53 protein-coding genes, 2 tRNA genes and 1 CRISPR repeat array (2 of these 56 cut by a window edge) are annotated in these 57,671 nt (G+C 48.4%); of the genes, 33 read left to right on the forward strand and 22 right to left on the reverse strand.

Annotated elements, in window-relative coordinates; genetic code table 11:
• Positions 1-618: the 3' portion of a cyclase gene (locus CVU71_06480; GenBank protein PKN20098.1), read on the forward strand. The gene continues 183 nt to the left of window position 1, outside the view; 618 of the gene's 801 nt are visible here — the last part of the coding sequence; its start codon lies off the left edge, out of view; the stop codon is at positions 616-618.
• A gap of 199 nt (positions 619-817) precedes the next feature.
• Here the strand turns inward: CVU71_06480 and CVU71_06485 are convergent, their stop codons facing one another.
• Complete coding sequence (locus CVU71_06485; GenBank protein PKN20004.1) at positions 818-2,071, reverse strand: acetyl-CoA C-acyltransferase; 1,254 nt, start codon at positions 2,069-2,071, stop codon at positions 818-820.
• A gap of 425 nt (positions 2,072-2,496) precedes the next feature.
• On the opposite strand from CVU71_06485, the gene CVU71_06490 reads away from it, so the two are divergent.
• The 9 genes from CVU71_06490 to cas2 all read left to right on the forward strand — a co-directional run bounded on the left by CVU71_06490 (position 2,497) and on the right by cas2 (position 12,240).
• A tRNA-Asn gene (locus tag CVU71_06490) sits at positions 2,497-2,572 on the forward strand.
• A 774-nt stretch (positions 2,573-3,346) separates the two neighbouring features.
• Entirely contained in the window at positions 3,347-4,315 is a 969-nt protein-coding gene (locus CVU71_06495; protein PKN20005.1) for a WYL domain-containing protein, read from the forward strand.
• 161 nt (positions 4,316-4,476) lie between these two features.
• A complete protein-coding gene (locus CVU71_06500) occupies positions 4,477-5,148 on the forward strand; it encodes a CRISPR-associated protein Cas5 (GenBank protein ID PKN20006.1) in 672 nt (223 codons plus the stop codon).
• Positions 5,138-7,192, forward strand: a complete 2,055-nt coding sequence (locus tag CVU71_06505) for a hypothetical protein (GenBank protein PKN20007.1) — start codon at positions 5,138-5,140, stop codon at positions 7,190-7,192. The genes CVU71_06500 and CVU71_06505 overlap by 11 nt, the downstream gene beginning before the upstream one ends.
• A gap of 12 nt (positions 7,193-7,204) precedes the next feature.
• On the forward strand, positions 7,205-8,077 hold the full coding sequence (locus CVU71_06510) for a CRISPR-associated protein (protein ID PKN20008.1): 873 nt from the start codon (positions 7,205-7,207) through the stop codon (positions 8,075-8,077).
• The gene (locus CVU71_06515) at positions 8,077-10,263 is read left to right on the forward strand and encodes a CRISPR-associated protein (protein ID PKN20009.1); all 2,187 of its coding nucleotides are present in this window, start codon (positions 8,077-8,079) and stop codon (positions 10,261-10,263) included. The genes CVU71_06510 and CVU71_06515 overlap by 1 nt, the downstream gene beginning before the upstream one ends.
• 20 nt (positions 10,264-10,283) lie before the next feature.
• Positions 10,284-10,907 carry a CRISPR-associated protein Cas4 gene (gene cas4, locus CVU71_06520; protein PKN20010.1) on the forward strand — a complete coding sequence of 208 codons (624 nt, stop codon included), beginning with the start codon at positions 10,284-10,286 and terminating at the stop codon, positions 10,905-10,907.
• Positions 10,907-11,938: a subtype I-C CRISPR-associated endonuclease Cas1 gene (locus CVU71_06525; protein ID PKN20011.1), complete on the forward strand. Its 1,032-nt coding sequence runs from the start codon at positions 10,907-10,909 to the stop codon at positions 11,936-11,938. The genes cas4 and CVU71_06525 overlap by 1 nt, the downstream gene beginning before the upstream one ends.
• A gap of 11 nt (positions 11,939-11,949) precedes the next feature.
• A complete protein-coding gene (cas2, locus tag CVU71_06530) occupies positions 11,950-12,240 on the forward strand; it encodes a CRISPR-associated endonuclease Cas2 (protein ID PKN20012.1) in 291 nt (96 codons plus the stop codon).
• 185 nt (positions 12,241-12,425) lie between these two features.
• A CRISPR array of direct repeats spans positions 12,426-14,633; the repeat unit is 32 nt; unit sequence GTCGCGCCCCGCGCGGGCGCGTGGATTGAAAC.
• A 153-nt stretch (positions 14,634-14,786) separates the two neighbouring features.
• Here cas2 and CVU71_06535 read toward each other — a convergent pair.
• The 3 genes from CVU71_06535 to CVU71_06545 all read right to left on the reverse strand — a co-directional run bounded on the left by CVU71_06535 (position 14,787) and on the right by CVU71_06545 (position 16,299).
• Positions 14,787-15,188: a hypothetical protein gene (locus CVU71_06535; GenBank protein ID PKN20013.1), complete on the reverse strand. Its 402-nt coding sequence runs from the start codon at positions 15,186-15,188 to the stop codon at positions 14,787-14,789.
• A gap of 65 nt (positions 15,189-15,253) precedes the next feature.
• Positions 15,254-15,670, reverse strand: coding sequence for a hypothetical protein (locus CVU71_06540; GenBank protein ID PKN20014.1), 417 nt, complete (start codon positions 15,668-15,670; stop codon positions 15,254-15,256).
• 305 nt (positions 15,671-15,975) lie between these two features.
• The gene (locus CVU71_06545; GenBank protein ID PKN20015.1) at positions 15,976-16,299 is read right to left on the reverse strand and encodes an XRE family transcriptional regulator; all 324 of its coding nucleotides are present in this window, start codon (positions 16,297-16,299) and stop codon (positions 15,976-15,978) included.
• Positions 16,300-16,491: 192 nt separating this feature from the next.
• On the opposite strand from CVU71_06545, the gene CVU71_06550 reads away from it, so the two are divergent.
• Positions 16,492-19,515 (forward strand): hypothetical protein, encoded by a 3,024-nt coding sequence (locus CVU71_06550; protein PKN20016.1) that lies wholly within the window; start codon positions 16,492-16,494, stop codon positions 19,513-19,515.
• 82 nt (positions 19,516-19,597) lie between these two features.
• Here the strand turns inward: CVU71_06550 and CVU71_06555 are convergent, their stop codons facing one another.
• From CVU71_06555 to CVU71_06595, 9 genes are all read right to left on the reverse strand, one after another.
• Positions 19,598-19,867, reverse strand: coding sequence for a hypothetical protein (locus CVU71_06555; protein ID PKN20017.1), 270 nt, complete (start codon positions 19,865-19,867; stop codon positions 19,598-19,600).
• A 9-nt stretch (positions 19,868-19,876) separates the two neighbouring features.
• Complete coding sequence (locus CVU71_06560) at positions 19,877-20,149, reverse strand: hypothetical protein (protein PKN20018.1); 273 nt, start codon at positions 20,147-20,149, stop codon at positions 19,877-19,879.
• Positions 20,150-20,383, reverse strand: a complete 234-nt coding sequence (locus CVU71_06565; protein PKN20019.1) for a hypothetical protein — start codon at positions 20,381-20,383, stop codon at positions 20,150-20,152.
• Positions 20,384-20,417: 34 nt separating this feature from the next.
• Complete coding sequence (locus CVU71_06570) at positions 20,418-21,437, reverse strand: hypothetical protein (GenBank protein ID PKN20020.1); 1,020 nt, start codon at positions 21,435-21,437, stop codon at positions 20,418-20,420.
• Positions 21,371-22,387, reverse strand: a complete 1,017-nt coding sequence (locus CVU71_06575) for a hypothetical protein (GenBank protein PKN20021.1) — start codon at positions 22,385-22,387, stop codon at positions 21,371-21,373. Before CVU71_06575 ends, CVU71_06570 begins: the two co-directional genes overlap by 67 nt.
• A gap of 1 nt (position 22,388) precedes the next feature.
• Positions 22,389-22,640 carry a hypothetical protein gene (locus tag CVU71_06580; protein ID PKN20022.1) on the reverse strand — a complete coding sequence of 84 codons (252 nt, stop codon included), beginning with the start codon at positions 22,638-22,640 and terminating at the stop codon, positions 22,389-22,391.
• A 2-nt stretch (positions 22,641-22,642) separates the two neighbouring features.
• On the reverse strand, positions 22,643-22,849 hold the full coding sequence (locus CVU71_06585) for a hypothetical protein (protein ID PKN20023.1): 207 nt from the start codon (positions 22,847-22,849) through the stop codon (positions 22,643-22,645).
• 97 nt (positions 22,850-22,946) lie between these two features.
• The gene (locus CVU71_06590; protein PKN20024.1) at positions 22,947-23,642 is read right to left on the reverse strand and encodes a hypothetical protein; all 696 of its coding nucleotides are present in this window, start codon (positions 23,640-23,642) and stop codon (positions 22,947-22,949) included.
• A gap of 91 nt (positions 23,643-23,733) precedes the next feature.
• Complete coding sequence (locus CVU71_06595; GenBank protein PKN20025.1) at positions 23,734-25,056, reverse strand: integrase; 1,323 nt, start codon at positions 25,054-25,056, stop codon at positions 23,734-23,736.
• A gap of 485 nt (positions 25,057-25,541) precedes the next feature.
• On the opposite strand from CVU71_06595, the gene CVU71_06600 reads away from it, so the two are divergent.
• The 12 genes from CVU71_06600 (at position 25,542) to CVU71_06655 (ending at position 38,122) form a co-directional block, all read left to right on the forward strand.
• On the forward strand, positions 25,542-26,216 hold the full coding sequence (locus CVU71_06600; protein ID PKN20026.1) for a hypothetical protein: 675 nt from the start codon (positions 25,542-25,544) through the stop codon (positions 26,214-26,216).
• 115 nt (positions 26,217-26,331) lie between these two features.
• Positions 26,332-27,381: an alpha/beta hydrolase gene (locus CVU71_06605; protein PKN20027.1), complete on the forward strand. Its 1,050-nt coding sequence runs from the start codon at positions 26,332-26,334 to the stop codon at positions 27,379-27,381.
• Positions 27,382-27,552: 171 nt separating this feature from the next.
• On the forward strand, positions 27,553-28,683 hold the full coding sequence (locus tag CVU71_06610) for a hypothetical protein (GenBank protein PKN20028.1): 1,131 nt from the start codon (positions 27,553-27,555) through the stop codon (positions 28,681-28,683).
• 96 nt (positions 28,684-28,779) lie between these two features.
• Entirely contained in the window at positions 28,780-30,723 is a 1,944-nt protein-coding gene (locus CVU71_06615) for an indolepyruvate ferredoxin oxidoreductase (protein ID PKN20029.1), read from the forward strand.
• Complete coding sequence (locus CVU71_06620; protein ID PKN20030.1) at positions 30,723-31,343, forward strand: indolepyruvate ferredoxin oxidoreductase; 621 nt, start codon at positions 30,723-30,725, stop codon at positions 31,341-31,343. The genes CVU71_06615 and CVU71_06620 overlap by 1 nt, the downstream gene beginning before the upstream one ends.
• A 58-nt stretch (positions 31,344-31,401) precedes the next feature.
• Positions 31,402-32,610 carry an MBL fold metallo-hydrolase gene (locus tag CVU71_06625; protein ID PKN20031.1) on the forward strand — a complete coding sequence of 403 codons (1,209 nt, stop codon included), beginning with the start codon at positions 31,402-31,404 and terminating at the stop codon, positions 32,608-32,610.
• Positions 32,611-32,638: 28 nt separating this feature from the next.
• A complete protein-coding gene (locus tag CVU71_06630) occupies positions 32,639-32,797 on the forward strand; it encodes a rubredoxin (protein ID PKN20032.1) in 159 nt (52 codons plus the stop codon).
• 25 nt (positions 32,798-32,822) lie between these two features.
• Positions 32,823-33,323: a rubrerythrin gene (locus CVU71_06635; GenBank protein PKN20033.1), complete on the forward strand. Its 501-nt coding sequence runs from the start codon at positions 32,823-32,825 to the stop codon at positions 33,321-33,323.
• Between the two features lie 44 nt (positions 33,324-33,367).
• A complete protein-coding gene (locus tag CVU71_06640; protein PKN20034.1) occupies positions 33,368-34,222 on the forward strand; it encodes a MipA/OmpV family protein in 855 nt (284 codons plus the stop codon).
• A 29-nt stretch (positions 34,223-34,251) separates the two neighbouring features.
• Entirely contained in the window at positions 34,252-34,674 is a 423-nt protein-coding gene (locus CVU71_06645; protein ID PKN20099.1) for a phage holin family protein, read from the forward strand.
• Positions 34,665-37,289 (forward strand): DNA mismatch repair protein MutS, encoded by a 2,625-nt coding sequence (locus CVU71_06650; GenBank protein ID PKN20035.1) that lies wholly within the window; start codon positions 34,665-34,667, stop codon positions 37,287-37,289. The genes CVU71_06645 and CVU71_06650 overlap by 10 nt, the downstream gene beginning before the upstream one ends.
• A 236-nt stretch (positions 37,290-37,525) precedes the next feature.
• Entirely contained in the window at positions 37,526-38,122 is a 597-nt protein-coding gene (locus tag CVU71_06655) for a hypothetical protein (GenBank protein ID PKN20036.1), read from the forward strand.
• Positions 38,123-38,390: 268 nt separating this feature from the next.
• On the opposite strand, the gene rpoH is transcribed toward CVU71_06655, so the two are convergent.
• Positions 38,391-39,236 carry an RNA polymerase sigma factor RpoH gene (gene rpoH / locus CVU71_06660; protein ID PKN20037.1) on the reverse strand — a complete coding sequence of 282 codons (846 nt, stop codon included), beginning with the start codon at positions 39,234-39,236 and terminating at the stop codon, positions 38,391-38,393.
• Positions 39,237-39,370: 134 nt separating this feature from the next.
• Here rpoH and CVU71_06665 point away from each other — a divergent pair, with 134 nt between their 5' ends.
• The 9 genes from CVU71_06665 (at position 39,371) to CVU71_06705 (ending at position 49,006) form a co-directional block, all read left to right on the forward strand.
• Positions 39,371-40,243 carry a hypothetical protein gene (locus tag CVU71_06665; GenBank protein ID PKN20038.1) on the forward strand — a complete coding sequence of 291 codons (873 nt, stop codon included), beginning with the start codon at positions 39,371-39,373 and terminating at the stop codon, positions 40,241-40,243.
• Positions 40,244-40,253: 10 nt separating this feature from the next.
• A complete protein-coding gene (clpB, locus tag CVU71_06670) occupies positions 40,254-42,845 on the forward strand; it encodes an ATP-dependent chaperone ClpB (protein ID PKN20039.1) in 2,592 nt (863 codons plus the stop codon).
• A gap of 171 nt (positions 42,846-43,016) precedes the next feature.
• Positions 43,017-43,292 (forward strand): DUF1844 domain-containing protein, encoded by a 276-nt coding sequence (locus CVU71_06675; protein PKN20100.1) that lies wholly within the window; start codon positions 43,017-43,019, stop codon positions 43,290-43,292.
• A complete protein-coding gene (ispE, locus tag CVU71_06680; protein PKN20040.1) occupies positions 43,273-44,133 on the forward strand; it encodes a 4-(cytidine 5'-diphospho)-2-C-methyl-D-erythritol kinase in 861 nt (286 codons plus the stop codon). The genes CVU71_06675 and ispE overlap by 20 nt, the downstream gene beginning before the upstream one ends.
• A gap of 40 nt (positions 44,134-44,173) precedes the next feature.
• Positions 44,174-44,248, forward strand: a tRNA-Gln gene (locus CVU71_06685).
• A gap of 25 nt (positions 44,249-44,273) precedes the next feature.
• Positions 44,274-45,215 (forward strand): phosphoribosylpyrophosphate synthetase, encoded by a 942-nt coding sequence (locus CVU71_06690; GenBank protein PKN20041.1) that lies wholly within the window; start codon positions 44,274-44,276, stop codon positions 45,213-45,215.
• A gap of 14 nt (positions 45,216-45,229) precedes the next feature.
• Positions 45,230-45,883, forward strand: a complete 654-nt coding sequence (locus CVU71_06695) for a 50S ribosomal protein L25 (protein PKN20042.1) — start codon at positions 45,230-45,232, stop codon at positions 45,881-45,883.
• A gap of 84 nt (positions 45,884-45,967) precedes the next feature.
• The gene (locus tag CVU71_06700; protein PKN20101.1) at positions 45,968-46,561 is read left to right on the forward strand and encodes an aminoacyl-tRNA hydrolase; all 594 of its coding nucleotides are present in this window, start codon (positions 45,968-45,970) and stop codon (positions 46,559-46,561) included.
• Between the two features lie 3 nt (positions 46,562-46,564).
• Positions 46,565-49,006 (forward strand): sodium-translocating pyrophosphatase, encoded by a 2,442-nt coding sequence (locus CVU71_06705; GenBank protein PKN20043.1) that lies wholly within the window; start codon positions 46,565-46,567, stop codon positions 49,004-49,006.
• Between the two features lie 170 nt (positions 49,007-49,176).
• Here CVU71_06705 and CVU71_06710 read toward each other — a convergent pair whose 3' ends face one another.
• From CVU71_06710 to rpsF, 8 genes are all read right to left on the reverse strand, one after another.
• Positions 49,177-51,027 carry a GNAT family N-acetyltransferase gene (locus CVU71_06710; GenBank protein ID PKN20044.1) on the reverse strand — a complete coding sequence of 617 codons (1,851 nt, stop codon included), beginning with the start codon at positions 51,025-51,027 and terminating at the stop codon, positions 49,177-49,179.
• A gap of 198 nt (positions 51,028-51,225) precedes the next feature.
• Positions 51,226-52,194 (reverse strand): phosphotriesterase-related protein, encoded by a 969-nt coding sequence (locus tag CVU71_06715; GenBank protein PKN20102.1) that lies wholly within the window; start codon positions 52,192-52,194, stop codon positions 51,226-51,228.
• Positions 52,195-52,411: 217 nt separating this feature from the next.
• Positions 52,412-52,918, reverse strand: coding sequence for a hypothetical protein (locus CVU71_06720; GenBank protein PKN20045.1), 507 nt, complete (start codon positions 52,916-52,918; stop codon positions 52,412-52,414).
• 184 nt (positions 52,919-53,102) lie between these two features.
• Positions 53,103-54,458 (reverse strand): replicative DNA helicase, encoded by a 1,356-nt coding sequence (locus tag CVU71_06725; protein PKN20046.1) that lies wholly within the window; start codon positions 54,456-54,458, stop codon positions 53,103-53,105.
• The gene (locus CVU71_06730; GenBank protein ID PKN20047.1) at positions 54,455-54,904 is read right to left on the reverse strand and encodes a 50S ribosomal protein L9; all 450 of its coding nucleotides are present in this window, start codon (positions 54,902-54,904) and stop codon (positions 54,455-54,457) included. Before CVU71_06730 ends, CVU71_06725 begins: the two co-directional genes overlap by 4 nt.
• A gap of 36 nt (positions 54,905-54,940) precedes the next feature.
• Entirely contained in the window at positions 54,941-55,939 is a 999-nt protein-coding gene (locus CVU71_06735) for a hypothetical protein (GenBank protein PKN20048.1), read from the reverse strand.
• Positions 55,940-56,034: 95 nt separating this feature from the next.
• Positions 56,035-56,304, reverse strand: a complete 270-nt coding sequence (gene rpsR, locus CVU71_06740; protein ID PKN20049.1) for a 30S ribosomal protein S18 — start codon at positions 56,302-56,304, stop codon at positions 56,035-56,037.
• A 2-nt stretch (positions 56,305-56,306) separates the two neighbouring features.
• Complete coding sequence (gene rpsF, locus CVU71_06745; GenBank protein ID PKN20050.1) at positions 56,307-56,783, reverse strand: 30S ribosomal protein S6; 477 nt, start codon at positions 56,781-56,783, stop codon at positions 56,307-56,309.
• A 222-nt stretch (positions 56,784-57,005) separates the two neighbouring features.
• On the opposite strand from rpsF, the gene CVU71_06750 reads away from it, so the two are divergent.
• Positions 57,006-57,671: the 5' portion of a class II aldolase gene (locus CVU71_06750; protein PKN20051.1), read on the forward strand. The gene runs 3 nt beyond the window's last position; only the first 666 of its 669 coding nucleotides appear in the window; it begins with the start codon at positions 57,006-57,008; its stop codon lies beyond the right edge, outside the window.

Raw genomic sequence — 57,671 nt, forward strand, 5'->3', positions numbered from 1 at the left:
CCTGGTGAGGGGCGATTGGGTCACGGCTTTTATGCGCAATCCTTTACTTTCGTCGGCCAATGGGGAACCCATGTGGACGCTCCTGCACACTTCGTTTCCGGCATGCGGACTGTAGACCGGATCGATGTGAAAGAAATGATTATGCCGCTGGTTGTGATTGATGTTCACGAGAAGGTGGCGAAAAATCCGGACTATGTCATCTCAATGGAAGACGTAAAGCTATGGGAAAAGCGGCATGGCAGAATCCCTGCGGGGGCTTTTGTGGCGATGCGCTCGGATTGGTGCAGGCGGTGGCCCGATATGAAAGCCATGCAGAACAAAGATGCTGATGGTGTCGCCCATTACCCCGGCTGGAGTCTGGAAGTTCTTAGATATTTGTATGAAGATCGCAGGATCACTGCTTCCGGTCATGAGACGACCGATACGGACCCCGGCATGGCGACGTCCAAAAATGATTATTCACTGGAGAAATACATATTGCAGCAGAACCACTACCAAATTGAGCTTTTGACAAATTTATCCGAAGTGCCGGAGGCAGGCGCCCTGCTGGTCGCGGCCTTTCCCAAGCCGCTGGGCGGGTCCGGTTTTCCCGCCCGCGTTTTTGCCATCCTGCCGTAGATGGCAGGCTGACCACCGCTTGCGTGGATCAACCCTCCGGATCGACACTCTCGTTATAATGCAAACCAGGCTGGTTGCCGCAGCGAACGCCACGGCAACCAGCCTGATCCAATCTGTCTTTTAATTAATGATCCGTCCGGCATGCGCCGGATTCCGCTTTACCTTCAGCCCTCAGCCTAACAGCCTTCAGCCTTTTTCTCTAAAGCATCTCAATCGTGGTGGCCATTGAGACGCCGCCGCCGCCGCACAGGGTAGCCATGCCCAGTGTCTTGCCGTGTTTTTTCATGGCGTGAATCAGTGTGACCATGATGCGGCAGCCGGTGGAACCGACCGGATGACCTAGGCCGATGCCGCTGCCGTTGATATTGGTAATTTCACGTTTTAAGCCAAGTTCCTTTTCACAACCGAGATACTGGCCTGCGAATGCTTCGTTGACTTCCATTAATTCAAAGGCATCCAGTGAAAGCTTTGGATCGTTTTTAAGCAGGTTTTTGACAGCGGGAACCGGGCTTAAGCCCATCACGGAAGGATGGCAACCGCCGCGCGCGGAGGATCGTATCCTGGCAATCGGTTTCAATCCCAGTTCTTTGGCTTTTTCAGCGGACATGAGGATCATGGCGGAAGCGCCGTCATTGAGCCCTGAGGAGTTGCCGGCGGTAACCTTGCCGACCTTGGGGATGAATGCCGGAGGCAACGCCTTCAATTGTTCCATGGTCATTCCGGGACGGAAATGTTCATCCTTGTCGAAGATGATGGGCGGTTTGCCTTTTTTCTGCGGGAGTTCAATCGGTACGATCTCTTCCTGGAAATCGCCGTTTTTGGTGGCGCGTTCGACGTTGTTGTGGCTGCGCAGGGCGACCTCATCCATTTCCTCGCGGCTGATGTTTAATAGCTGGGCAATCAATTCCGTGGTGTGGCCCATGATATAGGGTTTGCCCTTTAAACTCTCGAAAGGCTGGCCTGATTTGAGGGGACCGTCGTCGGATAAGGGTTGGACATACGAGCCGCAGTGTAATGCGCGGATCATGGCATCGACAAAAACGCTGTCCTGAAGGCGGCAACCCCAGCGGGCGTCGAAACTCACATAGGGCACGCCGGACATGTGCTCAACACCGCCGGCCAGAATTACATCAGCCATGCCGGCTTTGATCATCGCAGCGCCGCTGAGTACAGCTTCCATGCCGGATATACATACACGGTTCACTGTAACAGCAGTCACGGATTCGGGAATGCCGGCTAGAAGGGCGCCTACACGAGCGGTGTTCAGTGTATTAGGGTGTTCGATACAACAGCCGAACCGGACATCGTCAATGATGACCGGATCTATTCCGGCGCGCTTAACGGCTTCTTTCATGACGACAGCCGCAATGCGGGCTCCGATCATGTCCTTCAATGTTCCTCCGAATGTTCCAATGGCTGTCCGGCATGCCGAAACAATGACTACATCTTTCATCGCATAATCTCCTTTATAATTGAAATTAGTTACTCTTTGGTGCCGATCCGAAGGACATGAAAAAATGTCCTTAATATGTGTCAGATCATGAGGGTTTGATCCGTTACCCTCAAAATAAACTTTCTTTTTGTAATGGGAGTGAATTGTGTTGTCAAGGAGTATTCAAAACTATCCCAGTATTCCTGTCTCAAGGTTATGGAATGATATTATTCAAGTATTTGTAATTACTTGTGTTGATGATATTTTATTCGTCCGCATGATATGCTTGAGAATTAAAAATATGATTTCGTCGACATATTTGATTGAAGTTGTTGACATCTTCTTCTTCTTGTATTATGTAGCCGCTGAAATTTTTTCCAAGTAGCTTGAGTCTGTCAGCAATCATCGGGTGAAGGGGAAGAAGAATCTTTTAAAATCAAATATGTTCCTCAGTAGCTCAGTCGGTAGAGCGGGTGGCTGTTAACCACCATGTCCGTGGTTCGAGTCCGCGCTGGGGAGCCAATACAATAAAGGGTTTAGGCGATATTCGCTTAGACCCTTTTTGTTTATGCCGTAATAAATGCCGTAATAAATATCAGAATAGTGCTGTAATTTCTTGGTAGGAGATGAAGGTGGTTTGGTGAGGCTTTTGGAAGATTTTTATATTTTTTATGCATAGGCATGCTCAATTGCCTTTCACAAGGTTTATGTGCTTCGTCTCTTAATCAGTAGATTGTCGATTCGACCCCGGCAGGGCTCACCAAAACATCAATGGGTCAGGCAGTTAAAGCTTAGCACCTTTTATTATATTTTACCGCTTTTAGGCATAGTTATTTACAAATTATTCCTACCTTAATGTAATAATATTTCAATAAACTAACTATTTTATCATTAATAAATACGGTATAATTATACAGTAATAACAAAATGTTATTGCTGTTTATACTGTAACCTGTGTGGCTTTATTTGTGACTGTGTTGGTAACAATTCGCGCATGTATCACCACTTCCTGTGGAAAATAGAAAATATTACGTCTTGCACAAATCCGCATGACGTAAAGCAATCAAATGCCCTAAAAAATGATGTATGAAATAAGTGGAATCTGAAAATATAATATTCCCTGCTCGTTTCAAACCACTAACCGTAATACATGACTGTTTTTGCGATTGTTTCCAAAGAATGTAAAATATCTTGACTTTTCATTTGGTTAAGTTTTTTAATTACTGCCCTATATATTTGAAAGAAGACATAGTATCTCTATTAGATCCGTATCAGACCACGTAATGCGGGGCTCGCATGTCATCTAAAATAATCTATGAACGATTTCTATGGTTTCACAACGAAATTAAACAAAACAGGCATCCTAATGCACAAACATTGGCCACCCAATTTGAAATCACAGGAAAGACGGCGCAGCGCAACATTGAATTTATGCGTGACCGACTTAACGCTCCTTTACGTTATGTTCCCCATCTTCGCGGTTACGAATATCATGACAATACTTGGGAAATCCCAGGTTTTTGGCTTCATGAAGATGAAATAATTTCACTAGTACTTTCTTACCGATTGGCCTCAGCTGTTCCGGACAGCAGCGTTAAAACAGCCCTGCGAACATTTCTCAACCAGATCATTGCCAATCACGCTTCCGCCAATTTCAGTATTGATGAACTAAGCGATAAGATATCCGTCAAGAATATCGCTTATGCCCAGACCAGCGAAAACATCTTTCACGGGTTTTTAGAGGCATTGCTCCGGTCCCGTCCCATGCGGATAGAATACTACTCACCGCACAATGGTCAAACCACCACCCGTGACATTTTGCCGTTTCACCTGCTCAACTATATGGGCACCTGGCACATCATTGCGTATTGCAATGTCAAAAAGGAGCTGCGTGATTTTGTCTTATCGCGAATCAAAACCATTTCGGTATGTGAAACCCCGGTTGACGTCCATGTACCTGCTACCCGTGTGAAGGAATATATCCGGCAGACCTTCGGCATTTTCCAGGGGAAAGAAACCATGGAAGTCTGCTTGCGGTTTGCAAAGGACATTGCCTCATGGATTGCCGAACAGAGCTGGCATCCCGCGCAGAAAGCATGGATGGAAAAAGACGGCAGACTATCCCTCACCATCCCCGTGGCTGATTTCCGGGAAATCAAACGGGAAATATTGCGTTACGGTTCACAGGTCGAAGTCGTCACCCCCGCCGCGCTGCGGAAAGAAGTAAAAAAAGAAATCGAAAAAATGAAAAAGGTTTACTCATAGGACACGCTATGGGGGTGGAGAAGGCGTAGAATTAAGGAATAAGGATTATGGTGGATGGTGTGCCGCGTTGGCGGGGAGTGAGTCCTGATAGTTGGGTGAAAAACACACAGTAAAAATACCAAATAAAAATGAAATAAATATTACAGAAAGGAGGTGCTTTAATGAACAAATATGAGATAGCGCTCGAAATTGCAGGCGCTACGGCTATGTGGACAAGACCAGATACCGGTGATTGTCCGGTAAGTTATCCTACTCCCACATATTCTGCGGTAAAAGGGATATTTGAGTCAATACTATGGGGACCAGCCTTGCAAGTTACGCCATTACGGGTTGAGATTTGTGCGCCTGTCCAATATCACAACTATCAAACAAATTATGGTGGGCCTCTTCGAAAGCCCGGTGTTATAGCTACTGGCGGGGGATTCCAGTTACTGGCAACAGTACTCATCGATGTTTGTTATCGATTATACGCAGAGGTATTTCCCACCTTGAAGACGATGAAAGATCGTGTGCCAAATAAAGCACGACAGTGGGATAGTAAAACCACATCACCGGGGCATGCCTATAAGGACATCTTTTACCGACGTTTGAAGCGCGGCCAATGCTTCACCATCCCGTTTTTGGGCTGGAAAGAATTTTGCCCAAGCTATATCGGCGAATTCCGTGAAACCACCAGGGTACAGACAGATATCAACATAGGAATTCCTTCAATGTTGAGAGAAGTATTTTCTGAAGGTTACGCATCCCAATGTGCCTTTACCTATGATCAAGATGTAAAGATAGTTGCGGGTGTGATGGAATATGCCAGACAAGGAGTCCAATATGCTAAATGAGCTTTATCATCTCTCGGTAGCACTTGAAGATGCAGGCATCAAACCTCGTGACTGGCATAAAAACCTCAAGCCTTTGCCAAATGCTACACGAAAGAAACCATGCTATAAAATTCTGATTGACGTGAATGGCACTATATCTGGGCTTGAAACAATCAATGAAGACCTAGTAACTTGTCTTCGCAAATGGGAACCAAGCAATGGTAATTCTTTCCCTGGCTTCAATATTCAACCCCTTTACCGCATTACTGATGAAGTTACCAAGAAACGACTCAAGAAATGGCGGGAAGGCAAAGAATCAATTGATATTGAATTGCTAAAGGTATGGTGCACCGATAAGCAAATAAACTGGGACGCAAAATTTGACAAAAAAATGGGAAAATGCCTTGGAACGATTCCTGAAGACCTCAACAATATCTGCGCCAACATTCCACCTGAATTTGCAGCGATTAAGAATCTTTGTGGACGTGTCACACGTCTTGGCGATGGTGGTTCGGCTAGATTCTTTCAGGCGTTGGAATCCTTTATCTGGGACACTTTTGGCAAGGCAACTGTCCCTTCTTTACTTTCAGTGCTTATCCATGAAGGCTCTTCAAGGAAGAAGGCTGAGGCGGATCGCGGCGCAGTTTCCGTATTCATGGATGTGCCAGATTGGAAAGAATATCCTATAGCAAGCAAAGATACAATTGATTGCATTAACAAGTGCCTAATGAATCTAATTAACAATGATGCTGTGGGAACCGAAAAAGGTTCTGAAGATGCATTTGGCGGTGGCATAAGCGGATTTGAAGAAAAACTTCCTGAGGTAAAGCTTCCTATTATTGGCGGGGTAAAACTGCGCGCCATGAGTAGCGAATTGCCATGCCAGGATCGCTATGGTACAATCGATGCAAAATCTTTTAATATCGGCAGTAACAGTCGGCGTCTCGCTAAGGGTGCATTGGAATGGCTTAGCGCTAGTGAAAGGGAAGGTTTGACATGGGGACGTGCTGATGGAAAAGAATTAATCTTTGCATACCCGGCAATTTTACCTAAAACACCGCCCAAGCTGGCAGCATGTTTTGGCGCACGCAAAGCGGATGATTCCGAAGAACGTTTCGCATACTATGCAAAAGATGTTCTGGATTGTCTGAGAGTTCTGGCACCATCACTTAAGGAATTGAAACTTCATGTCTTTTCACTGCGTAAAATGGATAAGGCGCGAACAAAGATCGTTTTTCACCGTAACTATTCAGCACAAAGACTAGCCGATGCGGCAAGCGAATGGCAAAAAGGATGTGCCAACATTCCAGTTATACGAATGAAGGCATGGGGGGAGGAAAAGGGTAAGACCATAATGGCAGAAACAGAAACGCCGTTTCCCCTCCAAATTGCAGATTGTCTCAATCGGGTATGGAAATTGGACGGCACCAGTAAATGTGAAGTCAAATCTATTCCCAAGTCTGCCGGTATTGAACTCCTGCTTGATGAAGCCATCACTCTACGCCATGTGCCTTATCTATTGACCGTAGCATTACAAAACAGCAGCGCACTCTTCGTTTCAATAGGCCAGGCATTGCACCGTAATGAAGTAATTCATCTTGATGGATTTAATAAACATAAACAATTGATGCCTGCGATCCTGGGGATATTGCTTATGAAAATTGGCATCAGAAAGGAGAGCTACATGAATAATACACCTTATCTTGTTGGACGTATGTTGAAAGTGGCCGATGAACTCCACGCCGTATATTGCAAGGAAGTACGTAAAGACAATCTACCGCCGCAATTGTTAGGGAATGCCTTGATGTCGGCCGCGCTCGATAGTCCGACACAAGCACTTTCTCAACTGGCTTTACGTATCGTGCCGTATTTGGGTTGGGCGCGCACTAATTCTACGGCCTCTGCTGGCCTATCGCGATATTTTTTAAAAGAGTTTGGCAATATCGAAGCCAAGCTACGTGATATAAATATGCCTCTACGGCTCGATGATGCAGCAAAAGCACAATTGCTTTTAGGCTATATTGCTGGCAACACACAAACAGAAGAACCGACTAATAAAATATGAAAGGACAATACTATGAGCGATAATATCAAGCGAGCTACAGGCCTCTTAATCCTTGAAGTTGTTAATTCCAATCCAAATGGTGATCCAGACAGAGAAAGTGATCCCCGCCAGCGCCCTAATGGTCTTGGTGAAATTTCGCCCGTATCCTTCAAACGAAAGCTCAGGGATTTAGTAGAGGATATAGACGGACCTGTTTTTAAAGCGATCAAAGAAAAGTTGGGTCTAAAAACAGAGGACTATAAAATTCTTGAATCTCGTGATCGTGTCAGAAGTGCGATCAAGGAAGAAATGAAAAAAGTAAACGACAATTTTCTTGAGAGCGAATTTGTTAAGAAATACTGGGATGGCCGTCTTTTTGGAAATACTTTTCTCGAAGATGCTATGGACAAAGAGACGATCAAAACCGGTGTGGCTCAGTTTGTTTTGGGGCTTTCTATTGCACCAGTGCTTATTCAGCGCCACACAAATACTAATAAAGCCGGTGTGGAAGACGGCAAGAAGCAAGGGATGGCACCTTTGGCCTATCGTATTGTTGAGCATGGTGTTTACTGTATGCCTTTTTACATTAACCCAAGCCACGCTCACAAATCAGGTTGTACGCAAAAGGATGTGGATCTTCTTCAGGCACTAATACCTTATGCATACGATCACACCCGTTCCGCAATCCGTCCAGATGTGCGTATTCGACATGCCTGGTATATGGAACACAAAAACTCTCTTGGTAGCTGCGCAGATTGGCGACTGATTGATGCACTCACGCCAAAACGGACGGGTGATGACCCAATGCAGCCTTCAACGTTATGGAGTGATTATGTTGTTCCAGTCGGGCTTCCGCCTGAACTGAAAGAAAAGGTCTCTTGCGTGGACTTGATGGAGAACATCTAATGCTTTTTGCTCACAGCCCCGACCCAGATCGTGGCATTGCAGCACAAGAATATGTGACCCATGTCGGCGGTGTAATTAGGCGTGCTTCAGAGGCAGCAGACAAGGCTGGCCTGTATTCAACTTGCGATGGCGACTTATTGAGAAAGTTGGTGCGTCAGGCAGCGGAATATCACGACCTGGGGAAGTTGGATATGGCAAATCAGGACGTGCTATCAGGAAAAGTAAAGGCAAATAAGTTACCTGTTCAACACACCGATGCCGGAACTGCCTATCTGTTGGACAGTCTTAAAGTAGCCCCTAGCGCTGCTCTCGTCCGATCACATCATATCGGTTTGCCCGATTTCATCAACGAACAGAATCGTTGCGAAGAAAGCATCCTTAGAGACGATTCTGTTCGTGAAAAGGTGAATAGGACACTTCCCGATTTGCTCAAATTACATGAAGGGGTTCTTCCATCTGCTCAAAAAGTAAATACTGATAGCTGCGAAGTAGCAGGTTCCCCATCACTGTTGTTTCGAATCGCCCTTTCCTGCCTTGCTGATGGTGATCATACCGATACCGCCATACATTACGGCGATCAGATTGCTGACGAACGGCCCATTGAACTACGCCCGGCAGAACGACTTCTTGCCCTTGACAAGTATATTGCCACATTGAAAGAAGACAGCGAGCGCTCACGACAACGTTCAGAGGTTTACGAAGCATGCCGCAATGCTGTCACCGAAGCAAATATCGTGTCTTGTGATAGTCCGGTTGGAACAGGTAAGACAACAGCAGTTATGGCACATCTATTGTCTCAGGCAGAGAAACGACAACTTCGACGAATAATTATTGTCTTGCCCTTTACAAATATTATTAGGCAATCTGTTGAAATATACCGTAAAGCCCTCTTGCTCCCCGGTGAGGATAATTCAGAACTTGTTGTGGCTGAATTACATCATCGTGCAGATTTTCAGGATATACAGAGTAGACAATTTACGGCGCTATGGAAAGCGCCTATAATTGTGACTACGGCAGTAACATTCTTTGAAACACTAGCATCAAATACACCCGCTAGGCTTCGGAGGCTCCATTCTTTGCCGGGAAGTGCCATTTTTATTGATGAATCACACGCAGCACTCCCGGCCAAACTTCTACCCCTAGCATGGCAATGGATCAAAGGATTTGCTAAAGAATGGGGGTGCTACTGGGTAATGGCATCGGGATCACTCAATCGTTTTTGGAAGATTAAGGAATTCGACGATGCAGCTCTCGAAGTTCCCGAAATCATGCCGAACACATTGCGCAATCGCCTGGCAGTGTTTGAAAAACAACGAATTGTCTATCAGTTCCATGACACACCTTTTGGAACGGTCGATATTGTAGAATGGCTCGCCGCCCTACCCGGGCCAAGAATCGTTATTCTAAACACCGTGCAAAGTGCGGCGGTCGTTGCACGGGCGTATGAAAAACGCTTTAGTCGTTCTTCTGTCGAACATTTATCTACAGCACTCACGCCTATAGACCGGGATAAGACACTCAGTAGAATCAAATCCCGTTTGGAAAACAAGAATGACTATGACTGGTCGCTCATTGCCACATCATGTGTTGAGGCCGGGGTTGACCTGTCTTTTCGGACGGGGGTGCGTGAAGCCGCTTCTTTGGTTTCTCTGCTTCAGACTGGTGGGCGAGTTAACCGCCATAATTATGTTAACGCCGAAAACGTTTGGACTATCACCCTCAAAGAAGGCGACCTCCTCAAGAAACATCCCGGAATGCGTGACTCATCGAAGGTACTGCTCGACCTGATATCGGAGGGCCTCGACATATCACCAGACCTTTGCACGGATGCCTTAAAGCGTGAAATACGATTTGCAGGAAACTTCTCAGAGAGTTTGCTGATAAAGGATAATCAGCTACGCTTTCCGCAAGTGGAAAAGGATTTTCAAGTTATTGCATCTGATACCAGGACAGTTGTTGTTGGGGATGAACTTATTGAGAGGCTAGAGAAAAATCTCCCGGTAAATTGGCGCGATATACAAAAGTCATCCGTACAAATATGGGGGTACCGTCTCGATGCCTTGCACATCCCCGAAGTTATAAGGCATAATGGAATATATAAGTGGATATTCAACTACGATGACTTTATTGGTTATATGGCAGGTGTTTTAAGCATAGCGACTGATCCCGAATTTTATATCATTTAAACGCAATAGGAATTAGATATATGGATGATGAGTTAATTCCAATATCTGCTCTGACACATTACGCTTATTGTCCACGTCGTTGCGCGCTTGTCCACATTGAGCAAATGTGGACTGAAAACCGTTTCACCGCCGAAGGCCGGATCATGCATGAGCACGTGCATGAGGAAGGCGATGAATCGCGGGGGAATGTGCGCATTGAACGCGGCGCGTCATTGCGATCTTTGCGCCTGGGGCTGATCGGCAAGGCAGATGTCGTGGAATATCACCACCAGTCTGACGGATCATGGCAGGCTTTTCCTGTTGAGTATAAACGGGGAAAGCCCAAACCGGATCATTCCGACAAAATCCAGCTTTGCGCGCAGGCGCTGTGCCTGGAAGAAATGCTTAATGCCACCATCCCGGCAGGCGCGCTTTTCTATGGCAAAACACGTCGGCGCCTGGATGTTGATTTTGACGAAGCGCTACGGCAGGAAACAAGCGAGGCTGCCCGGCTTACGCATGAATTGATTGAATCAGGCCAGACGCCAAAACCCGTTTATGGTAAGCGTTGTGAAAGCTGTTCGCTCATGGGTGAATGCATACCCAAAACGATTCAGAAAAAGCGGTCGGTTGAAAGTTACCTGAAACGCATACTGGAAGAGTAATGAAGAAGCATCTTAATACGTTATTTGTGACTACTCAAGGCGCATACCTGGCTAAGGAAGGCGAAACTGTAGTGGTCAAGATAAATCAGGAAGTCAGGCTGCGTGTGCCGGTGCACACCATCGGCGGCATTGTCTGTTTCGGCAATGTGTCTTGCAGCCCCTTTCTGATGGGTTTTTGCGGCGAAAACGGGGTCGGCATCAGCTTTTTGACGGAATATGGCCGCTTTCTAGCACGGGTGCAGGGGCCGGTATCCGGCAATGTGCTTCTGCGCCGTGAACAATATCGTCGTGCCGACGATCAGGTTTATTGCGCGCAAATGGCTAAAGCATTTGTGATAGGCAAGATTGCCAACTGCCGGACAGTGCTCCAGCGGGTACTTAGAGATCATCCACAAAAGCTGGATGTGGATGCGTTGCATCGCGGCGTTGATGATATGAGTCGGTCGCTGCAATCACTCGAATTGAATCAGTCCCTCGATTGTGTGCGTGGTTTGGAAGGTGATGCTGCACATACCTATTTCAGTGCTTTTAACCATTTGATTGTCACACAGAAAGAATGTTTTTCATTTCAGGAGCGCAATCGTCGTCCGCCGCTGGATAATGTGAATTGCCTGCTGTCTTTCCTTTATATGCTGCTGATGCATGATTGCCGTTCTGCCCTGGAATCCGTCGGTCTTGATCCGGCAGTCGGCTTCTTGCATCGGGATCGGCCCGGCAGACCGAGTCTGGCACTGGACTTGATGGAAGAGTTCCGGCCATTTCTCGCAGATCGCCTGGCATTATCGCTCATTAATCTTCGTCAGGTACAGAGCAAAGGCTTTAACCAAACGGAAGCAGGCGCAGTCATGATGAATGATGAAACAAGAAAAACATTGCTTGTTGCCTATCAGGAGAGAAAGCAGGAAGAAATTCAGCATCCATTTCTGGATGAAAAAGTAACGATTGGCTTGCTCTTTCATGTGCAGGCGTTGCTTCTCGCGCGTTGTCTGCGGGGTGATCTGGATGGCTATCCACCATTTATCTGGAAATAAGGAGGAGAAAATTGCTCATTTTAGTCAGTTACGACGTTGCCATGCAAGATGAAAAAGGGCCAAGGCGTTTACGACGTGTGGCCAAGGCTTGTCAGGACTATGGCCAGCGCGTCCAGTATTCTGTTTTTGAATGCATTGTCGATCCTGCACAATGGACGGTTTTGCGTGAACGCCTTATTAAGGAAATTAATTCGGAAGAAGACAGCCTGCGATTTTATTTTCTAGGATCCAACTGGCGAAGGCGTGTGGAGCATATCGGAGCTAAAAAATCGATAGATCAGGAGGGGCCTCTCATTGTGTGAAAATACTTCCGCGAACCTCAAGCTGACGATAATTTGCGTGGAGGTTCGCGGACTTGATAAATATCAGTTATAAATAGTGTTTTTAAAATGCTCTTTGAAAATTGAATAAGGATCGTGGCCGAAAAAGCAAAATTCGCGGCGAGTAAGCAATAAACTAAATATTTGCAATTGATTAGCAGTAAATAGTCGCGCCCCGCGCGGGCGCGTGGATTGAAACATGTCTGGCGGTGAACAAGGTGCAGCCGTGATTGTCGCGCCCCGCGCGGGCGCGTGGATTGAAACCAAGAAATTGTCATGGAAAATCTAAAAACTGGTGTCGCGCCCCGCGCGGGCGCGTGGATTGAAACGATCTCACGGACTTCTCCGGCCAGGATGCGCTTTGTCGCGCCCCGCGCGGGCGCGTGGATTGAAACATCAAAAATTTCAGCGACCAGGCATCGACAAACCGTCGCGCCCCGCGCGGGCGCGTGGATTGAAACACGATAAAAAACAGAATGCTTTTCATCGATCTGTGTCGCGCCCCGCGCGGGCGCGTGGATTGAAACAGAGACAACACCTATCAACAAGACTACAATGCCGTCGCGCCCCGCGCGGGCGCGTGGATTGAAACCGATTAAAAATTATTAGTGAGCAAAAACGGCAAGGTCGCGCCCCGCGCGGGCGCGTGGATTGAAACAAAACCTTCTCTGCGGTAATCGGTAACGAGGGACGGTCGCGCCCCGCGCGGGCGCGTGGATTGAAACAGCCGCTACCAACACGGGATATTATTCAGCCGCTGTCGCGCCCCGCGCGGGCGCGTGGATTGAAACTTATTAATCCGGCCTGTTGGTGTCCTGTGTGCCGGTCGCGCCCCGCGCGGGCGCGTGGATTGAAACTTTGGGCTGCTGGTTAGTTCTGGCGGAACGTGAGTCGCGCCCCGCGCGGGCGCGTGGATTGAAACAACTTTAACTTTCGCTTATATTCATTACTTATCGTCGCGCCCCGCGCGGGCGCGTGGATTGAAACGTAAGATAGGGGTTTTATCCATGTCACACGCCATGTCGCGCCCCGCGCGGGCGCGTGGATTGAAACCAAAAGGTATTCCCCTATCGCTCCAAAACAAGCAGTCGCGCCCCGCGCGGGCGCGTGGATTGAAACTTGTGTTGCCTGTGCCATTGATATTTCCTTTCATGTCGCGCCCCGCGCGGGCGCGTGGATTGAAACTTTCGGAATCCGAAACATAATTGTGCGGATAGCTGTCGCGCCCCGCGCGGGCGCGTGGATTGAAACGAGTCTGTGACGTCGGCGCTGACGATCCTTGAAAGTCGCGCCCCGCGCGGGCGCGTGGATTGAAACAAGGAAATGTGGGTGTAAAAAATCAACTTCGGCCGTCGCGCCCCGCGCGGGCGCGTGGATTGAAACATTTTCATCATTGATTTTTTCCCGTTCTGTGCCATGTCGCGCCCCGCGCGGGCGCGTGGATTGAAACAGAAAAAGCCGCTAATGAATTTATTGAACGTCACGTCGCGCCCCGCGCGGGCGCGTGGATTGAAACCTGTCTTTCCGTGGTTGTTTGCGCTCTCGCTTACGTCGCGCCCCGCGCGGGCGCGTGGATTGAAACATGGCATCCTGATTCGGCATTGTAACTGCCGTTTGTCGCGCCCCGCGCGGGCGCGTGGATTGAAACAGAAATTAAATCATACTGGATATGGCCGTGCCATTGTCGCGCCCCGCGCGGGCGCGTGGATTGAAACATTTGCACACTCCCACCCAACAAAGAAAGTCCCAAGTCGCGCCCCGCGCGGGCGCGTGGATTGAAACAAATTTCCGATTAAGGGCGATTGCGGCCTGTATCCGTCGCGCCCCGCGCGGGCGCGTGGATTGAAACAAGTAGGATTGCCGCTTATACGTCGGCGCAGATTTGTCGCGCCCCGCGCGGGCGCGTGGATTGAAACATTTCAACAAATTGAGACAAAGCAATAGAATCTTGTCGCGCCCCGCGCGGGCGCGTGGATTGAAACTAAAACTTATATCCGGCCCAAAGAGTGCAGCCTGGTCGCGCCCCGCGCGGGCGCGTGGATTGAAACAGGAAATGATAAATTCCATATACGCCGCCGTGGTCGCGCCCCGCGCGGGCGCGTGGATTGAAACAAGTTCGACCTGGAGATATGGTTGCTATGCAAAGTCGCGCCCCGCGCGGGCGCGTGGATTGAAACAATTTGATAGTTTCTGTCTTCGGCTGTGTTCATTTGTCGCGCCCCGCGCGGGCGCGTGGATTGAAACTCATACGGCAAGGGCACCTGGTCCGGCCGACAGGTCGCGCCCCGCGCGGGCGCGTGGATTGAAACACTGGAATGGGTGTAATTTAGCTGTGTGTGCTTCGTCGCGCCCCGCGCGGGCGCGTGGATTGAAACAAAGATACACTATCGTTTACAATCATTTCATTCATCTTTAAGCTTTACTATTGATGTATCTATGATCACGGGATTTAAATGTTTTTGCTCGTTCCTCTGAGTCAGTGGATTTTCCAACCCCTGCAAGGTTTAATCATTCGTTTAATGATTGTTTTACTTTTCATCGTTAGAATTCCCTTTTTTGGATAATATTGGGACACGATGGAACGTCCCAATTTCATAATGGTTTAGTTTCTTAAGTTCTTCCTCTGTGTAATGCGTAGCTTTTATTCGCTTCGCTTCTACAGGTTTAATCTGATCTTTACTCTGTGAACTTTTAGGAAACGATTGCTCATTAGCGCACCTCTGTGCCAGCGCTTTGGGCCCTTGAATGTTGAGCGGGATGCCCAACTTTTTCGCATCACCCAAGAATTGTGTCTGTTCTGGTGTCGTTGCTTTATCCGCTAAAAGTCCGGCTTTCTCGAATTGCTCGATACAGACTTTTTTAAATTCCTCGAAAGACATTCCTTTTGACTTCTGAATAAAAACTGGTTTTCCTGTTGTTTTAGATTCCATTCTATGCCTCCTTCTTCTATGAAATAATGTACCAGCAAATAACTTTTAATATTCTTTATATCCCTCTATGAGTTATATATCGGGTCACCCCACAATGATGGATCACCGTTTTTACTAAGACGAATACCAATCTCTTTATCTTTTGATCCTTTAAGCCAGCAGGTAGATACTTTTATTTTATTGTTCTTCTGTGGGCAGTAGATACTCGTTTCAAGCCATTTGCATGGTAAAGTCAATCCTCTAAGCATATCAACTACGGCAATATCAACAAACTCGTTATTGACAACATATGTAAAACCAAAATCGATCAGATCATCAATAAAACTATCAACATCGTACATATTCATAAATATAGCGCCAACCAGTTCTTTGTCGTGCAACACAGTGTAGTATTTTACAAAAGCATCGACACCTCCCGGATAGTACTTTTCAATGGTATCGATCCGGATAACTACTGTGTAAAATCTTATCATAAGAGCCATGATAGTAATTCTCCTTCCCGCCAATAAAAAACCCACGGCTAAACAAATAACCATGGGATGATTGGCTGTTTAGCAATTTGTTGAGGCGGTTGCAATTCACCGTAAATTCCGCCTTTCTATTCACTTTCTAAAAAACAAAAAACCCGCGCCAAAAGGCTACGGGTTCATTAGAAACATTACACCGGCCTTTAGCACATTTATATAGCGGAGCAAGTAACCTATTTAACTCGCCGCTTTGATCTTAAAATATCACTACGTTAGGTTTTGTCAAGACAAATTCAAAGCTCCCTAATTGTTTCAGCACATCAATAATCCTGAAATGCCTGCACAATCTTGTAGACTATTCTTTGGTGCTCCTCCTTCATTCCTTTCACGATCTCTTTAATGTTTTTTGCACGAACATCAGGATTTGTCAGGTGCATGAAATCGAAAAAATCTTTTAGTGGGACATTCAGAACCGCTGCAATTTTTTCTAGGCGATCAATTGTTGGATAGCTACTGCCAACTTCAAGTCTGCTTACGTGGCGTGGTTCCACACCAATCAAATCAGCCAACTGCTCCTGCGACAAGTTCCGCGATTTTCGTAACTCGCGAATCCGTGCCCCCAAAAGCTTTTTGGTATTATTCATGCCGTGTCTCTCCCTGATTAATAATTATCAGTTTAGGGATGGTTTTTACATGCTATCGAATGACTAATATTTATTTACATTAGACATAATATGATGTATTTATGATCATTAATGCTGTCATTACTCCTTTGATAAGACGTTTAATGTCTATTTCAAGAGTTCAAATACACTCATGCTAATCCGGAGCAGGCGATGAATCGAACACTATTCAATATCCTGATTGTAATAATAAGTCTTTTGCTTGCGGCTGGTGGCGCTTTCTGTGTCGACAAAGAAACAAAGCCAATCCTCCGAATCGAAACCGGGCGGCATACCGCAACTATCACATCCCTCGATAGTGATGCCAAAGGCCGCTATTTAGTTACCTCGTCAACAGACAAGACCTTGCGACTGTGGGACGCCGACAGCGGGAAGATGATTCAGACCATACGGCCTTACGTTGGCGAAAAGCCCAATGAAGGAATAGTTTATTCATCCGCAATATCTCCGGACGGTTCTCTCATTGCATGCAACTATTCAACCGCACCTATAACGATAGCGGGAAACTTCAATGATGATAAAACACCCACGCTCTTCGCGCATTTTAAATTGGCCGTATTCGAGAATGGCACATGGAAACGTCGCTTTGCCCGAGGAGGTTTCGAGCCATTCGTTTTAAAATTTTCAAACGACGGCAAATATTTGGTGGCAGTTAGCAGAGAATATATCATCGTTTATAATGTTAAAGACTGGAGTATTCAGGCGGCAACGAAGGACAAAATCGAGATTCAATATGCTGATATACTTAACGACCAAATAGGTGTGCTGAGCAAAAGTAATGAGCTCAAGTTCTTCAAGATCCTTGACAAAAAAATACCCACAAATGCTGCCAATCAATATTTGAATATTATGTTGGCAGAGGAGAATCTTAAAACTATATCTAAACAAAAGCTGCCATATAAAGACATGCAGCCTCACAGCCTGAAGCTCTCGCCTGACGGTAAGAACTTTGCCATTGGCTATAAAAACGGTGGACGAGTTATCATCGGAAGCGTTATCAATAATAAAGCCTACATAGAGCTTGACACACATTGGGTCAAAGATTTCAATTTCGTTTCTAAGGCAAACTTCGCGAATGTCGCTTGGTCGAAAGACGGCAAGTATCTTTACGCTGGCGGTCTCGCAAAAAAAGAAACACACTCGGCCTCAGAATCGGATTCGACTATAATCAGGCGTTGGGACATGACCAAGAAGAAGCCAACTTATATAGACATCCCGTCTGGAATCAGCAAACCAATAGGTCCGATCGTTCCGATTGAGAACAGGGGGTCTGTTTTTACGACTGACTTAGATATTGGTATAATTAACAAGAACGAGACTAGACTTTTGTCGCCATTCCTGTCTCACTCAAATCAGCGTTCTGTTAGTATAGACGGTAGCGGTGGCACAATCGGGTTTTATTACCAGAGAAGGCCTGACGATATATTGGGAGATGATTACACCTTCAACATAATAAGCAGGAGCCTCTCACCTGAACAACAGGCATCCGGCTTGAATGCTGCACCCTTCAGTGCGCTTTACCCTTCGATCTATGTTCCGGGAATGGAATTGGTTAGCGGTCACCGCGGCATTACCCCTTCGCTTAACGGAGTCAAGCTTAATATCCAGGGACGGATCATGTCATCCACCTTCTCTGAGTCCTTAGATTCATGCATCGTTGGCACAGACCTCTGGGAGCTGATTCGCTTTGACAGAAACGCCAACGTGATATGGTCAAAACTCATGCCCGAAATGGCGGTTGGAGTAAATATCTCGAAAGACAGGCGCATTGTCGTTGCCAGTATAGCCGATGGGACGATCCGCTGGTATAATCATGCTAGTGGTGAAGAACTGCTAGCGCTCTTCCCCTCAAATGACCGCAAACGATGGGTTCTTTGGACACCGAGCGGATACTACGATGCGTCACCTCAAGGGGATGAACTGATTGGCTGGTATTTCAAGGATGAAAAGGATAAATCTGGGAATTTCTATCCGGCTTCACGCTTTAAAAGCCTTTATTACCGCCCCGATATTATCAGCAAAGTCCTTGAAACTCTGAGCGAAAGCCAGGCTGTCATTGCGGCAAATAGTGATTCCGGACGCAAACCGGAACAGGCTCTGGCCATCGCATCCCTTCTGCCACCGTCCGTTTCGATCCTTTCGCCGACGAGCGGTAGTGGATTTTCATCTGGCAGTGTATCAGTCCGCTACCAGGTCAGCTCGCCGTCCAACGAATCGGTGACTAACGTGAAGATCATAGTCGATGGTCGTCCGGTCGCTTCCAGCCGTGGTCTAAAAATTATCGGAAAGGACATCTCCGAACAGACGGTTTCGGTCACCTTGCCAAGCAAGGACAGTGAAATCGGCATAATCGCCGAGAACCGTTATTCATCGTCAGAACCAGCGACAATCAAGCTAAAGTGGATTGGCAAGAAGATCGACGCTTTCGTCATTAAACCGAAGATGTACTTGCTGGCTGTTGGTGTCAGTGACTACAGTCAGAGCGACCTGAAACTCAAGTACGCGGCAAAAGACGCACAGGACTTTGCCAAGGTGATGAATGGCCAGAAAGGCCGACTGTACCGAGACGTAATCTCTCGCGTGCTCGTGAATGGGGCGGCTACGAAGGATAGCATTCTTGACGGGCTCGAGTGGGTCCAGAAGGAAACAACAAGCAACGATGTCGCTGTCATATTCATCGCAGGTCATGGAGTCAACGACAGCAATGGCACTTACTATTTTTTACCGGAGAACGCAGAACCAGATAAGCTGAAACGAACCGGGGTTTCGCTCGCAGATCTGAAACAGACTATTTCGTCCTTGGCTGGTAAAGTGTTACTATTCGTTGACACCTGTCACTCCGGGAATATTTTCGGCGGTCGTCGAACCGTCGTCGATATTAACGCTATAGTGAACGACCTATCCTCGGCCGAGAACGGCGCAGTTGTATTTGCTTCGTCAACAGGAAGGCAATACAGCCTTGAGAAAGACGAATGGGCAAATGGCGCATTCACGAAGGCACTTATAGAAGGACTCAACGGGGGGGCTGACTATACAAAAAAAGGTAGTATCACGGTCAATATGCTCGACCTGTTCGTTTCAGAACGAGTCAAGGAGCTATCAGCAGGGACGCAGACTCCTGCGACGGCCAAACCAGCCTCCGTTCCGGATTTTCCGTTCGCTATCAGGCCAATGTAGCTATATCGGCTACCAGATTTGGCGCGGATTGGCTTTCAATTCTTATGAATTGTGTCACGTTATGTCACACCTTACCGCGACTTCATGGGGTTTGGTTCCCGCGCCTGCCATTTGGGCCATTACGAGATGAGCGTTCCTTCCCTTGCGGTGTCTTTGGGCCGGTCGATAACCCACCGTGGAGAGCACACCGTCCGGAAGTATAACGGCTCATCCGTTTACAGGGGGTGCCGCTCCTTGTTCGAGCCATGCAGGTGTGTCCACTATTTTTCTTTTTGCTCGAACGTCTGGCATTTCCCTGATCGACATTACCGGCACCCATTATCCGTCGCCATTCTTCCAAGGTCATTGTCATAGGCTTCCCTCATCGCGCATGGCCGAAACGCTCCTTCGATCTGCATACTCCTCTAAGTCCGTCGAGTTTCAGACAATCTGTGAAATGGTCCTCAATCTGGGCGTAGTAAGGAGGACGCAAAATAAAAAAAACGTCACTGCTTCTTACTGCCTGCTCCAAAATATCAAGGAAAAAATCTTGTGCTTCACCAGATGCCATGCCACTATCGTCAAAGCGGTAGAAAATGTTGATGGTGGACTTGTCCGAAAAATATAGTGTAGTAATCAGTTCTGCGTTTCTCATTTAATAGCTCCTTTCGTATGTGTTTACAGTTTCGTTGAGCCGAGCTTTCCGCCGGTGTAAATATTTCATGGTGACACCAGAGCAGGACATGGACAGGACATTGGGACAATGGACACCCCTACGGGGTGTGTCCATGTCTGTCCCGCTTTGTCGATGATGCTTGTCTGTCCCGATTCTTGTCCCTCTGGTGTCCATAATGCGTTCGGCGGTCCCCCCCTCAAATCCGATAATCATTGGTGTCACCTGCATTTAGCGATACGTCATAACTTCATCCCCAACATGCTTGTTTGTCCCGCACATGTCCATCTGCTATTTCCATAATGCTAAGGGTGTTGTCGCGGATGTAGGTACCTTCGATACGGATCATCCCAGCTTTGAGCAAGGCCTCTTCAGCCCGATTAAATTTCTTGTTTTTGGTGCCGGTTAGCACATCAGCCCCTAACGCGCTATAGAACCGTTCGCACCATTCGCTTCGGGTGAAGTTGCTGTCAGATTCGGATATCCCCATCTGTAAAATAGAAAGGAGATGTCGCGCGTCACCCGACAGGTTTGGTGCCTTCCCGTGTGTCGGATCATACTGACATCTGATCGGTACAGCACTGTCTCCTACCTTTTCGAGTTTGAAACCGAATGGTGGAGGTAGCTCTTCTTCTTTCATTTTCGTGAATAAGATTTCGTTCCGTGCCACCTTAACTTCCCAGTCGAGAGCACCGCGAATAGCGGAAGAACCCCGGCTGACTTCCTTGTTCCCTTTGCCGGAATGGTGGAGCGTTCCGACAGTGCATTGATATTTATCCCTCAGATAGTCCACGGCGTTAAGGTAGCCACCTATGTCCTTTGCGCTGTTTTCGTCTGCCGCCGCAGAGATATGCTTCGCTAGAGTATCGATATGCATCAAGGTGATGGGGCCGTATTTGGATATAATGGCCTTTATGTGTGGCTCCAACTTCATTACGGACTGCTCAGTTATCTCAACGCGGCGCTGGGTAACAGTGAGCTGCCCTTTGGGGATGTCGTCATACCTGTAATACTGAAGCCAGGCCTTAATGCGCCGGGGTATGCCACCATGTCCCTCGCCGTTGAAATACAATACGTTCCCCCGCCTGGCCGCGGCACTCATCCAGGATGTCCCGAACGCAACCGCCAGCGCCATGTCGATGGCCACAAAAGATTTGCCCGCGGTAGAGTCACCAAAGAACAGGCCAGTGGTTGAGGTTTCGATCAGCCCACAAACAGGTCCAGGTAGGGGTCGCGGGATTTGCTGTGGGTGGGGTCTGGGTCGTTGAATTCTTCGAAAATATCCACCGCGGAAACCTTGTCTCTAATTGCCTTCAGTGCCTGGTACTGGTAAGCCCATTGGTAGGCACTGTCTACGTTGTCATTTCTGTTTCGCAATGCTTTCTCGGATACCGCAAGGCCCGGCTCTGATAATAAACATGCGATTTCCGAGGCTTCGAGTCCTTCTTTCCTAAGTCCTTTCGCGGCTTCACGAGCAACTGCCGAAGCATCTCCAGAACATTCGGGGTATCCATGTTCCATTTGCTCTTGCATCTCTGTCCGCAATTTCGACCAAACATCCGCAAAACCCGGTCGGGGTGGAATATTTCGAAAATCCCCGGTGACAACACCGGGGGTACTTGTCCCGTTGTGATAGTGTGAATAAATCTCATCCAGCATATTTTGGATATTGACATTTGGATCGCCCAACCCCGCGGTTCCATCAAGCCAGCGGTTGTCGTCTTCGGGCATGACACCCGTCAGCGTGATAAAGGTGCCCGGAAGATCAATCGGTTGATCTTTACCGGCGGTTGCTTTATTCCGACCCAGTCCGATAATGTGCAGGCCCCGACCGGAAGGGGAACGTTGGATGTAACACCCTCTCCTGCGCGCTTCGGCAAGGATCTCCAACGCGAATGGGTCGCTCGGATCATCAATGTCGATAGCTCCGTATGGTGTCCCTGTTGCAGAATGCAGAGCTAGGCCGATCCCATTAGCACTGCCGTCACGAACAATGGCGATAGCCTCATTGAAAGTCATCAGTTTGTTAGGTTTGGCGACGCTGACCGGGATGATTTGTCCGTGATCGTCACGGCGACCTGGCTTTTTAGATATTTTGTTTGTTTGGGGCTTGCTCTCTGCGCACCACGTTATGATAAAACGCTGATCGTCGCGCCTGAATTCATCGGGGATGCCTTCCGTGTTGAAAAGGAGAGGGGTTTTTGCGTTAGTCGTTTCCATGTCAACACCCCCTTAATGCCCGGATGCGGCGATACAAGGCCGCCCGGTTCTTCTCAAATTGCACGGCATTGACAGTAACGGTGCCTGCCGCCCATGCCATTGCAACTTGCCGGATTTCGGGAGTATCAGGGAAGCAGAACCTGGCAAGCGATTCACCGGACTGTAAGCTAAGATCGGGAGTGTGTCCGGTGATTGTTGCGATTGTGGCAACAATACCGATTTCCTGAAAGCTGAATTTGTCTGTGGTGGTCATGGTTATTTCACCTCCTCGCGGGAAGCGAGCCACGACTCAATGTCGGTGCGTCGATACCCAACGGCACCGGGGGAAAGTCGGAGTCGTCTCGGGAATTTTCCGATACGCTCGAGACGCCAGATCGTTGTTTTGGAAAGACACGTGATTATTGGAAGGGCAGCAGGACGGATTATTTCTGCCGCGATGTCATTGATGTTAGTTTTGCTCATTGCAACCTCCAGTATGTTGAATTTTTTCAAGTGGCCGCTTGATGGTCCAACTTATAGCGTGGAGGTTCAAAGTTGTCAGGGGAGCTAATCGGACTAGTTAACTTCTCCTGTGGCGTGACGGTGGTGGGATTGTTTCTCCTTCCTTTCTGAGTTGCTCAAAAAGTATTTTCCATTGAGGGCTATTACGTTCCCAAGCTTCTTTGTATTCTTTTTTTGTTTTGTTAAATGCAGCCTTACCTGCCCATTTCTTGTAATTCGTTAAAAGAGTTTCTAAGGTCATGGCTTTACGATCACGCGCGCTTTTTCCCTTTCTATCCCGTTCATGGAGAAGGTGAACGATGAAAGTCGCGTTTTCTACAGAATACCCATCGAATACATTCAGCATCCGTATCCATGTATAGAGCCGTTCATGGCCTAGTAGTTGTAGTCGTCGCGCATTCTTGAACTCATGGCCCTGTCCGCTTCGCCTGCCGGGTCCAGCCGTGAAGCCAAGCCCGCGTTCAAAATGCTCTTCGCCTTCTGCCTGGTGAAACTCAACAGCTCCTCGATAAAGCCAATCCATAACAAACGATAACTGAGGGTGACCGGATGCGTGCGACTTTATAAAAAGCTCAAGGAGGAGAGTTGGCGGGAGAGGTATTCCTTTCTTCAGATAGCCTCCGGCAATTATCATATGATCAAACAACTGAGCTTCATCAACTGATAATTCACCATGAGCAAGGTTGAAAAGACGTTCGAGTCGAAATCTTTGGATTTCATCCAAATGCTTTTTGGTTAATTCTTCTATAGTCATTTTATGCCTCCTGTAAAGTCCTGAAGTGATAGCGGAAAATCGATTCAGGATGCCCCGCTTGTCGTTCTGGCCGAATTATCTCTTGAAATGATTATTTGTCATGTCTGATACTACTTCTTCCTGCCGAAATAGGAATGACGTTGGCTTTGGTGCCGGTGACGATGCTGGTCAGCTTGCGTTCCCATGTTTCGAGTGCGGACTTTTTTTCCTTATCATACCGATATTGATTGTAAACCTTTATGACCCCCTGTTTGTTATGGTTCAACACCGCATCAATCACCTCATCCATTTCACCGGCTTTTGCCATAAACGTCGCAGCAGTGCGCCGGAGATCGTGGGGTGTGAAGTGATCCATCCCGAAGCAGTTCTTTGTAGCCGGGTTACCTTCTTTATCAAACAGCGTCCTGCCGTCCTTGTCTGTTATTGGAGAGCGCAGGTTACGTCGTACCGTCACTGATAAAGCATTACAAGCTATGGGGTTGGTGATCTCTTCGCCGGGGTGCTTCTTTGATTGCCTGACCGGGGACGGAAATATGTAACCATTGCTTTCAGGGCTACTAATTAGATCAAGTGCTGTGTCGGTCAAATATACTCGGTGAGCTTTTCCGTTTTTTGCCCTGTCACTTGGAATTGTCCACCAACGGCCATCAATCTCTCTGGAATGCATGGCTGTCACTTCTCCGGGGCGTTGTGCAGTTACAAGAATCAGTTTAAGAGCACGGCGGGACTCTGCCGACATGCCCAGGTCGCTAAGATCAAGGGCCTGCCAAAAAGTTTTGATTTCTTCTTCTGATAGTACCCGTTCGCGTGCCAGTTTCGGCGAAGGTAGCTTTACTCCGGAGCATGGTGTGTGTTGAAGAATATCTTTCTCAATCGCCCAATTGAACATTTTACGAATAATCTGAAAGCAGTTGTTTGCCATCGCAGGAGCGTTGCGATTGACAATTCCTTCAAGTAGCAGCACCACGTCGCGCTTGGCGATGTCAGCGGCTTTGCGTTTACCCCATACCGGCACCACATCACGGTTCAAAATACTCTCATCTTTTGCCCATGAACGTTTGAATCTTTTAGCGTGGCGTTCTATGTAATCCGTGCAGAGATCGGAAACAGTGGGTGCCTTGCGACGTTTTTCTGCCGCTTCTTCTTTTTCTCTCAGTGGGTCAATACCGTTCTTTACTTTGCGTCTGGCGTCTTCGAATTTGTGCCTGGCCGTCTCAAGGGTGACATCAGGATAATTTCCGAGATTCATCTCCCGGCGCTTGCCATCGATGCCATATATATAAAGCCATGTTTTTGAGCCGGATGGCAGGATTCGGATGGTGAAGCCGTTCCCTTCTGAACGGATATATTTTTGACTTTCGGCGCGAAGTTTCTTCACCATAGAGTCGGTAAATGTGATCTGCTTTTTGCTCATTGTAATCACCCCCTAGGCTAGTACATTGTAGCGTTGTGCCGTAATAATGCCGTAATAAAGTGCTGTGCTTAAATGAAATTGTTTGAAACAACCTGAATTCGTAAATATACTAAAGATGTTTATTTGTCAATATGTTGAGTGATAATTATGGGATGAGGTGAAGAGAGTTGAAATCGATTGAAATTGCCAGAATAGGTTACTGTTAACCACCATGTCCGTGGTTCGAGTCCGCGCTGGGGAGCCAAAACAAAAAGGGGTTAAGCTTAATGCTTACCCCTTTTTTTATTTAGTCAATATTTTTCAAAAATGCGATTTTATGCTATAGGACAAACAGTAATGATTGAAGCACTTTGACAATGCCGGGAAACCGGTTGGCAAAGAGATAAAACCAGCATCAAACGGTGTATAAAGAAGCCGGCCTGCTTAATCAAATTGCCGGAGAACATGTCTTCATCGGTGGATAAAAAGAAAACGGAAATCTGCTCATGCCTGTTGCCAAGGAAATAAAATACTTCTTATTAAACAATTTACTGACGTCGATCATTTTTTACCTGTCAACTCTCTACACGAAGACTCTCCGTGTACGATTCGAAGGCACTGAGAAGGTTCAGAAGCATCTGGAAAACGGAGGACGGGTCATCATTTCCAGCTGGCATCAACGGTTTTTTGGAGGCTTTTTCCTGCCGCGGATTTTTAAATGGTCGCCCTGCATCATGATCAGCCAGAGCCGGGACGGGGATTTCGTTTCCAGGATCGTCCTGCATATCGGATGGATTCCCGTGCGGGGATCTAGTTCCCGGGGCGGTAAGGAGGCTCTTCGTGTCATGGTACAGGGGGTGATCGAAAACCACATCGGCGGCCACATTGTAGACGGTCCTACCGGTCCGCCCCGCGTTATCAAGCCGGGCTTGATTTCATTGGCCCAAAACGCTGACGCCGTTATCTGTCCCGGCATCGTCTCTTATGAAAACGCCTGGATCATGAACAGCTGGGACCGGTTTATGGTTCCCAAACCATTCAGCAGGGTTCTTTTTCGATTTGGTGAAATCTTTTCCGTGCCCGAAATAACCGGCAACGATCAGTTTGAAGCATTCCGGAAGGAATTGGAAAACGACATGATTAAAGAATACGAGGCGGCAGACAATTACTGGAAAAAATGACGGTGGAATCCTGTCGCACGGCAGAAATATTCCAAAGTTTATCCTGTCTTTATTCTTGACAAATTGTCACTTTGTTCGTTATTGTAAGAGAAAACGTATCCGTGATGAAATGCTTATGAAGAAATCGCCAGTACGCTTACCATCAGGAACCAAAACAAAAAAAATTAATTTGGCTTTGCAGGGTGGCGGCGCCCATGGCGCCTTTACCTGGGGAGTATTGGACCGATTGCTCGATGATGAGCGCATTGACATTGAAGGAATTGTAGGAACCAGCGCCGGCGCCGTCAATGCAGCAATCCTTGCCTATGGCCTGGAAGCAGGCGGACGTAAAAAGGCGAAGGAACTTCTTCACCAGTTTTGGAAATTTAATTCGGAAAATTGCAAATGCTCGCCTTTTCAACCGACAGTCTTCGATAAAATCCTTGGCAGTAAAGGATCTATAGAATTTTCCCCTTACTGGCAGATGTTTGATATTCTTTCGCGCATGTTTTCGCCCTATCAGTGGAATCCCAATAATACGAATGTATTTAAAGATATTCTCGAAGAGCTGATCGACTTTTCAATTCTGCAGAAGTCACGCAACATCAGACTTTACCTTTGTGCCACCAACGTATTAACCGGTCGCTTAAAAGTTTTCGACCATAGCGACATAACGCCGGAAATGATTCTGGCTTCCGCCTGTCTGCCTTACCTGTATCAGGCTCCCGAAATCAACGGGGAGTATTACTGGGATGGCGGTTATATGGGTAATCCGCCGATTTTTCCTGTTATTTATAATACGGATTGCCACGATGTCCTGATTGTCCAGATCAATCCGATCAATATTCCCCAAGTTCCCCGGAGTACGAATGAGATTTTCGACCGGATCAACACTTTGAGCTTCAATTCCAGCCTGATGCGTGAAATGAGAGCTATTTACTTTGTTACTTCTTTAATCGAAAAGGGTGAACTTGATTCCTCCAAATACAAGCATACGTTCATTCACACGATTGATGCCGAGGAGGAAATGTCTAAACTGACCGCGTCGAGCAAAATGAATCTGGATATGGAATTTCTGAAATATTTATTTGATACCGGCAAAGCAAAAGCCGATGAATTTCTCACCAATCATTTTGACGAAATAGGCCAAAAATCGTCAACTGATATCGTCGCAAAATTTTTCTAACGCTTATCCAAGAGGCGTTATGCAGACAGCATACATCATTCCCTTTGTCCGCCAACTTCCGGGCCAGCCGGAATTTTATCAAAGCAATCATAATTATTAATCCGTTCATCATTATCTTGCCTCAAAATCCGGGATGCGATATAAACGCAAATCCAAAATTTGGGATGTCCGATGAAAAAGAAGCCCGGTAGTCAGACAAAACTGAAAAAAGATGTATTAGAACAAAGCCTTTGTACGGGCTGCGGGGCTTGTGTCGGCCTGTGCCCATACCAGGTTGTCTATGCGGACCGGACAGTCCAGCTTTTTGACTGCGACTTGCAGGATGGCAAGTGCTACGCTTTTTGCCCCCGGACGCCTGCCGACTATCAGCAAATTCGGGAAAAACTTTTTGATGTTGATGATTTAACGCCGGAAATCGGCGCGGTGAAAGGCTATTATTTATCGCGGGCTGCCGATCCTCAGGTGCGCGCAAAGGCCCAGCACGGCGGCACGGTTACGGCGCTTTTGGAACTGGCGATGGCCGAAGGATTGATCGGCTCCGCGATTGTGTCTTCACATCATGAGGAACAGGCGCAGGAGGGCCGGCTGATCGAAGCTCAAGGTCAGTTGCGCGATTATGCAAAAAGCAGATTTACCGTATCGCCGACCGTTGCCGCTCTCCATCGTCTGTCTTCCGGGACAACCACTAAAGTAGGCATTGTTGCGACGCCCTGCCAGGCGCTGGCGCTGGCTAAAATGAAGACGGCAAAAATTTCCGGCTATACCAGAGCCGAATCGATTGGTCTCGTGATCGGTCTCTTTTGCGGCTGGACGCTTTCCATGGAAAAATTTCAGAACCTCCTTAAAAAATATCATCTATCCCCTGAAGCGCTGACCGGTATGGATATTCCGGCAGGGAAAAATATTCTGGAACTTCAGATACCGCAGGGCAGGGCAGGCATACCAATGGCCGAAGTGGATGCCTGTGTGCGGACGGCTTGCCGGTATTGCATCGACAGCACAGCCGAGTTTGCCGATCTGTCTGTCGGAGCGGCGCGTTACGGAGGCGACTGTGATGAAATGCGCGGCTGGAACCAGATCATTGTGCGATCCGCTTCGGGCAGGGGTTTGATCGAGCTGGCGCAGAAAAAAGGTGTTCTGGAAGTCCGCGAAGCCCCGGCGTCAGCCTTGCAGGCGTTGAAAAACGCGGCAGCGGAAAAAAAGAGAAAAGCATTAAAAAATATTGTGGAAAAAAGCCGTTCGGTAAAAAAATTATTGTATCTGAACAGCGACGATCCGGTGGTAAAGAAGTATTTAAAATAAGTATAGGGAAAAGTCTTGCTATCCGCAGGAATGGTTTTTAACCGTTCCCCACGAAATACGAAATAAGAGATACGAACGACGAAATAAGAGATACGTATGACAAAATTATTACAACCGGCCAAATCAAAGGTTTTATTTCTGGGCAATGAAGCAATTGCGCGGGGAGCGCTGGAAGCAGGCCTTTCGGTAGCCACGGGCTATCCGGGAACGCCGTCTTCCGAAGTAATCGAGTCGCTGGCGCCGGTTGCCCGTGAAAGAAATCTTTACGTGGAATGGTCGGTCAATGAAAAGGTGGCCCTCGAAGTGGCCGCCGCCGCTTCTTTTGCCGGTCTGCGTTCGATGGCTGTTATGAAACAAAACGGCGTGAACGTGGCCTCTGATTTTCTGCTGCATCTGACCGCCTCCGGTACGCGCGGGGGGCTGGTGCTGGTCTCCTGCGAAGATCCCGGTGCCTTGTCGAGTGTCAATGAGGGGGAATCACGCTATTTCGCAAGGATGCTGGAAATGCCGCTTCTGGAACCGGCGGATTTTCAGGAAGCCAAGGATCTGACAAAGTGGGCGTTTGAATTGTCGGAGCAAATCGGCAATGTCGTGATGCTGCGTTCGGTGACGCGCATGTCACATGCCAGCGGCAATGTTATTTGCGGGAAGCTGCCCGCCAAATCAAGGCAGGCGAGGTTTGAATACAACGGGTCGGTGATGGATTCGAGCCGCGGACCGATGATCAGCACGCCGGTTGTGGCCAAGCATCTGCTGCATCAGCAAAAACTTAAAGTCGTTGAAGACCTGTTTGAAAAGAGTTCTTTCAACCGGTATATCGGTCCGGCAAAACCCGAATTGCTGATTATGACCAGCAGCGCCTGTTTTCTTTACTCCGGAGAAGCTGTTGAAATACTGGGACTGCAAAAAAAAGTCGGCATTTTGAAACTTGCTACGACCTGGCCTCTGCCTCCCAAGCTGCTTAAAAAACATTTGCTCAAGACGGATAAGGTTTTAATCGTCGAAGAAGTCATGCCGTTTCTGGAAGAAAACATCAAGGTTCTGGCGGCGGGGATGATCAGTCAGATGAGCGGTAAAACCTTTTACGGCAAAATGGATCAAACGCTTCCGGCCGCCGGAGAGTTGAACCCGGATATCGTGGCCGATGCGCTTTGCAAAATATTGAAGGTCAAACGAAAAATGCTGCCTGCCGGTTATGCCGCTGAATTAAAGAAAGCCGCAGCATTGATTCCGGTGAGGGAACAAACATTCTGCGCCGGATGTCCGCACCGCGCGTCGTTCTGGAATATCCACAATGCCATAGCACTCGATGGCCGCAAAGGGTTTGTCTGCGGTGATATCGGCTGTTATTCGATGGCGGCTTTATCGCCTGCGACCGGTTATCACACGATGCCCACGCTGCATTCGATGGGGTCCGGCACGGGACTGGCCAGCGGCTTTGCCAAGCTGACGCAGTTTGGTCTGGATCAACCCATTCTGACGGTTTGCGGTGATTCCACGTTTTATCATGCGGTGATTCCGGCGCTCATCAACGCGCAGCACAACCGGGCGGACATTACCTTTATTGTTCTGGACAACGCCGGTACTGCCATGACGGGCTTTCAGCCGCATCCGGGACTGGCGGTAAGCGCGATTAAAGAAACAGTGCCTGCCGTGGACATTGCGGCGATCTGTACCGCGATCGGCGCAAAAGTGGCGGTGAGCGATCCGTTTGACCTTGCGGCCACCGGTAAAATATTAACGTCGTTTCTGGCGGAAAAAGGATCGGTCAAAGTCTTGATCCTGAGACAGGCCTGCGCGCTCAGTCCCCAGAAAAAAGGCAGCAAGCCGTTCGATGTGAAGGTCAATGAAACCCTGTGTCTGGGCGATGCGTGTGGCTGCAACCGCTTGTGTACAAGGATTTTCCGTTGTCCGGCTCTGACCTGGGACCGGAGCAAAAAGAAGGCGGTGGTTGACGAGGTAATCTGCGCCGGCTGCGGTGTGTGCACGTCGATCTGTCCGCAGAAAGCCATTATAAAAACGGAGGTGACCCGCACCTGATGAAAACGCGAATCCCTTCAAAAACAATCAATGTCATATTAACCGGTGTCGGCGGTCAGGGCAATGTCATGGCTTCGCGCGTTCTGGCGGGCATGCTGGTGGATGCAGGCTATGTTGTTACCATCGGCGAGACGTTCGGCATGTCGCAGCGCGGCGGCTCGGTGATGAGCCATCTGCGCATTTCGTCCGACTCGGTGAGAAGTCCGCAGATTCCGAAGGGCGGAGCGGATGTGATTATTGCGCTGGAGCCTCTGGAAGCACTTCGTGTTCTGACGGTTTATGGTAATCCCCGGGTCAGTGTTTTGTCCAATTCCCGTCCTGTCTATCCGATTGGCGTCATTACCGGCGAATTGGCTTATCCATCCGATGAAGCCGTCAGGACGGCGTTTGACAAGTTAACCGCTCGATCATGGATGATTGACGCAACATCCGTCGGCCTGCAACTGGGCAATCCTGTTTTAAGCAATATCGTCATGATCGGAGCGCTGGCGCAAACCGGCCTTCTGCCCTTGGACCGCCGGATGTTTGAAGATGAAATTAAAAAAACGTTGCCGGCTGACAAACGGGCCGTGAATTTGAAGGCCTTTGATGAAGGCGCGGCACTGATAAAAAACAGTTGACGACTTATCGTTGAAGCTTATATTAAAACTTCTAAATCATTGTTTGAGGTGAAAGTGCATGGGAGATATCTACTCCGCGATTAAAGTAAGCGATCATGTCTACTGGGTGGGCGCCATCGATTGGACCATCCGTGATTTTCACGGCTACACCACCCCCCATGGCAGTACCTATAACGCTTACCTGGTGATGGCGGACAAAATTACGCTGATCGACACGGTCAAAGCGCCGTTCATGGATGAAATGCTGGATCGCATTGCGTCTGTTGTTGATCCGTCTAAAATTGACTATGTTGTTTCCAATCATTCCGAACAGGATCATTCCGGATGTCTTTTTGAAGTGATTGATCGCATCAAGCCGGAAAAAGTATTTGCGTCCCCGATGGGTGTTAAAAACCTGAAAGACATTTTTCACAACGACTATAATATTCTGCCGGTCAAAGACGGTGAGATACTCAGTCTGGGCAATATGGATTTAAAGTTTATGGAAACCAGGATGATTCATTGGCCGGATTCCATGTTTTCGTATCTGGAAAAAGACGGCCTTTTGTTTTCACAGGACGCCTTCGGCATGCACCTGGCGACGCTTGAGCGGTTCGCCGACGAGCTGCCGGCCGAACAGCTTGCCTACGAAGCGGCGACGTATTACGCCAACATTGTTTTGCCCTACTCGCCGGTTGTGCTTAAAACCCTGGAGAAGGTTGCGGCAACGGGCTGGGCCATTAAAATATTCGCGCCGGATCATGGTCCCATCTGGCGAAAAGATTTAGGGTTCATCCTTGGTCTTTATCAAAGGTGGGCACAGCAGAAACCCGCGAACAAGGCCGTGGTGGTTTACGCCACCATGTGGCATTCGACGGAAATGATGGCCAGGGCGATTGCCGAATCAATGGCGCGGGAAGGCGTCCAGGTGAGGCTTCTTTCCATGAATGAAACACACCGCAGCGAGGTGGTTTATGAAGTGCTGGAGGCGGGCGCGCTCATTGTCGGGTCCCCTACACTCAACAACAACATCCTGCCGCAGATGGCGGACGTTATGACGTATCTCAAAGGCTTGAAGCCCGTCAATTTAATCGGGACGGCCTTCGGGTCATTCGGCTGGAGCGGTGAATCGGTTAAAGATCTGGAAGCAATTCTCAAAGAGATGAAAGTGGAAATCGTCGCCGAACCGGTTTCCGTCAAGCACGTTCCCGGCAAAGACGTTCTCGAAAAATGTTCCGACCTGGGGAAATCGATTGCATCTGAACTGAAAAAGAAGCTATCCCACTAATCTATCAAACCTTCAAGGAGGCTGGAAAATGAAAAAGTATGTTTGCGGTGTCTGCGGTTATGTATATGATCCGGTCAATGGCGATCCGGAAAATGGTGTAGCGAAAGGCACGGAATTCAGAGACTTGCCGGAGGACTGGTCATGTCCGGTTTGCGGCGCCGATAAGAGTGAGTTTGCTCCGGAATAACAATTTTCAATAGAGGTCAGGGACTATGGACGAAAAAATTCGTGAAGCCTTGCAGCAAGCCTACACCGGAGAAGCGAAAGCCGCCCTGCGGCTCAAATTATTTGCGGATAAAGCGGATGCGGAAGGCTACAAACAGATCGCGCGCCTGTTTCGCGTGATTTCTTTTTCCGAAGAAATTCACGGTAAGCGTGCGCTCCGCGTACTCAAGGAAATTAAAACGACGGAAGAAAATCTGGCTGAAAGTTTTGAATCGGAAAAAAAAGTTGCGGAAATTGCTTACGACAGTTTTGTGAGAATGGCGGAACAGGCGGGGGACAAACCGGCGCTTTTACATTTCAGTCAGAGCCGGGACGTGGAAGAGACGCATGCCAACCTTTATAAACAGGCGATGAATCATTTCATGGAAGAACGCGAAACGGTTTATCATGTTTGCAAAGTCTGCGGGTATGTGTCGGACGGTGTGCTGCCGGATGAATGCCCCATCTGCGGCGCGAAAAAAGATCAGTTTACAACTTTTGATCAGTAAGAGGTTGTTTTCTGAACGGTAAAAGGGGCGGTGATGGGAGCACGATGATGATTGCAAGGCGCGTAGTCTTCTTTATGCTGGTGCTTTTATTTCTGGTATTGCCTCAAAAATCCTTCAGTGCGGAAAAGCCGTTGTGGGAGTTAGGCGTCGGCGGCGGATTTCTGCTGATGCCGGATTATCGCGGTTCGGATAAAACCCGGGCTTATGTTCTGCCGTTTCCTTACGCGGTGTATCGCGGGGGGATCTTCCGGCTGGAAGATAAGCGAATATCGGCACGGCTGTTTGCAACCGACCGGGTGATACTGGATGCGAGCGGATACGGCGCGGTACCGGTGCGCAGCAGCGACAACGATGCGCGGTCAGGCATGCCGGATCTGGACCCTACCTTTGAGTTTGGGCCGGCGATCCGCATCAAACTATTGGATTCCAAAGAAGACAAATATCGTTTGAATCTTTCGCTGCCGGTCCGGGCGGTCTTTTCCACGGATTTCAGCTCCGTGCGTTACGAGGGCTTTGTTTTCAGCCCCAGATTGAATTATGAGAAGGGTGATGTGATCCCCGACACAGGCGTTCGCCTGGGTATATCCGCGGGTCCGATGATTGCCAATCGCGGCTATCATGAATATTTCTACCGGGTCGAACCGGCATATGCCACGGTGACCCGTCCGGCTTACGCGCCGAGCGGTGGTTACAGCGGTTCAACGATGACGGTTGGTCTGAGTAAAAAATACAAACAATTTATTTTTAACACTTTTGTCAGCGCTGATTATCTAAAGGGCGCCGCGTTTGAGGACAGCCCGCTGGTCAAAACCGAGACGTCCTGGATGGGCGGCTTCAGCATTACCTGGGTCTTTTTGAAATCGGAAAAGACGGTTACTGACGAATCAAAGCTTCAATAGTTATGCAATTTGCTGAAAAGGGAAAATTCATGCTGGTTCTCATCACGCGCTGGCTGGTCATTACCGTGGCCATATTAATTGCGTCCAATATTGTTCCCGGAATTTCCGTGGATTCTTTGAAAACAGCCATTATCGCCGCCGCCATCCTGGGGATCATTAATGTCTTTTTGCGTCCTGTTTTGCTGATTCTGACGCTGCCGTTGACCATTCTGACGCTGGGTGTTTTTGCTTTTGTCATCAATGCGTTAATGCTGCTTCTAGTGTCCCATTTTGTTCCGGAATTTAAAGTCGATGGTTTTTTATCTGCATTTCTGGGCACGTTGATCATCAGCCTGGTCAGTTGGATTGCCAATCGCTTTATTAACAAATCCAATAACAAGCCTGACGTGAACAATCGTCAAAAACCCGATTATATTGATCTGGAGCAGGGGGACGACGGGAAATGGCGCTAGACGCGACACTCAACCTCACGCCCGCGATGAAGCAGTATGTCGAAATCAAGGGAAAATATCCCGACTGCATTTTATTTTACCGGATGGGCGACTTTTATGAGATGTTTTTTGAAGACGCCCTGACGGCTGCCCCCATTCTGGAAATCACCCTGACATCGAGAAATAAAACAAAAGAAGACGCTGTTCCGTTATGCGGGTTTCCCTATCACGCCGCCTCCGCCTATATTACCAAACTGGTGGAGAAGGGGTTCAAAGTGGCCATCTGCGAGCAGGTGGAAGATCCGAAGAACGCCAGGGGAATTGTCAAACGCGATGTGATCCGTGTGATCACGCCCGGTCTGGTGCTGGATGAAGAGAATCTGAAAGCGGGAGAAAATAATTATCTGGCCTGTATTGCTTCCGGCCGTGACACGCTGGGACTGGCTTTTCTCGATCTGTCCGTAGGCGAGTTTCAAATTGGCGAGTTCGCAAGCCGCGACGCGCTTATTTCCGCAATGGGCGGTCTGGATTTCAAGGAATTACTGATCAGTAAATCATTTCCTGATCCGGTATTGACGAAAATGCTGGAGGCGCAAATGCCGGCGGGTTGCGTTAATTATATCGATGCCGCATCCTTTGAACCGGGTATGGCCGATGAAATCCTGGATCGTGAACTTGCAGCATCGGTTCTGGAAAAATCAAGAATAAAAGACCGGTTGGCGGCCAAAACCGCGGCAGCTGCCATACTGCGTTATGTCAATTCCACGCAGATGATTCGCGCCAGTCATATTTCTGAAATCAAATATTACTCACCGGAAAATTACCTGATTCTGGATGAGACAGCCCGACGGAATCTGGAATTGTTTTCAACCATTCAGGACAGCGCCCGCGCCGGTTCTCTTTTCTCTATGGTCAATGAAACGCTCACCCCGATGGGTGCAAGGCGTCTGCGCTGGTGGATGGGCTATCCTCTGGTTGCGCCCGAGAAAATCCGCGCAAGGCTTGCGGCTGTTGCCGAAATCAAGGACAATCATCCGGTACGGTCCAATCTTCGCAAGACGCTTTCGCGCATCTATGATCTGGAAAGATTGGCCGGACGCGTCGCACTCCGGGTGGCAACGCCGCGCGACCTGATTGCGCTTAAATCATCACTGGCCGTTTTACCCCAGCTCCAATCTCTGTTGGCTGATTTTACCGCGCCCGCGCTGGCTGCGATTCGCAAAGAGACGACCGACATGTCCGCTTTGGTGGATCTGCTTTCCCGCGCGATTGTTGCTGATCCGCCGCCCCGCACCCAGGATGGCGACTTTATTGCTTCCGGTTTCGATGACGGGCTTGACCAATTGCGCTCGATCAGCCGTGACGGCAAAAAATGGATTGCCCAGCTGGAGGCCAAGGAAAAGCAGGCCACAGGCATCAATTCACTCAAGGTCGGATTTAATAATGTCTTTGGCTACTACATTGAAGTGACCAAGGCTAATGCCTCGCAAGTGCCGGCCTCTTATGTGCGCAAGCAAACGCTGGTCAACGCCGAACGCTATATCAATCAGGAACTGAAGGAATTTGAACAGACGGTGCTCAATGCCGAAGAAAAGATCCGTGAACGCGAAAATCAACTTTTTGATCAGCTTCGCGATGAACTGATGCCGTATGTCTCCGATATTCAGTTCAATGCTTTTCGCGTGGCTGAGCTTGACGCGTTTGGCGCGCTTGCGGAAGTGGCTGAAAAGTTTTCCTATACCTGTCCGGAAATCGATGAGGAAGATATCATCAGCATCAGAGACGGACGCCATCCGGTGGTCGAGGCGGCTTTAAAAAAAGAAGGTTTTGTGCCCAACGATACGCTGCTGGATTTGCAGGGCAACCGTCTGCTGGTCATTACCGGCCCCAACATGGCGGGCAAATCCACTTATATCCGGCAGGTTGCTTTAATCGTGCTTCTGGCCCAGATGGGCAGTTTTGTGCCGGCGACCCACGCCCGGATCGGCGTGGTGGATAAAATTTTCACGCGCATCGGCGCATCGGACAGTTTGATTAAAGGTCAGAGCACCTTTATGGTGGAAATGATGGAGACGGCGCAGATCCTGACGGACGCGACGTCCCGCAGCCTGGTTATTCTCGATGAGGTGGGCAGAGGCACATCGACTTTTGATGGTTTGAGCATTGCCTGGGCGGTAGCCGAATACATTCATGATTTCAACGGGCGCGGTATTCGCACGTTGTTTGCAACCCATTATCACCAGTTGACCGATCTGGCGGCATCCAAAGAAGGCGCTAAAAATTACAATATTGCCGTGAAGGAGTGGGGCGAAAAGATTATTTTCCTGCGCAAGATCATGGAGGGCGGGACGAGCCGCAGCTACGGCATTGAAGTGGCGCGGATCGCCGGTGTGCCGGCCGATGTTATTGCCCGGGCCAAGGAAATTTTGCAGAATCTGGAAAAAGGGGAATTCGACGAGATCGGCATGCCGCGTATTGCCCGCGGCAAGAACGCCTTGATGCCGGGTAATCCCCAGTTAAATTTGTTTGTGGAAAGCGAAGATGTCATTCTGGACGAGCTTCGCCAAATCGATATTTCTTCCATGACGCCGCTCGATGCACTCAATAAACTCAGTGAATTAAAAAGCAAGATATAAAGCCGTGAATCACAGTCTCCGGCATGACGGCATGAAGAGTTATCCAAATTTTTTTCATGACGGGCAGCAGGTGTCCTTGTGTTTGCGGCATCACACATGGTTTAAACACAACCCTTAAAGATAGCGCTTTGATTTAGAATTGGAATAAGATATATTTATAGTCCAAGCGGGCAATGCGGCTCGGGTCGGTATTTTATTTTGAAGTAAATAATCACCTGTGATGTCGGGGATATTTCGTGCAGACCTTAAAAAAAATCATACTGATTCTGCTGATTGTTATGGCCGTTTTCGCATCCGGGATGTTCTATGCTCCGGGATTTCTAGCCTATTCGACAAATTATTCTAAAGTGGACGCCGTCATTCTATTGTTAGGCCCCGATTTTAACGCCCGCCAGAAACATGCCCGTGATTTGATGGATAAGGGGATGGCCGGCTATCTTATTATCCCCGCATACAACAAGGCTTATTTTGTCGATCAGGGAAAGATGAAACCATTACCCGGCAAAACGAACAAAAACCCTGTCACTGGAATCAATGATCCAATGGCGTTCCGATATTACGAAGACACGCATCTTGAATTAATTGAAGCAAAAAAGACCATGACGATGTTTGGACAAAAATCGGCGATATTTGTCAGCTCACCCTATCATATGCGCCGTATCCAAATCATGGTGGACAAGGAGTTTGATCCCCATTTCCAATATTATTTTTCACCGACGCCTTATGAAGCGGCTCCGCTTGCTGCCTGGGAGCTGAAGGCATCTGACTGGAAAAAGATTTGGAGAGAATACGTAAAAATTTTATGGTTTATGATCTATCACCCATGGACATAAAAAAAGGAAAGGGCTGAATCGCGCCGGTTTGATTTATGGCTTCTCTTTATGATCCACGGGCTTATTCCATTTTCAAATACCCTGAAGGGCACGCATCACAAATGATCCCTCCGCAATGATCCCTCCGCGGCCAGGAGAAGGCGGGCAGGCGTATTTTATACGCGTGACTTCGCGCCGCGTTTAGGCGATTAAGCTATGCGTCTATGAAGCCGGCAATCCCGATGTTTGCCCAACGCCGACAAACGTAGCGCTCGACAGAGGAATGGAATTAGTTGTCCGGTTTCAGATACGGCAGCGCCAGTTGTACTTTTTTGAGGGCCTGTTTTTCAATCTGACGGGCGCGTTCGCGGGTAATGTTGTATTTGTCGCCGATTTCCTGAAGGGTCAACGGGTCATCCGCCATGACGCGGTGCTGGATGATGTAGCTTTCCCGTTCGTTAAGTTTGGTCAGGGCGCCGGCAATATCACGCTTGACCAGACTTCGTTCCTCATGTTTAATCAATGATACTTCCTGGTTATCCCCGTCATGCGTGAGAAAATCCATATGGGAGGTATCGCCGTCATCATTGATTAATTCATTGAGGGATAGATCGCGCGTACCCATGCGCAAATCCATCTCAGCCACTTCGGAGCCCTTTACGCCCAGAGATTCCGCTATTTCACTGAACTCGGGATTTTTTTTGGAAATCGTTTCCAGCTGCTTTTTGGCCTGACTCAACTTGAAAAAAAGTTTTCTCTGAGCCTGCGTCGTCCCGATTTTGACAATGCTCCAGGACTTGATCAGGTAATTCTGAATGTAGGCGCGAATCCACCAGACAGCATAAGAAATCAGGCGATAGCCTTTTTCAGGATCAAATTTTTTCACGGCATGGATCAGACCGATATTGCCTTCCTGAATCAGATCAGCCAGCTTGAATCCGTAATTACGGTATTCATGGGCGATTTTAACGACAAACCGCAGATTGGAAACAATGAGTTTTTCCGCCGCTGCCATGTCATTATTTTTCTTCAGGCTCATGGCCAGTTTGAATTCTTCCTCGGGGCTTAAGAGCGGAAAACGGTTGATCTCGGTAATATATAGGTCAAGAGTGCCTGTAACAAGGGGTAACTTCAACGTTCGGGCCTCCTAGATATAATAAACATAGAGCCTATGTATCGAAGAGTGCATGCCCGGTCAAGTAAATATTTCCACTTCTTGACAGGCAAACCTTCAATGTTTATTCTATAAGAAAAATCTGAGGAATTGAAATGAAATCAGTTAATAAGACGATGATCGAATCGGCCGTTAAACTGGCAAAAGAGTTTAATGCCGGCTGTATTCTGGTATGCGTGGACGTCAAAAGCGAGCTTGCGGATTTATCGGAAGACGTCAGGACATCCGTTCATTTCATTCTGGTCACCAGAGAGGATGAAGAGGTGTCGGAGAAATTGGCGGAGTTCGTACAAAAGCTGGACGTTCCCAATGTGAATCTGACACGGGTGGGTAAAATAAAAATAGCAATAGCCAAGGGCATCGTTTCCGGATTGTTCAAAAAAGGAGACAAAATCGTCTGCCTTTCCGGCGTGCCGAAGTTTGGTTATGCAGACAGCATTTTTTTTATTGATGTCGGCCGCGAATTTGAAATCCTGACCTCCGATTTCATCAACGATGTTGTAGAGGCTGTGCAGCCCGAAGTTTTTAACGCAGCTTTGAACATTGCCTGTGAATTGGCCGCGCAGGGCAGGGAAAACCGGAAGGTCGGAACAATCTTTGTGCTGGGGGATGAAGAAAAAGTTTTGCAGCTTTCCCGGCAGATGATTATGAATCCGTTTTCCGGCTATTCCGAAAACGAGCGCAATATTTTGAATCCGGAACTGGAGGAAACGATCAAAGAATTTTCCGCCATTGACGGTGCGTTTGTCATCAAGTCCAATGGCGTCATTGTTACAGCCGGCAGGCATCTGAGCGCTGCACTCGAAAGCAAGGATTTTCCGTCGGGACTGGGCAGCCGGCATATTGCCGCGGCAGGCATTACCAATGTCACAAAAGCTGTGGCCATGGTGATTTCTGAATCTTCGGGAAATGTCAGTGTCTTCAAAAACGGTAAATTGTTTGTGACGATTGAAAAACCGGTGGAATAGAAAGGGGTCGATGATGAGATTTGATAAATTTACATTAAAAGTTCAGGAAGCCATCCAGGATGCGCAGTCGCTGGCCGGTTCCATGGGACATCAGTCCATTGAACCTGAGCATCTTTTGATATGTTTTTTACGTCAGGAAGACGGCATTGCCGGCGCCGTCATGAATAAGCTGAACGCTTCGCCGCAGCAGACGGAGCAGGAGCTCGAACGGTATTTAAAGAAACAGCCAAGTGTTCAGGGCGCCGGTTCAGGCCAGGTATATATGGGCGGAAGGCTCAATAAAATATTTGACAAGGCGATGACGGAAGCGGCGCAGCTCAAGGACGAATATGTCAGCGCCGAGCACGTGCTGGTCGTGATCGCTGAAGAAAAAGAAGGACAGGCCGGGAAAATCCTGCGTCAGGCGGGGGTGACCAGGGACAATATCTTTAAAGTGCTGGTCGATATTCGCGGCAATCAGCGAGTGACCGATCCGAATCCGGAAGGCAAATATCAGGCCCTGGAACGCTATGCCAGGGATTTCAACGAGCTGGCGAAAAAAGGTTTGTTCGATCCGGTGATCGGCCGCGATGAGGAAATTCGCCGCATCATGCAGGTGCTCTCACGGCGCACCAAGAATAATCCGGTGCTCATCGGTGAACCGGGCGTAGGCAAGACGGCTATCGTGGAGGGGCTGGCGCAGCGGATTGTCAATGGTGACGTTCCTGAAAACCTGAAGAACAAACGCGTGATCGGACTGGATGTCGGAGCGTTGATCGCCGGCGCGAAGTACCGCGGCGAGTTTGAAGAACGTCTGAAAGCGGTTTTAAAGGAGGTCATCAGTTCCGAAGGGGAGATCATTCTCTTTATCGATGAAATCCATACCGTTGTCGGAGCCGGTGCGGCGGAAGGATCGATGGACGCGTCCAACATGCTTAAACCTGCGCTGGCTCGGGGCGAACTGCGCTGCGTGGGCGCGACGACGCTCAATGAATACCGTAAATACATCGAGAAGGACGCGGCGCTGGAACGGCGTTTTCAGCCTGTTTTAGTCAAGGAGCCAACGGTGGAAGATACGATCGCCATCCTGCGCGGCCTCAAAGAACGCTATGAAGTGCATCACGGGGTGCGCATCAAGGATTCGGCCATCGTGGCTGCCGCCACGCTGTCGCATCGCTACATTACCGACCGGTTTTTGCCGGACAAAGCAGTGGATCTCATCGATGAAGCCGCATCTAGGCTGAGGATAGAGCTCGACTCCATGCCATCCGAGATCGACACGATTGACCGGAAAATTATTCAGCTGGAAATTGAAAAGCAATCGCTCAAGAAGGATACGGATAAGGCCGCAAAAGAGCGGCGTGACAAGATCGAAAAGGAACTGGCTGAACTCAAATCCAGTATGGATCAAATGAAAGTGCACTGGTCTTTGGAAAAAGATATTATTAAAAAAATTCAGCATATCAAAAGCCAGACGGAATCACTGAAAACAGAGGAGGTCAATGCCCAGCGGGAAGGCAATCTGGCGAAAGCCGCGGAGATCCGCTACGGCAAACTGGTTGCGCTGGATCGCGAACTTCTGGAAGAGCAGAAAAAACTGGAAGAAACGCAGAAGAACAACCAGATGCTCAAGGAAGAAGTGGATGCCGAAGATGTGGCGGAAGTCGTTGCCAACTGGACGGGCATTCCGCTTTCCCGCATGATGGAAAGCGATGTGCAAAAGCTCATCCACATGGACGAACGGCTCAAACTGCGCGTGATCGGTCAGGATGACGGAATTGGAGCGGTATCCGCCGCGTTAAGGAGGGCGCGTTCCGGCTTGCAGGACCCCAACCGTCCGATCGGATCTTTTATTTTTCTGGGGCCGACCGGTGTCGGCAAAACCGAGCTGGCCCGGGCGCTGGCGGAATTCATGTTCGATAATGAACAGGCCATGATCCGCATCGATATGTCCGAGTATATGGAGAAGCATGCGGTGGCGCGTCTGATTGGCGCTCCGCCCGGTTATGTCGGTTATGACGAGGGCGGTTATCTGACGGAAGCCGTTCGACGGAAGCCATACAGTGTTTTACTTTTCGATGAAATTGAAAAGGCGCATCCGGATGTGTTCAATATTCTGCTGCAGATTCTGGATGACGGCAGGCTTACCGACGGTCATGGCCGCACGGTCGATTTCAAGAATACCGTGGTGATCATGACGTCCAATGTGGGCAGTCAGTGGATTCAGGATCCGGCGCTCGACGATGAAGAGAAGCAGAATCGCTCGATGGAAGTGCTGCGTGCGACGTTTAAGCCTGAATTTTTAAACCGTATCGACGACATTATTATGTTCCACGCGCTGGCTTTGGAAGATCTCTATCGAATCGTCGATATTCAACTGGGCCTGATCGATAAGCGGCTCAAGGAACGCAAACTCAGCATCGAATTGACAGACACGGCGAAAAAATATATAGCCGAACAGGGTTACAGTCCGGTTTACGGGGCGCGGCCGCTCAAGCGCTCGCTGCAAAAACTTATTTTGGATCCATTGGCGCTGGATATTCTGGGCGGGAAATTCTCCGAAGGAGACCACATCGTCATCGGCGTGTCCAAAGGTGCTATTACCTTCAGCAAGAAAAGTTAAAGAGGCAGGGGCGGGTTTAGCCCGCCCCTGTAAACAGAAAACCAGGGGGGTGGTGTCATGGCAGAAGAGAAGAAAGGCGAAGGATTTGTCATTAAAGATAAACGTTTTTCGGAAGAATCGGAGAGCAAAGAGGAACCAGTGGTCCGGAGCGGACCGGATGTGAAAGAAAAAATGGAAAAACATACCACTGAACCGTTGGACTATCCTCAGGTCAATTTCACAAATTTTGTCATATCACTCAGCACGTCCGCTCTTTTTCAGTTCGGCGATTTTCCCGAATATGAAGGAGGCAAGGCTGAGAAAAATCTTCCGGCCGCCAAACAGACAATCGACATTCTGGACATGCTCAATGAAAAAACCAAAGGTAATCTGGATCAAAATGAAGCCAGCCTGATCCAGGGCGTGCTTTACGAACTGAAAATGCGTTATGTCAAAGAAAAAGTTTGACATGCGCAGTCAGGCCCCGGCGAAAATCAACCTTTTGCTGCGCATTCTTCGGAAGCGTCCAGATGGTTACCACGATCTGGCTTCCGTGATGCAGCAGATATCCATCTATGATGAATTGACCTATTCCCTCCGCCCGGAGGGAATAGTGCTTCATTGCCCAGGCACAGATCTTCCCGTCAATGAAGACAACTTGGTATACCGTGCCACCCGCGCACTTTTTAATTTCACAGGCTACAAGGGCGGCGTCGAAATAATTCTGGATAAAAAAATTCCCTCGGCTGCCGGGTTGGGCGGCGGGAGTTCCGATGCCGCAGCAACCCTTATGGCGTTAAATGACTTATGTTCACTGAACGTCAGTCAGGCTGATCTGATGCAAATTGGCGCAAAACTCGGAGCGGATGTTCCTTTTTTTATTTTTGGGCGAAACGCCTTTGCAACGGGCATCGGCGATGAACTCCAAGTCCTCCCTGAGATGCCAAAACTTAACATGATTTTAATAAATCCCGCCTTCCCGCTCTCCACAAAAACGGTTTATGAAGGTCTTAATTTAACATTGACAAAGAATAAAAATAATTATAGCATTCCGCGATTTTACGCACTAGGTGACGTAATTCGGGAATTGCATAATGATTTAGAGTCTGTGTCGATTCAGATGCATCCCGAATTAAACGATTTCAAGCGAATGCTGGTGAAAGAAGGCGCCCTGGGTGCATTGATGTCGGGCAGTGGCCCCACGCTGTTTGGTATTTTTAAAGATGAAAAAAAAGCCAAAGAAGCGCGGGATGCCATATTGAAAAAAGTTTCCGGAGAATGTCTGGTTTTCTTTGCCCAATCACTGTAATAGCTGAATTTATTCGGTATTATAATTAATAGAGGGACGATGGGGCGTCGTCAAGCGGTAAGACACAGGATTTTGGTTCCTGCACTCGGAGGTTCGAATCCTCCCGCCCCAGCCAAAAATGACTGCGGAGAAATATTTAAATGCTAGAAAGAATTAGGATTTTTTCCGGTAACGCCAATATATCACTGGCGCAGAAAATATGCGAAAAATTGGGCGTACCCTTGGGAAAAGCCAACGTTACCACCTTCAGTGATGGAGAAACGCGCGTCGAGATTAATGAAAACGTGCGAGGGATGGATGTTTTCATTATCCAGTCCACCTGCACGCCGGTGAACGTCACCTTAATGGAATTGCTCATCATGAGTGATGCCATGAAAAGGGCCTCGGCCGACCGCATTACCGCCGTCGTTCCTTATTATGGATATGCCAGACAGGATCGAAAAGTTGCTCCCCGCGCACCGATTTCGGCAAAATTAGTAGCGGATCTGATTACCACCGCAGGCGCCCAACGCCTTTTATCCATGGATTTGCATGCCGGCCAGATTCAGGGGTTTTTCAATATCCCTGTGGATAATCTTTTTGCCACACCGGTTTTGATTGATTACATGAAAAAGAATTATGAGGATAATGTAGTGGTTGTATCGCCGGATACCGGCGGCGTGGAAAGAGCCAGAGCATTCGGCAAAAGGTTGGGGGCGTCTCTGGCCATTATCGATAAAAGAAGAGAAGGTCCCAATGAAGCTCAGGTGATGAATATCATTGGTAATATTAAGGGAAAACGCGTCATTATTCTGGATGATATGGTTGATACGGCAGGAACCGTCGTTCAGGCGGCCAATGCTCTGACGGACGCTGGTGCTCTGGAAGTATCGGTTTGCTGTACCCATCCGGTTTTATCGGGTCCGGCGATTGATCGCATTGAAAGCTCCAATATCAAGGAATTTGTTGTAACGGATACGATTCCATTGAGTGAGAGAGCGTCCAATTGTAACAGAATAAAGATATTGTCGGTGTCCGGCCTGTTATCCGAGGCTGTGCGCCGCATATACTATAACGATTCAGTAAGCTCATTATTTATTTAGGAGGAGAGGGGTAAATGGAAATAACCGATTTAGCGGCACAGGTCCGTAAAGAACAGAAAAAAGGTCCAGCCCGCCGATTGCGGCAGCAAGGATTTGTGCCGGCTATTTTTTACGGCGGATCTACAGAAAACATTCAGCTGGCCGTAAAGAGCATTGATCTGCTGAAGCTGCGCAAAGAGAAGAAAGTTCACTCCTTCATCAAGCTGATTATTGATGACGGTGGCAAGAAACTGGAAAAACTTTCTTTGATTAAGGAATTGCAGATTCAGCCCTTGACCGGCAAGATGTTTCACGCTGATTTCTACGAAGTGGATATGAAAAAGAAGCTGGAATTTGACGTTACTCTGAATTTTACGGGTAAATCCATCGGCGTGGAAAACGGCGGAGAACTCCAGCATATCAAACGCGAAGTGAAGGTTTTGTGTCTACCGGCGGATCTGCCTGATCATATTGATGTGGATATTACAGCCATTGATATTGGTCATTCCATTAAAGTCAAAGACATCAAGATTCCTGATGGTCTGATCCATCTGGATCCTCCGGATGCCGCTGTTGTATCAGTTGCCGCAGTCAAAGTCGTTAAGATAGAAGCTGCTGAAGCAGTTGCGGCGGAAGGTGCAGCTGCTGCTGAACCCGCAAAAGAAGAGAAGAAAGAAAAGGAAAAGTAAAGTTTATCTAGAATTGGGCGGGAGATCATGCTTCCCTCTGCTTTGGCAAAAATATTTTTTCGTTTTCGAAGAGAGAGGGAGCAAATGTCGCATCTGATTGTAGGCTTGGGTAATCCGGGCAAACGCTACGAGCCGACCCGGCACAACATCGGGTTCATGGCTCTGGATGCACTGGCCGCTCAATTGGAAATAGCATTGAAACAGAAGAGCTTCAATGCATTGTGGGGCAAGGGAACCATCGCCGGGAACAATGTTCTGCTGGCCCAGCCTCAAACATTCATGAATTTGAGTGGTACTGCGGTAAGGCAGTTACAGTCGTTCTTTAAAACTGAAATCAGCAATCTCATCGTTATTCACGATGATCTCGACTTGCCTTTTGGTGCAATCCGACTGAAGGCGGGAGGAGGGACTGCCGGTCATAAAGGGCTGGCATCTATCGAGTCTAACTTGGGAACTTCTGAATTTATCAGGGTGAGACTGGGTATTGGCAAACCAGTTGACAAATCCCGAATTGAGGGTTATGTGTTGGAGCCCTTTCGGAAGGAAGAGCAAATCGTGTTGCCAGAATTGCTTCAGCGGGCAGCCGATGCGAGTGCTGAAATTGTTTTGAACGGTCTGCAGAAAGCCATAGGCAAGTACCAGACAAAAAATATAAATTTTTTAAAGAAGGAGGACTAGTTAATGTTTAAAGAAAAAAGAAGTATTTGGACATTTTTACTGAGCACCTTGATGACGCTGCTCATGGCTGGCACGGCGTTTGCCAGTGAGGCGGACATCAAGTTGCCGGATCTGACTCAGGTCAGTTTTTTGGGCGGCCAGCTTTCCGGCATGATGATTTTAAATGTCGGCCTGCTCATCTGTGTCATTGGTCTGGCATTCGGTATTATGCAGTATGTGCAAACCAAGAATCTGCCGGCTCACCAGGCTATGCTCGATGTTTCCCAGACCATTTGGGAAACCTGCAAGACCTATTTGTTCCAGCAGGGTAAATTCCTTATCGGTTTATGGATCCTGATCGCCATTTGTATGATTTACTACTTTGGCGCTCTGTCCCACATGCCCGCGGGAAACATCATAATCATTCTGATTTGCTCGATTCTGGGTATCCTGGGATCTTACTCGGTGGCCTGGTTCGGTATCCGCATCAACACCGTGGCCAACTCCCGCGCCGCCTTCTCTTCCTTAAGCGGCAATCCCATGAATATCGTGAACATCTGTCTGCGTTCCGGCATGAGCGTCGGCCTTCTTCTGGTCAGCATTGAACTTTTCTTCATGATCATGATCCTCGGCTATATTCCCAAAGAATTGGTCGGCCCAAGCTTCATTGGTTTTGCTATCGGTGAATCTCTAGGCGCTTCCGCTCTGCGTATCTGCGGTGGTATCTTCACCAAGATTGCCGACATCGGTTCCGACCTGATGAAAATCGTCTTCCATCTTCCCGAAGACGACCCGAAAAACCCGGGTGTTATCGCCGACTGTACGGGCGACAACGCGGGTGACAGCGTCGGCCCCACGGCAGACGGTTTTGAAACCTACGGTGTAACCGGTGTTGCTCTGATCACGTTCCTGGCGCTGGCTCTGGCCGGCAATCCTGAAATGGGCGGCAAACTCATCATCTGGATCTTCGCCATGAGAATCCTCATGATCCTCACGTCTCTGCTTTCCTATTTCGTCAACGACGGTATTTGCAAGGCTGCATTTGCCGGTAAAAAAGAATTTAATTTTGAGCATCCCTTAACCTATCTGGTTTGGATCACCTCGATCGTTTCTATCGTTGTTACTTTCGTGGCCAGTTATGTTCTGCTGGGTTCCGGTCTTGATCCCAAGTACGCTGAATTGTGGTGGGCCCTCTCCGTGATCATCAGCTGCGGAACCATCGCCGGTGCATTGATTCCGGAATTCACCAAAATATTCACCAGCACCTCGTCCCGTCACTGCGAAGAAGTTGTTAATGCTTCCAAACAGGGCGGTCCGTCGCTGAACATTCTGTCCGGCCTGGTTGCCGGTAACTTCTCCGCTTTCTGGCTCGGCCTGGTTATCGCGTTCTTAATGTTCGTTTCTTACATGGTATCAAAAAACCCCTCCGTCATGGCTTTGATGCCGCCCGCATTCGCTTTTGCGGCGCCGGTGTTTGCCTTCGGTCTGGTCGCCTTCGGTTTCCTGGGCATGGGCCCCGTTACCATCGCGGTGGACAGCTTCGGACCGGTTTCCGACAATGCACAGTCCATTTATGAACTGTCGTTGATCGAATCCCGCAAGGATGCTGCAGAAGTAGTTAAGAAAGCATACGGTATTGCACCTGACTTTGAGCTGGCCAAACATTATCTGGAATCCGGCGACGGCGCAGGTAATACCTTCAAAGCAACAGCCAAACCCGTGCTGATCGGCACCGCCGTTGTCGGCGCCACCACCATGGTATTCGGCATCATCATTCTGCTCGAAGGTCTCTTCGGCAATGTTATCGCTAAACTGTCCCTGGTTCAGCCGGAAATCATTCTGGGCCTGATCATGGGCGGCGCGGTCATTTACTGGTTCTGCGGCGCTTCGATTCAGGCCGTCACCACCGGTTCTTATCAGGCCGTTGTGTTCATCAAAAAGAACATCAACCTGGATAAAGCGGAAGCTTCCATTGAAGACTCCAAGAAAGTCGTTCAGATTTGCACCCAGTACGCTCAGAAGGGCATGATCAACATCTTCATCGTGATTTTCTTCATGTGTCTGGCGCTGGCCTTCTTTAACCCCTACTTCTTCATCGGTTATCTGATCGGCATCGCTTTCTTCGGTCTGTTCCAGGCGATCTTCATGGCCAATGCCGGCGGTTGCTGGGATAACGCCAAGAAGATTGTTGAAGTCGACCTCAAAATGAAAAACACCCCGCTGCATGAAGCAAGCGTAGTCGGCGACACCGTCGGCGACCCCTTCAAAGATACATCTTCCGTCTCTTTGAACCCGGTTATCAAATTCACGACCCTGTTTGGTCTTTTGGCAACAGAAATTGCCGTCACCATGAAGGATCAGAATTTGAAGTATGGTGTGGCAGTTGTTTGCTTCGCTATCGCTCTGATCTTCGTGTATCGTTCTTTCTACGGCATGAGAATCGCCAGCGAAAAACTGGGTGAATAATTTAAGATAACCCTTAACCTTAAAAGGCGCTCCCGAAACGGAGCGCCTTTTTTTTCTCAGATCAGGAAAGCATTCTAATCTGCACGTCCATTATCTGATATCCAATATGGTGTGAGGGGACGCAAATCTGGCTGCCTTGCTCTATTAAGGATTGTGGGCTTAATGTTTTTCTAAGCAAGATTAAAAATGTAATCTATTTCATCTTCCTCTTCTAAAATTTCCGGTTTAATCACTGCAGTTTCGAAAACTTTGGCCATGCGGTTGTTTTTGGCCATGACGGTGGCGGAGAGCGCCTTGATTTTCCGTTCTCTGGCAATGATGATCAGATAGTTGAGCATGAACTTCGCAATGCCGATGCCCTGAAATTCATCATCCACAACAAACGCCATCTCATACTTATCCCTCTTCTTGTCAAAGGAGTAGCGGGCCTCGGAGATGATCCTTTCCCTGCCTTTGTGCTGGATGGTTCCCACGATGGAAACGACCGTGTCGTAATCGACGTTGACATAGGGCTGCATCTTGATGTGCGGCATGATGCGAATCGGCGTGAAGTACCTCATAAACTTTGATTCATCGGAAAAATCATAGAACAGCCGCCGCATCATATCTTCATCCGACGGTTTGATGGGTCTGAACTTGATCTCCTGGTTGTTGGCGAAGGTTTTAACCGTTTCCATGGAGAACGGGTAATTGGCGGCATATTCCGTCACATAAATCTGGTCCGCGTAAATGTAGCCGTTTTCTTTTGCCTGCCTGATCAGAGCGTCTCTGTGGCTGGGGTGGGCGATATCGATGATGGCCAAGGTCCTCTCTCTGATGGACTTGCCGGCAATATTGGCGATTCCGTATTCGGTTACCACATAACGGGTTGTTCCCAGTGTTGAGCGGACGTTTTCGGGGCTGTTGTGACTAATGACAATGTTGCTATTCCCGTTTTGGTCCAGTGATCTGACGGCAACGATGGACTTTCCGCCTCTGGACAGGGCGGATGCCGTGGAAAAATTAAGTTTTCCTTCAAAACCCGGGGGGAAGTGGTCGCCGGAATTTAACAAGACGGCATTGCCCGTGATATCCACTTTATCGACATCGATGACGCTGACGAGACGTGATATCTTCGGCAGCGAGGACTGATAGCTGGCGCGAAGCAAAGGGACGAATGAGAAAAAAGGGTTATGATTGACATAATCATAGAGCCTTTGGGTGCCGAAACAGGCACTGGCCATGATGATCCCCTGATGCTCAATTCCCCGATCCAGGGCCAGAGCGCCGGACTCAGCCAGATCGATGGCCCAGTCCGATATCATATGAGAGCAGATCCGCAGGTTACTTTTCGATTTGAGATGTCTGGCGATAGCGCTGAAGACGCTTCCAACGCTCAGGGCAACCGTTGAATCGTTTTCAATAAGATTGGCGATGTGCCAGCCGATGCGGTCCGTGATATCATCAATGGCGATGCTGTTCCCGACCAGCAGGGGTTGATCACTTTCAATATAGCCGTCAAACTGATCGATATGCACGGATGTTGCGCCATGGGTGATAGGGACATTGGGGTTGATCTCGGCAATGGTAATAGGGGCGTGCTTAATGACCAGGTCCGCAACATCTGATACCACTCCCAGATTTAAGAAGCCTTTAGAATCGGGTGGAGATGTTTGAATGACAGCCACTTTCACATCCAGCGCATTGGAATGAAACAGATAAGGAATTTCGGCGAAATTGGAAGGGATGAAATCCACATTATCCTTCTGGATGCCGTAAGCCACGGCTTCGCCGACATTGAATGTTTTCCACCGGCATTTGTTTGGATGGCCATTGGTCTGGAAAAACGGCGTTTCCGGCAGAACCAGCTGGATGATTTCCAGATCAAAAAGATTGGAGTGATCCGAGTCCATAATCAGGGAGATGGTTTTTAATGGTGTTGCAGGTCCGCTGGAGATAAAGATTCGATCACCGGGTCTGATCATTTCACAGAGAGATTCAAAAGGCATTTTCCGATACATCTTGCTACATTTAGCAGTCATAAATCCACCTCTGGGCCGGATTTGATCAGAATTCCTTATGCTGCTCTGAACTATAAGAAAAGCGGTTCCGTATGTCAATTACTATTAGCACAATGAAGAAAAGATGCAGCATTTCATCAGGAGAAGAAAGGCGTTTCCTTTCCGGGCAGCGATACAGGAAACGCCTTTCAGTTGTTGTTGATATTTTTTCAGAGCATGTTATTTACCCAAAAACAAATTCCGGGGATTATCCACCATCATGGTTTTAATCTGCTCGTCCGTTACGCCCTGGGCTTTCAGCGCGGGGAGGACATTCTGGGAAATATGATCGATCCGCCAATTGGCGAGCATTTTCATGACCGGTTGCGGTGCTTCCAGAAAACGTCCCAGCCAGACGTTGACGGTGTCATGGGAAAGCATGATTTTGCCTGCATAGCCAAGCTTGCACAGTTCGGCGATATTCTTTACATTGGCATCAGTCGGCGTGATGATGTCCAGGCCGATGCGATCAAAAGCAATATAGACGCCTTTGGCGAGGATCGCTTTATGATATTCAATGTCTCTGGAATTCGACACATGACCAATCATAACCTTCCTGGGGTCCGCCCCCTCTTTAAGCAGTAAATCGGCCTCTTCAACCCCGCCGGTCGGGCCTTCCGTATGGGTGATGATGGGCACGCCCGTGGCCTTTTGGGCAACGACCGCCGCCTTGTGGACCGATATTTCATAATCGGTCATTTTGGGGCTGGTGCCGATCTTGATGACCCCCGCCTTGATGCCGGTTTTGCGGATACCCTGGGTAATTTCTTTAATGAAAAGATCGGACATCATCTTTGTAATATCGGTTCCGAACACGACTCTTGTTTTCCAATAGGCAGGCGATCCCTCATGCTCCGTGTAAAGGCCTGTGGAACAGATGATATTGAGCCCCGTCTTTTTGGCAAGGGCTTTGTACAATTCGGGATTGCGGCCGCCTGTATCATTGGGGGTGGCATCAATAATGGTTTTGATGCCGTATTTTTGCGCCGCCTTAATGACTCCCAGATTTGTTTTGAGTGCGGCCTTGTTATCCTCCGGAGCAATCGTTGCGTCGGCAAACCAGCCGGGGTAAGCAAAGGTGAAATGTTCATGCACCAGAGTGGTTCCCAGCTTGTCGGGGGAAATCGGCCCCAGTACCGAGTTGATCATTCCCGGCGGCGTGGCTTTCACTGCGGCATACAATGGTGATGATACAAATAAAAGCGAGACCAACAACAAAGGCAGGATAACAAAAAATGATACTTTACTTCTGCTGCGCTGATACATGGTGTGTCCTCCTTTATGAGAATCTAACTTGCCTTGATGCAAGCTGAAAAACAGAAGGATGTTCAGGAGCAAATGCTGACCGTCCTGCAGCCTGTCATTTTTACATCTTACGGCTGTCGTAAGCCCAGTGCAGCAGGGCTTGACGTTGTTTGCGGCGGCAGTGCAGGTCTCCCGCCGGGCAGTGTTTGGTGAGTTGGGCGATGTGTCTTTTCATGGCTTTCCAGCGTTTGATCTGCCGTTCATCATCGGGGCAGCGTCTTCCCAGATAATAGCGGCAATACCATTGAAACCAGCCGCGGGGATCTTCCGGATAAATCCAGCCTTTATCAATCCAGTAGGAGAGGGGCTTGGAGGCGTTGACGCCAAAACAGTTAAGTTTCGGATCGTGGCGCAACGGACATAGTTTGGCTTTGGTAAACCAGGAGGAAGGGAATTCCTTGCGGCAATCGGTCATGTATTTTCCGCCGAAGACGCCCATCGCAAGCATTTGTCCGGGCGTCAATTGGGGCTGGAATTCCGGATCAAAATCACGGCCTTCCGGTTTTGTCAGAAAGTAATGATAGCCTTTTTGCATCCGGTCGTTGACGATAATTTCCTTGTGTTTCATACTTACCTGCGCCGAATTAACAGGGTGGTGTTTCAAAAATATCTATACCATATGTCATTTCGAAGAAGCGATAAATCTTAATGGTTTTATAAGGTTCAAGATATCTCCCGCTGGTCGCTACGATAAGATTATACCCAGGTGTTGATGCTTCTCAATCCGCTGTTCAGGTATGACGGCTCCATTTCTATGAATGGCCATCCGGACGCGCCAGATTTTCAAAGGTCGTGAATTTATCCAGAAAAGCCAGCCTCACAGCACCGGTGGGACCGTTACGCTGTTTACCGATAATGATTTCCGCAACGCCTTTATTGGGATTCTCATCAGACTTGTTGTAAACTTCGTCCCGGTAGATAAAGGCAATGACGTCCGCGTCCTGCTCGATCGCGCCTGATTCCCGCAGATCCGCCATCTGCGGACGGCGGTCGGTCCTGTCTTCCACTTTCCGGTTGAGCTGGGACAGTGCAATCACCGGCACCTTAAGTTCCTTGGCCAGCGCTTTGAGCGAACGGCTGATTTCGGAAATTTCCTGCTCGCGCGAGTTTGTGTAGCCGCCGCCTCGCATTAACTGAATATAGTCCACAACAATTAAACCCAGACCCTGATCGGCTTTCAATCGTCTTGACTTTGCTTTCATTTCCAAAACGGTGATGGCGGGTGTATCGTCGATAAAAAGCGGTGCTTCGGACAGTCTTCCTGCTGCCGTGGTCAGCTTCGGCCAGTCGGTTTCCCCGAGGAAGCCTTTGCGCAGCCGCTGTGAATCTACTTTTGCTTCCGAAGCGAGCATTCTGAAGGCCAGTTGCTCCTTGGACATTTCGAGCGAGAAAATGGCCACGGGTGTCTGGGTTTCCAGCGCGGCAAACTGCGCGATATTGAGTGCGAATGCGGTCTTGCCCATGCTGGGGCGCCCGGCGATGATGATCAGGTCTGAATTTTGCAAACCGGAGGTCATATCGTCGAATTTTTCAAATCCGGTTGCGACGCCGGTAATGAGTTCCTTGCGCGTAAAGAGGTCTTCAATCGCGCGGAAGCTTTCCCTGACAATGTCTTTAATGGGATAAAAAGAAGGCCGGACTTTATTTTCGGAAATTTCAAAAATGTTGTGCTCGGCTTTATCCAGCACCTGATCAACATCAGAGCCTGTTTCATAGCAGCTGTTGATGATCTCGGTGGCTGACCCGATCAGACCGCGCAAAATAGCCTTCTCTTTGACGATTTTGGCATAGTTGGCCACATTGGCGGCTGACGGAACGTTATCCGCCAATGACGCCAGATAGGCGGTGCCGCCTATCGAATCCAGCAGGCTCCGGTCTTTAAGCGCATTGCTGAGCGTGATAAGATCAACCGGTTCGTTTTTTTCCGACATTTCCACAATGACGGAAAAAATTTTGCGGTGAGACTCACTGTAAAAATCCCCCTTATTGATAATCTCCAGTGCGGCGTTGATCGAACCGTTTTCCAGAAGAATACTGCCCAGAATGGACTGCTCGGCCTCGGTATTCTGCGGGGGGAGTTTATAGAGGGACGGATCGATATCTTTCATGATTCCTCGCCGACAACATTCAGCTTCAGTTCCGCTTCGATGCCTGAATGCAGTTTAATTCTGACTTTAAATTCGCCCAAGTGTTTGATCTGCTCATCATGCACAATCATTTTGCGGTCGATGACAAAGCCCTTTTCTTTGAGAGCGGTTTCAATATCCTTGGAGGTGACGGAACCGAAAATCTTGTGCTGATCGCCGACTTTTCGGGACAAGGTCAGCGTAACCTGAGACAGGCGGGCTGCCAGATCCTGCGCGCCTGCTTTTTCTTTTTGTGCCTTCTGCAGAGTGTTCTTTTTTTCTAATTCGAAGGCTTTAATATTACTAACGTCCGCCTCGACAACCAGACCTTTGGGAATCAGCAAATTACGGGCGTAACCGTCGTTGACTTTAACCAAATCTCCGGCTTTGCCCAGGGAAGGTACGTTTTGCTTTAAAATAACCTTCATAGAAAACCTCCTGTTAGCATTGAATAATATATGAAATTAATCCGTTTTTTCCTGGTCTTTATGGAAATATTTACGAAAATCAATCCAGATGTCGAAGAATCCTACTGCCGCTATTGCTATCATAAGCATTTGCTGAATCGCAATTAAAAAATAAAAAAACCAGCGGAAAAAAATCGAGAGGTTTCTATGGTTAAAAAAGAAGCTAACAATAGCAAGCCCTTGCAGAAGATAAATGAATGAAGCAACCATAAACAGGTTAATGCCGGTATAACTGATATGGGTTTGAGGGACAAAGCTCAAGCCGCCGCCGGCAATAAAAATCCAGACCAGCCAATCAGGCGCCTTCCATTCGGACAGCGTCGAAAGATTGGGCAGATCCATGCCGCGTCTGCGCAGCAGTTTATTTCCCATTAGAACATTGCTCCAGATGGTGAACAGAACCGAAATGATACAAAGGGCAGGGAAGATCCGGGTGAAAAGTTGAATGACGGTAGGCTTGCTTTCTTTAATGGCGCTGATTTCCTCGGGACTTAAAGGCAATCGGCTGTAAAATTGTATATTTAATTCCACCGCTTCCGTAATATGCTTTTCCAGCAGCTGTAAAGGGCTCATGGAAAGCTGCGCGCCCCCGTAAACAAAATAAAACACAACCGCGCCCAGAACTGCGAAAGAGGGCAGGAGTATAATGAGATCTATCGGATAGTTTTTCCGGGTTGTCTGGGCGATCATGATGCCGGCCAGTCCCATGGCCGCCAGGGCAAATACGGGAATGACGGCGTGCATGAAGAAGGATAAGAAGATCATGATGGCGAAAAGCGCGGTAAGAAAGGCAACCAGCGTTTTGGTCTGGTCGTTAAAAATGCAAAGGACAAACAAAACCAGCGGCAGGGTCATGAGAAACAACAGACCGATGAAAGGAATCAGGGAGGCCGTTGAAAAAAATACAATGATTAATAACAGCCGGAGAAACGGGCTATGCGAAGATAATAAATTCAATTTTGCCAAGAATAATAACCTGCGCTGAAAATAGGTCATGCGGTTAAAAAAATCAGTAAAGGCCTGTGGGTAAAATTAAAACCGGCCGGTTCCAAACGATATGAATAAAACCGGCCGGTGTTTGCGAAAATGGTTTACCGGCCTTCCGCCGTGACAAAAGGCATGATGGCGATGGTGCGCGCGCGTTTGATCGCGACAGTCAGTTCTCTTTGATGCCCGGCGCAATTGCCCGTGATTCTTCTGGGCATGATTTTACCGCGTTCCGTTACAAAATTATTGAGGATCATCGGGTTCTTATAATCAATCTTAATATTAGAGTCCGTGCAGAAGCGGCAGAATTTCTTTCTGTGAAAAAATTTCTTCTGGGGCGGACGGGATGGTCTTTCGCCGTTTTGTATAGCCATGGTTATTCCCCTTTCGTTGTGCTGTCTTCGCGTGTGATTGCTTTTCTGAATGTCGGTCTGCCCTGCCTTGCGTCGCCTGCGGGCCTGTCATCTCTGTTTGCCGACGCGTTATCATTTGTTTCGATGCGGATCTGTGTGCGCTTTACTTCCGCCACGGCGACTTCCGCCTCCATGCCTTCTTTGGTGACGGCGCCTTCTTTGGTGACGGTCATGAATTTTAAGACCCGATCATCAATTTTAAAATTTCTTTCCATTTCGGTCACGATGGAACCGTCACCGGCATAGTCGATGAAAAAATAAAATCCGTCTTTTTGTTTTTTGATTTCGTAAGCCAGACGCCGTTTGCCCCATTTTTCAGCTTTGGCGATGACCCCTTTGCGTTCGGTGATGATGTTGGAAGATTTGTCCATGATGGCGGCGATATCTTCTTCCGTCAAATCCGTTTTGACAATAGCTATAACTTCGTATCTTTTCAAAATTTTCTCCTTTCGGCTCTAAAGCCCCTGATGAATTTCAGGAGCAAGGGGAGTCCATATAAAATTGTGTTGATGCCTTCTATACCAGGCTTGTTTGAAAATCAAGGATTATGTTGATCCTGAATATTGATGGTTTGGAGAGCTTGTAACATGCTGAAATAAGTGTTAAAAACAAAACAATCAGAAGTCCTGTGTTTCCGGGACGGGAAAGGAGTCTATCCATTCATGATGACGGGAAAATATATCGGCTATAAAAAAGACGTCCTTAACGCCTGTTTATGGCTTTCGCAGCAGGGGTATTTGGGTTCACTTAAAGGGTCTACCGGTAACGTTTCGGTCAGGATCGACGGTGAAACAAGTATGGCCATTACCCCGACAGGTGTGAAGTATCAGGATATGTCTGATGATGATATTTGTGTGGTTGGATTTGATCTTGCCATGATCGAATGGAAATCGGGCCGGAAGCCCTCCATGGAAGCAGGCTTGCACAGCGTCATTTACCGGACAAGACCCGACGTCAATGCCATTGTTCACACACATCAGACATACGGCAGCGTTTTTGCCGTCATCAATACACCGATCCCCGCTTTGTTTGATGAAGTTGCTTTGTCCCTGGGGCAGGTGACCGAGATTGTCCCGTACGCTTTTTCCGGGAGCCCCGAACTGGCGGGGAATATAGAATCGAGACTATCCAACAATGCTAACGCTTATATCATTCAGAACCATGGAGTAGTGGCTCTGGGCGGAACACTCGATCAGGCGATGCTCAATGCCGAACTGTTGGAGAAAAACGCTCATGTTTACTGGATGGCGTTATCTTCCGGAAAACCGGTCACTTTGCTTCCTGAATCAACAATCGAGAGGATTGGAGCGATGAGAAAAGCGGAGAAA

It is taken from the genome of Deltaproteobacteria bacterium HGW-Deltaproteobacteria-6 (assembly GCA_002840435.1).
GTDB lineage: Bacteria > Desulfobacterota > Syntrophia > Syntrophales > Smithellaceae > UBA8904.

What these genes read in the sequence shown, in the direction of transcription:
- CVU71_06485 (PKN20004.1), bottom strand. Translation starts at nt 2,071, where the DNA reads ATGAAAGATGTAGTCATTGTTTCGGCATGCCGGACAGCCATTGGAACA.
- CVU71_06495 (PKN20005.1), top strand. Translation starts at nt 3,347, where the DNA reads ATGTCATCTAAAATAATCTATGAACGATTTCTATGGTTTCACAACGAA.
- CVU71_06500 (PKN20006.1), top strand. Translation starts at nt 4,477, where the DNA reads ATGAACAAATATGAGATAGCGCTCGAAATTGCAGGCGCTACGGCTATG.
- CVU71_06505 (PKN20007.1), top strand. Translation starts at nt 5,138, where the DNA reads ATGCTAAATGAGCTTTATCATCTCTCGGTAGCACTTGAAGATGCAGGC.
- CVU71_06510 (PKN20008.1), top strand. Translation starts at nt 7,205, where the DNA reads ATGAGCGATAATATCAAGCGAGCTACAGGCCTCTTAATCCTTGAAGTT.
- CVU71_06515 (PKN20009.1), top strand. Translation starts at nt 8,077, where the DNA reads ATGCTTTTTGCTCACAGCCCCGACCCAGATCGTGGCATTGCAGCACAA.
- cas4 (PKN20010.1), top strand. Translation starts at nt 10,284, where the DNA reads ATGGATGATGAGTTAATTCCAATATCTGCTCTGACACATTACGCTTAT.
- CVU71_06525 (PKN20011.1), top strand. Translation starts at nt 10,907, where the DNA reads ATGAAGAAGCATCTTAATACGTTATTTGTGACTACTCAAGGCGCATAC.
- CVU71_06535 (PKN20013.1), bottom strand. Translation starts at nt 15,188, where the DNA reads ATGGAATCTAAAACAACAGGAAAACCAGTTTTTATTCAGAAGTCAAAA.
- CVU71_06540 (PKN20014.1), bottom strand. Translation starts at nt 15,670, where the DNA reads ATGGCTCTTATGATAAGATTTTACACAGTAGTTATCCGGATCGATACC.
- CVU71_06545 (PKN20015.1), bottom strand. Translation starts at nt 16,299, where the DNA reads ATGAATAATACCAAAAAGCTTTTGGGGGCACGGATTCGCGAGTTACGA.
- CVU71_06550 (PKN20016.1), top strand. Translation starts at nt 16,492, where the DNA reads ATGAATCGAACACTATTCAATATCCTGATTGTAATAATAAGTCTTTTG.
- CVU71_06555 (PKN20017.1), bottom strand. Translation starts at nt 19,867, where the DNA reads ATGACAATGACCTTGGAAGAATGGCGACGGATAATGGGTGCCGGTAAT.
- CVU71_06560 (PKN20018.1), bottom strand. Translation starts at nt 20,149, where the DNA reads ATGAGAAACGCAGAACTGATTACTACACTATATTTTTCGGACAAGTCC.
- CVU71_06565 (PKN20019.1), bottom strand. Translation starts at nt 20,383, where the DNA reads ATGATTATCGGATTTGAGGGGGGGACCGCCGAACGCATTATGGACACC.
- CVU71_06575 (PKN20021.1), bottom strand. Translation starts at nt 22,387, where the DNA reads ATGGAAACGACTAACGCAAAAACCCCTCTCCTTTTCAACACGGAAGGC.
- CVU71_06580 (PKN20022.1), bottom strand. Translation starts at nt 22,640, where the DNA reads ATGACCACCACAGACAAATTCAGCTTTCAGGAAATCGGTATTGTTGCC.
- CVU71_06585 (PKN20023.1), bottom strand. Translation starts at nt 22,849, where the DNA reads ATGAGCAAAACTAACATCAATGACATCGCGGCAGAAATAATCCGTCCT.
- CVU71_06590 (PKN20024.1), bottom strand. Translation starts at nt 23,642, where the DNA reads ATGACTATAGAAGAATTAACCAAAAAGCATTTGGATGAAATCCAAAGA.
- CVU71_06595 (PKN20025.1), bottom strand. Translation starts at nt 25,056, where the DNA reads ATGAGCAAAAAGCAGATCACATTTACCGACTCTATGGTGAAGAAACTT.
- CVU71_06600 (PKN20026.1), top strand. Translation starts at nt 25,542, where the DNA reads ATGCCTGTTGCCAAGGAAATAAAATACTTCTTATTAAACAATTTACTG.
- CVU71_06605 (PKN20027.1), top strand. Translation starts at nt 26,332, where the DNA reads ATGAAGAAATCGCCAGTACGCTTACCATCAGGAACCAAAACAAAAAAA.
- CVU71_06610 (PKN20028.1), top strand. Translation starts at nt 27,553, where the DNA reads ATGAAAAAGAAGCCCGGTAGTCAGACAAAACTGAAAAAAGATGTATTA.
- CVU71_06615 (PKN20029.1), top strand. Translation starts at nt 28,780, where the DNA reads ATGACAAAATTATTACAACCGGCCAAATCAAAGGTTTTATTTCTGGGC.
- CVU71_06620 (PKN20030.1), top strand. Translation starts at nt 30,723, where the DNA reads ATGAAAACGCGAATCCCTTCAAAAACAATCAATGTCATATTAACCGGT.
- CVU71_06625 (PKN20031.1), top strand. Translation starts at nt 31,402, where the DNA reads ATGGGAGATATCTACTCCGCGATTAAAGTAAGCGATCATGTCTACTGG.
- CVU71_06630 (PKN20032.1), top strand. Translation starts at nt 32,639, where the DNA reads ATGAAAAAGTATGTTTGCGGTGTCTGCGGTTATGTATATGATCCGGTC.
- CVU71_06635 (PKN20033.1), top strand. Translation starts at nt 32,823, where the DNA reads ATGGACGAAAAAATTCGTGAAGCCTTGCAGCAAGCCTACACCGGAGAA.
- CVU71_06640 (PKN20034.1), top strand. Translation starts at nt 33,368, where the DNA reads ATGATGATTGCAAGGCGCGTAGTCTTCTTTATGCTGGTGCTTTTATTT.
- CVU71_06645 (PKN20099.1), top strand. Translation starts at nt 34,252, where the DNA reads ATGCTGGTTCTCATCACGCGCTGGCTGGTCATTACCGTGGCCATATTA.
- CVU71_06650 (PKN20035.1), top strand. Translation starts at nt 34,665, where the DNA reads ATGGCGCTAGACGCGACACTCAACCTCACGCCCGCGATGAAGCAGTAT.
- CVU71_06665 (PKN20038.1), top strand. Translation starts at nt 39,371, where the DNA reads ATGAAATCAGTTAATAAGACGATGATCGAATCGGCCGTTAAACTGGCA.
- clpB (PKN20039.1), top strand. Translation starts at nt 40,254, where the DNA reads ATGATGAGATTTGATAAATTTACATTAAAAGTTCAGGAAGCCATCCAG.
- CVU71_06675 (PKN20100.1), top strand. Translation starts at nt 43,017, where the DNA reads ATGGAAAAACATACCACTGAACCGTTGGACTATCCTCAGGTCAATTTC.
- ispE (PKN20040.1), top strand. Translation starts at nt 43,273, where the DNA reads ATGTCAAAGAAAAAGTTTGACATGCGCAGTCAGGCCCCGGCGAAAATC.
- CVU71_06690 (PKN20041.1), top strand. Translation starts at nt 44,274, where the DNA reads ATGCTAGAAAGAATTAGGATTTTTTCCGGTAACGCCAATATATCACTG.
- CVU71_06695 (PKN20042.1), top strand. Translation starts at nt 45,230, where the DNA reads ATGGAAATAACCGATTTAGCGGCACAGGTCCGTAAAGAACAGAAAAAA.
- CVU71_06700 (PKN20101.1), top strand. Translation starts at nt 45,968, where the DNA reads ATGTCGCATCTGATTGTAGGCTTGGGTAATCCGGGCAAACGCTACGAG.
- CVU71_06705 (PKN20043.1), top strand. Translation starts at nt 46,565, where the DNA reads ATGTTTAAAGAAAAAAGAAGTATTTGGACATTTTTACTGAGCACCTTG.
- CVU71_06710 (PKN20044.1), bottom strand. Translation starts at nt 51,027, where the DNA reads ATGACTGCTAAATGTAGCAAGATGTATCGGAAAATGCCTTTTGAATCT.
- CVU71_06715 (PKN20102.1), bottom strand. Translation starts at nt 52,194, where the DNA reads ATGATCAACTCGGTACTGGGGCCGATTTCCCCCGACAAGCTGGGAACC.
- CVU71_06720 (PKN20045.1), bottom strand. Translation starts at nt 52,918, where the DNA reads ATGAAACACAAGGAAATTATCGTCAACGACCGGATGCAAAAAGGCTAT.
- CVU71_06725 (PKN20046.1), bottom strand. Translation starts at nt 54,458, where the DNA reads ATGAAAGATATCGATCCGTCCCTCTATAAACTCCCCCCGCAGAATACC.
- CVU71_06730 (PKN20047.1), bottom strand. Translation starts at nt 54,904, where the DNA reads ATGAAGGTTATTTTAAAGCAAAACGTACCTTCCCTGGGCAAAGCCGGA.
- CVU71_06735 (PKN20048.1), bottom strand. Translation starts at nt 55,939, where the DNA reads ATGACCTATTTTCAGCGCAGGTTATTATTCTTGGCAAAATTGAATTTA.
- rpsR (PKN20049.1), bottom strand. Translation starts at nt 56,304, where the DNA reads ATGGCTATACAAAACGGCGAAAGACCATCCCGTCCGCCCCAGAAGAAA.